The organism is Streptomyces sp. NPDC002619 (assembly GCF_042889305.1).
In the GTDB taxonomy this organism is placed as follows: Bacteria; Actinomycetota; Actinomycetes; order Streptomycetales; family Streptomycetaceae; genus Streptomyces.
This window is the reverse complement of the sequence record NZ_JBIAQV010000005.1, coordinates 277437-334209: the sequence shown is the minus strand read 5'-3', so window position 1 is coordinate 334209 and position 56773 is coordinate 277437. Positions and strand designations below refer to the sequence as shown.

Annotated in this window: 51 protein-coding genes, 1 pseudogene and 1 riboswitch (2 of these 53 only partly in view); of the genes and pseudogenes, 32 read left to right on the top strand and 20 right to left on the bottom strand. The window is 70.4% G+C overall.

Going from position 1 to position 56773, the window contains the following annotated elements; genetic code table 11:
- The 3 genes from lpdA to ACFYXB_RS12585 form a co-directional block, all read right to left on the bottom strand.
- Window positions 1–643 carry the start of a dihydrolipoyl dehydrogenase gene (lpdA, locus tag ACFYXB_RS12595; protein WP_351353986.1) on the bottom strand. Its footprint begins 746 nt before the window's first position, so 643 of the gene's 1389 nt are visible here — the first part of the coding sequence; it begins with the start codon at window positions 641–643; its stop codon lies off the left edge, out of view.
- A gap of 328 nt (window positions 644–971) precedes the next feature.
- The gene (locus tag ACFYXB_RS12590) at window positions 972–2510 is read right to left on the bottom strand and encodes a leucyl aminopeptidase (RefSeq protein WP_388503874.1); all 1539 of its coding nucleotides are present in this window, start codon (window positions 2508–2510) and stop codon (window positions 972–974) included.
- 731 nt (window positions 2511–3241) lie between these two features.
- Window positions 3242–4048, bottom strand: coding sequence for an adenosylcobinamide-GDP ribazoletransferase (locus tag ACFYXB_RS12585; RefSeq protein ID WP_389580870.1), 807 nt, complete (start codon window positions 4046–4048; stop codon window positions 3242–3244).
- A gap of 60 nt (window positions 4049–4108) precedes the next feature.
- Here ACFYXB_RS12585 and ACFYXB_RS12580 point away from each other — a divergent pair, with 60 nt between their 5' ends.
- Window positions 4109–4867 (top strand): hypothetical protein, encoded by a 759-nt coding sequence (locus tag ACFYXB_RS12580; protein ID WP_389580868.1) that lies wholly within the window; start codon window positions 4109–4111, stop codon window positions 4865–4867.
- On the opposite strand, the gene ACFYXB_RS12575 is transcribed toward ACFYXB_RS12580, so the two are convergent.
- From ACFYXB_RS12575 to cobT, 3 genes are all read right to left on the bottom strand, one after another.
- A complete protein-coding gene (locus ACFYXB_RS12575) occupies window positions 4777–5586 on the bottom strand; it encodes a hypothetical protein (protein ID WP_389580866.1) in 810 nt (269 codons plus the stop codon). The two genes, ACFYXB_RS12580 and ACFYXB_RS12575, sit on opposite strands and share 91 nt — an antisense overlap.
- Window positions 5587–5596: 10 nt before the next feature.
- Window positions 5597–7552, bottom strand: a complete 1956-nt coding sequence (locus ACFYXB_RS12570) for a phosphatidylglycerol lysyltransferase domain-containing protein (protein WP_389580863.1) — start codon at window positions 7550–7552, stop codon at window positions 5597–5599.
- 79 nt (window positions 7553–7631) lie between these two features.
- Window positions 7632–8744 carry a nicotinate-nucleotide--dimethylbenzimidazole phosphoribosyltransferase gene (gene cobT, locus ACFYXB_RS12565; RefSeq protein WP_389580861.1) on the bottom strand — a complete coding sequence of 371 codons (1113 nt, stop codon included), beginning with the start codon at window positions 8742–8744 and terminating at the stop codon, window positions 7632–7634.
- A 156-nt stretch (window positions 8745–8900) separates the two neighbouring features.
- Here cobT and ACFYXB_RS12560 point away from each other — a divergent pair, with 156 nt between their 5' ends.
- A complete protein-coding gene (locus ACFYXB_RS12560; protein ID WP_389580860.1) occupies window positions 8901–9893 on the top strand; it encodes a class I SAM-dependent methyltransferase in 993 nt (330 codons plus the stop codon).
- Between the two features lie 39 nt (window positions 9894–9932).
- On the opposite strand, the gene ACFYXB_RS12555 is transcribed toward ACFYXB_RS12560, so the two are convergent.
- On the bottom strand, window positions 9933–11135 hold the full coding sequence (locus tag ACFYXB_RS12555; protein ID WP_389580858.1) for a bifunctional adenosylcobinamide kinase/adenosylcobinamide-phosphate guanylyltransferase: 1203 nt from the start codon (window positions 11133–11135) through the stop codon (window positions 9933–9935).
- Window positions 11136–11257: 122 nt separating this feature from the next.
- Between ACFYXB_RS12555 and ACFYXB_RS12550 the strand changes: the two genes are divergently transcribed.
- Window positions 11258–11470 carry a hypothetical protein gene (locus ACFYXB_RS12550; RefSeq protein ID WP_351354016.1) on the top strand — a complete coding sequence of 71 codons (213 nt, stop codon included), beginning with the start codon at window positions 11258–11260 and terminating at the stop codon, window positions 11468–11470.
- A 55-nt stretch (window positions 11471–11525) separates the two neighbouring features.
- Here the strand turns inward: ACFYXB_RS12550 and ACFYXB_RS12545 are convergent, their stop codons facing one another.
- The 3 genes from ACFYXB_RS12545 to ACFYXB_RS12535 all read right to left on the bottom strand — a co-directional run bounded on the left by ACFYXB_RS12545 (window position 11526) and on the right by ACFYXB_RS12535 (window position 14168).
- A complete protein-coding gene (locus ACFYXB_RS12545; RefSeq protein WP_389580854.1) occupies window positions 11526–12605 on the bottom strand; it encodes a S1C family serine protease in 1080 nt (359 codons plus the stop codon).
- A gap of 181 nt (window positions 12606–12786) precedes the next feature.
- The gene (locus tag ACFYXB_RS12540; RefSeq protein WP_389580850.1) at window positions 12787–13488 is read right to left on the bottom strand and encodes a class I SAM-dependent methyltransferase; all 702 of its coding nucleotides are present in this window, start codon (window positions 13486–13488) and stop codon (window positions 12787–12789) included.
- An 83-nt stretch (window positions 13489–13571) separates the two neighbouring features.
- Window positions 13572–14168 carry a DUF3043 domain-containing protein gene (locus ACFYXB_RS12535; RefSeq protein ID WP_389580848.1) on the bottom strand — a complete coding sequence of 199 codons (597 nt, stop codon included), beginning with the start codon at window positions 14166–14168 and terminating at the stop codon, window positions 13572–13574.
- A gap of 306 nt (window positions 14169–14474) precedes the next feature.
- Here ACFYXB_RS12535 and ACFYXB_RS12530 point away from each other — a divergent pair, with 306 nt between their 5' ends.
- Together ACFYXB_RS12530 and ACFYXB_RS12525 are read left to right on the top strand one after the other, a co-directional pair.
- Window positions 14475–15266 (top strand): PspA/IM30 family protein, encoded by a 792-nt coding sequence (locus tag ACFYXB_RS12530; protein ID WP_351354027.1) that lies wholly within the window; start codon window positions 14475–14477, stop codon window positions 15264–15266.
- Between the two features lie 29 nt (window positions 15267–15295).
- On the top strand, window positions 15296–15574 hold the full coding sequence (locus ACFYXB_RS12525) for a hypothetical protein (protein ID WP_351354108.1): 279 nt from the start codon (window positions 15296–15298) through the stop codon (window positions 15572–15574).
- Between the two features lie 31 nt (window positions 15575–15605).
- Here ACFYXB_RS12525 and ACFYXB_RS12520 read toward each other — a convergent pair.
- Window positions 15606–15869 (bottom strand): annotated as a pseudogene (locus ACFYXB_RS12520) (hypothetical protein); the annotation flags it as partial.
- 58 nt (window positions 15870–15927) lie between these two features.
- Between ACFYXB_RS12520 and ACFYXB_RS12515 the strand changes: the two are divergent.
- The 3 genes from ACFYXB_RS12515 to ACFYXB_RS12505 all read left to right on the top strand — a co-directional run bounded on the left by ACFYXB_RS12515 (window position 15928) and on the right by ACFYXB_RS12505 (window position 21133).
- Window positions 15928–17148, top strand: coding sequence for a sensor histidine kinase (locus ACFYXB_RS12515; protein ID WP_389580844.1), 1221 nt, complete (start codon window positions 15928–15930; stop codon window positions 17146–17148).
- Between the two features lie 52 nt (window positions 17149–17200).
- Window positions 17201–17881, top strand: coding sequence for a response regulator (locus ACFYXB_RS12510; RefSeq protein WP_389580842.1), 681 nt, complete (start codon window positions 17201–17203; stop codon window positions 17879–17881).
- A gap of 150 nt (window positions 17882–18031) precedes the next feature.
- Window positions 18032–21133 (top strand): efflux RND transporter permease subunit, encoded by a 3102-nt coding sequence (locus ACFYXB_RS12505; RefSeq protein ID WP_389580840.1) that lies wholly within the window; start codon window positions 18032–18034, stop codon window positions 21131–21133.
- An 87-nt stretch (window positions 21134–21220) separates the two neighbouring features.
- Here the strand turns inward: ACFYXB_RS12505 and nadA are convergent, their stop codons facing one another.
- Window positions 21221–22405, bottom strand: coding sequence for a quinolinate synthase NadA (gene nadA, locus ACFYXB_RS12500; protein WP_389580839.1), 1185 nt, complete (start codon window positions 22403–22405; stop codon window positions 21221–21223).
- A gap of 342 nt (window positions 22406–22747) precedes the next feature.
- On the opposite strand from nadA, the gene ACFYXB_RS12495 reads away from it, so the two are divergent.
- Window positions 22748–23104, top strand: a complete 357-nt coding sequence (locus tag ACFYXB_RS12495; RefSeq protein WP_094218235.1) for an iron-sulfur cluster assembly accessory protein — start codon at window positions 22748–22750, stop codon at window positions 23102–23104.
- 84 nt (window positions 23105–23188) lie between these two features.
- On the opposite strand, the gene ACFYXB_RS12490 is transcribed toward ACFYXB_RS12495, so the two are convergent.
- Window positions 23189–24682, bottom strand: coding sequence for a hypothetical protein (locus ACFYXB_RS12490; RefSeq protein WP_389580835.1), 1494 nt, complete (start codon window positions 24680–24682; stop codon window positions 23189–23191).
- A gap of 106 nt (window positions 24683–24788) precedes the next feature.
- Window positions 24789–24998: a hypothetical protein gene (locus ACFYXB_RS12485; RefSeq protein ID WP_351354048.1), complete on the bottom strand. Its 210-nt coding sequence runs from the start codon at window positions 24996–24998 to the stop codon at window positions 24789–24791.
- 151 nt (window positions 24999–25149) lie between these two features.
- Here ACFYXB_RS12485 and ACFYXB_RS12480 point away from each other — a divergent pair, with 151 nt between their 5' ends.
- Window positions 25150–26124 carry a carbohydrate kinase family protein gene (locus tag ACFYXB_RS12480; RefSeq protein WP_389580832.1) on the top strand — a complete coding sequence of 325 codons (975 nt, stop codon included), beginning with the start codon at window positions 25150–25152 and terminating at the stop codon, window positions 26122–26124.
- 292 nt (window positions 26125–26416) lie between these two features.
- Here ACFYXB_RS12480 and ACFYXB_RS12475 read toward each other — a convergent pair whose 3' ends face one another.
- Window positions 26417–27793 (bottom strand): cysteine desulfurase/sulfurtransferase TusA family protein, encoded by a 1377-nt coding sequence (locus ACFYXB_RS12475; protein ID WP_389580829.1) that lies wholly within the window; start codon window positions 27791–27793, stop codon window positions 26417–26419.
- A 316-nt stretch (window positions 27794–28109) separates the two neighbouring features.
- Here ACFYXB_RS12475 and coxB point away from each other — a divergent pair, with 316 nt between their 5' ends.
- The 4 genes from coxB (at window position 28110) to ACFYXB_RS12455 (ending at window position 32606) form a co-directional block, all read left to right on the top strand.
- Window positions 28110–29069, top strand: coding sequence for a cytochrome c oxidase subunit II (gene coxB / locus ACFYXB_RS12470; RefSeq protein WP_351354056.1), 960 nt, complete (start codon window positions 28110–28112; stop codon window positions 29067–29069).
- Entirely contained in the window at window positions 29066–30796 is a 1731-nt protein-coding gene (gene ctaD / locus ACFYXB_RS12465) for a cytochrome c oxidase subunit I (RefSeq protein WP_389580827.1), read from the top strand. Before coxB ends, ctaD begins: the two co-directional genes overlap by 4 nt.
- Complete coding sequence (locus ACFYXB_RS12460; RefSeq protein WP_389580825.1) at window positions 30793–31191, top strand: cytochrome c oxidase subunit 4; 399 nt, start codon at window positions 30793–30795, stop codon at window positions 31189–31191. The genes ctaD and ACFYXB_RS12460 overlap by 4 nt, the downstream gene beginning before the upstream one ends.
- A 149-nt stretch (window positions 31192–31340) precedes the next feature.
- Window positions 31341–32606: an Ig-like domain-containing protein gene (locus tag ACFYXB_RS12455; protein ID WP_389580823.1), complete on the top strand. Its 1266-nt coding sequence runs from the start codon at window positions 31341–31343 to the stop codon at window positions 32604–32606.
- A gap of 102 nt (window positions 32607–32708) precedes the next feature.
- Here ACFYXB_RS12455 and ACFYXB_RS12450 read toward each other — a convergent pair whose 3' ends face one another.
- Window positions 32709–33110: a hypothetical protein gene (locus tag ACFYXB_RS12450; RefSeq protein ID WP_389580820.1), complete on the bottom strand. Its 402-nt coding sequence runs from the start codon at window positions 33108–33110 to the stop codon at window positions 32709–32711.
- Between the two features lie 146 nt (window positions 33111–33256).
- Between ACFYXB_RS12450 and ACFYXB_RS12445 the strand changes: the two genes are divergently transcribed.
- The 6 genes from ACFYXB_RS12445 (at window position 33257) to ACFYXB_RS12420 (ending at window position 40451) form a co-directional block, all read left to right on the top strand.
- Window positions 33257–33877 carry a heme-copper oxidase subunit III gene (locus tag ACFYXB_RS12445; RefSeq protein ID WP_388503830.1) on the top strand — a complete coding sequence of 207 codons (621 nt, stop codon included), beginning with the start codon at window positions 33257–33259 and terminating at the stop codon, window positions 33875–33877.
- Between the two features lie 74 nt (window positions 33878–33951).
- Entirely contained in the window at window positions 33952–34764 is an 813-nt protein-coding gene (locus tag ACFYXB_RS12440; RefSeq protein WP_389580817.1) for a c-type cytochrome, read from the top strand.
- Window positions 34761–35819, top strand: a complete 1059-nt coding sequence (locus ACFYXB_RS12435; protein ID WP_388503826.1) for a Rieske 2Fe-2S domain-containing protein — start codon at window positions 34761–34763, stop codon at window positions 35817–35819. The genes ACFYXB_RS12440 and ACFYXB_RS12435 overlap by 4 nt, the downstream gene beginning before the upstream one ends.
- On the top strand, window positions 35816–37453 hold the full coding sequence (locus ACFYXB_RS12430; protein WP_389580814.1) for a cytochrome bc complex cytochrome b subunit: 1638 nt from the start codon (window positions 35816–35818) through the stop codon (window positions 37451–37453). Before ACFYXB_RS12435 ends, ACFYXB_RS12430 begins: the two co-directional genes overlap by 4 nt.
- A 164-nt stretch (window positions 37454–37617) precedes the next feature.
- The gene (trpD, locus tag ACFYXB_RS12425; protein WP_389580811.1) at window positions 37618–38682 is read left to right on the top strand and encodes an anthranilate phosphoribosyltransferase; all 1065 of its coding nucleotides are present in this window, start codon (window positions 37618–37620) and stop codon (window positions 38680–38682) included.
- A 75-nt stretch (window positions 38683–38757) separates the two neighbouring features.
- A riboswitch (SAM riboswitch) is annotated at window positions 38758–38874 on the top strand.
- 215 nt (window positions 38875–39089) lie between these two features.
- A complete protein-coding gene (locus ACFYXB_RS12420; protein ID WP_389580808.1) occupies window positions 39090–40451 on the top strand; it encodes an aminotransferase class V-fold PLP-dependent enzyme in 1362 nt (453 codons plus the stop codon).
- 35 nt (window positions 40452–40486) lie between these two features.
- On the opposite strand, the gene ACFYXB_RS12415 is transcribed toward ACFYXB_RS12420, so the two are convergent.
- A complete protein-coding gene (locus ACFYXB_RS12415) occupies window positions 40487–40768 on the bottom strand; it encodes an Lrp/AsnC family transcriptional regulator (protein ID WP_100572304.1) in 282 nt (93 codons plus the stop codon).
- Window positions 40765–41508 (bottom strand): rhomboid family intramembrane serine protease, encoded by a 744-nt coding sequence (locus tag ACFYXB_RS12410; RefSeq protein WP_389580805.1) that lies wholly within the window; start codon window positions 41506–41508, stop codon window positions 40765–40767. The genes ACFYXB_RS12415 and ACFYXB_RS12410 overlap by 4 nt, the downstream gene beginning before the upstream one ends.
- 155 nt (window positions 41509–41663) lie before the next feature.
- On the opposite strand from ACFYXB_RS12410, the gene ACFYXB_RS12405 reads away from it, so the two are divergent.
- The 5 genes from ACFYXB_RS12405 (at window position 41664) to ACFYXB_RS12385 (ending at window position 47011) form a co-directional block, all read left to right on the top strand.
- Entirely contained in the window at window positions 41664–41903 is a 240-nt protein-coding gene (locus ACFYXB_RS12405; RefSeq protein ID WP_351354090.1) for a hypothetical protein, read from the top strand.
- A 40-nt stretch (window positions 41904–41943) separates the two neighbouring features.
- Window positions 41944–43287 carry an NYN domain-containing protein gene (locus ACFYXB_RS12400; protein ID WP_389580801.1) on the top strand — a complete coding sequence of 448 codons (1344 nt, stop codon included), beginning with the start codon at window positions 41944–41946 and terminating at the stop codon, window positions 43285–43287.
- Between the two features lie 209 nt (window positions 43288–43496).
- Window positions 43497–44531, top strand: coding sequence for an NlpC/P60 family protein (locus ACFYXB_RS12395; RefSeq protein WP_389580798.1), 1035 nt, complete (start codon window positions 43497–43499; stop codon window positions 44529–44531).
- 243 nt (window positions 44532–44774) lie between these two features.
- Window positions 44775–45791, top strand: a complete 1017-nt coding sequence (locus ACFYXB_RS12390) for an NlpC/P60 family protein (RefSeq protein WP_389580796.1) — start codon at window positions 44775–44777, stop codon at window positions 45789–45791.
- Window positions 45792–45820: 29 nt separating this feature from the next.
- Entirely contained in the window at window positions 45821–47011 is a 1191-nt protein-coding gene (locus tag ACFYXB_RS12385; RefSeq protein ID WP_389580793.1) for a hypothetical protein, read from the top strand.
- A gap of 29 nt (window positions 47012–47040) precedes the next feature.
- Here the strand turns inward: ACFYXB_RS12385 and ACFYXB_RS12380 are convergent, their stop codons facing one another.
- The gene (locus ACFYXB_RS12380; RefSeq protein WP_389580791.1) at window positions 47041–48276 is read right to left on the bottom strand and encodes a glycosyltransferase 87 family protein; all 1236 of its coding nucleotides are present in this window, start codon (window positions 48274–48276) and stop codon (window positions 47041–47043) included.
- Window positions 48277–48425: 149 nt separating this feature from the next.
- Here ACFYXB_RS12380 and ACFYXB_RS12375 point away from each other — a divergent pair, with 149 nt between their 5' ends.
- Together ACFYXB_RS12375 and ACFYXB_RS12370 are read left to right on the top strand one after the other, a co-directional pair.
- Window positions 48426–49568, top strand: a complete 1143-nt coding sequence (locus ACFYXB_RS12375) for a glycosyltransferase family 4 protein (protein ID WP_389580788.1) — start codon at window positions 48426–48428, stop codon at window positions 49566–49568.
- A 95-nt stretch (window positions 49569–49663) separates the two neighbouring features.
- Window positions 49664–51250, top strand: coding sequence for a GMC oxidoreductase (locus tag ACFYXB_RS12370; RefSeq protein WP_389580785.1), 1587 nt, complete (start codon window positions 49664–49666; stop codon window positions 51248–51250).
- Between the two features lie 16 nt (window positions 51251–51266).
- On the opposite strand, the gene ACFYXB_RS12365 is transcribed toward ACFYXB_RS12370, so the two are convergent.
- A complete protein-coding gene (locus ACFYXB_RS12365) occupies window positions 51267–53063 on the bottom strand; it encodes an AMP-dependent synthetase/ligase (RefSeq protein ID WP_389580783.1) in 1797 nt (598 codons plus the stop codon).
- A gap of 314 nt (window positions 53064–53377) precedes the next feature.
- Here ACFYXB_RS12365 and ACFYXB_RS12360 point away from each other — a divergent pair, with 314 nt between their 5' ends.
- From ACFYXB_RS12360 to ACFYXB_RS12340, 5 genes are all read left to right on the top strand, one after another.
- Window positions 53378–54175: a metallophosphoesterase gene (locus ACFYXB_RS12360; RefSeq protein ID WP_351344946.1), complete on the top strand. Its 798-nt coding sequence runs from the start codon at window positions 53378–53380 to the stop codon at window positions 54173–54175.
- Window positions 54176–54298: 123 nt separating this feature from the next.
- Window positions 54299–54742 (top strand): SRPBCC family protein, encoded by a 444-nt coding sequence (locus tag ACFYXB_RS12355; protein WP_389580780.1) that lies wholly within the window; start codon window positions 54299–54301, stop codon window positions 54740–54742.
- Between the two features lie 166 nt (window positions 54743–54908).
- Window positions 54909–56078: an ArsA-related P-loop ATPase gene (locus tag ACFYXB_RS12350; protein WP_351344952.1), complete on the top strand. Its 1170-nt coding sequence runs from the start codon at window positions 54909–54911 to the stop codon at window positions 56076–56078.
- Window positions 56079–56209: 131 nt separating this feature from the next.
- The gene (locus ACFYXB_RS12345) at window positions 56210–56707 is read left to right on the top strand and encodes a DUF5304 domain-containing protein (protein WP_389580777.1); all 498 of its coding nucleotides are present in this window, start codon (window positions 56210–56212) and stop codon (window positions 56705–56707) included.
- Between the two features lie 54 nt (window positions 56708–56761).
- A protein-coding gene (locus ACFYXB_RS12340) for an ROK family glucokinase (protein WP_389580775.1) crosses the window boundary here: on the top strand, window positions 56762–56773 show its start. It continues 942 nt past the right edge of the window; only the first 12 of its 954 coding nucleotides appear in the window; its start codon is at window positions 56762–56764; its stop codon lies off the right edge, out of view.

Below are 56773 nucleotides of genomic sequence, written 5' to 3'. Positions count from 1 at the left end.
AGTTCTCGTCCTCGACCGGGACGAGGTGGTTCAGGCCCTCGATGACCGTGACGTCCGCACCGAAGGACTTCCACGCCGAGGCGAACTCGACGCCGATGACACCGCCGCCCAGGATGATCGCGGACTTCGGCACGCGGTCCAGGACGAGGGCGTGGTCGGAGGAGATGATCCGGTTGCCGTCGATCTGCAGGCCTGGCAGCGACTTCGGCACGGAGCCGGTCGCCAGCAGGACGTGGCGGCCCTGAACACGCTGGCCGTTCACGTCGACGGAGGTGGGGGAGGACAGCCGGCCCTCACCCTCGATGTACGTCACCTTGCGGGAGGCGATCAGGCCCTGCAGACCCTTGTACAGGCCGGCGACGACGCCGTCCTTGTACTTGTGGACGGCAGGTACGTCGATGCCCTCGAAGGTGGTCTTGACACCGAACTGCTCGCTCTCGCGGGCCTGGTCGGCGATTTCGCCCGCGTGCAGCAGGGCCTTGGTGGGGATGCAACCTCGGTGCAGGCAGGTGCCGCCGACCTTGTCCTTCTCGATCAGGGCGACGTCCAGGCCCAGCTGCGCCCCGCGCAGGGCCGCGGCGTAACCACCGCTACCACCGCCGAGGATCACTAGGTCGAAAACGGTGCTGGCGTCGTTCGCCACGTCACGTCCTCCATGCATGTGCGCCACGCCGGTCTACGGTGACCGGTCGGCGGCTGGTGTCCGGCCGCTCTTCTCGGCCCTGTGGTGGGGGCCCTGTCCTGCCGTGCCCCATCTTCGCACTTGTCGACGGCAATGGAGACGCCGGGCCGGGGTGTGGAACGTCTGATCCGTCACGTCTCGAGCGCCCGGCGAGACCGACCCCGGGGGCATGAGGCCCCAAAGAGGCGCGGGGCTGTTTCGACATGCGGCTCCGCCGCGTGGGCGCGACCAGCTCCCACGCGGCGGAACTCGCCGACGAAACAGCCCGGACCGAGCTGAAAGGCGAACGTCAGGCCAGGTCGCCCGAGGCAGCGACCTCCGCCAGCCGCACCAACGTACGAACGGCAGACCCCGTCCCGCCCTTGGGCGTGTACCCGAAGGGCCCCTGCTCGTTGAACGCGGGCCCCGCGATGTCGATGTGCGCCCAGGTGATGCCGTCACCCACGAACTCGCGCAGGAAGAGTCCGGCGACGAGCCCGCCGCCCATTCGCTCACCCATGTTCGCGATGTCCGCCGTGGAGGAGTCCATCCCCTTGCGCAGGTGCTCCGGCAGCGGCATCGGCCAGGACGGCTCGCCGACCTCCTCGGCCATCTCGACGACCGCCGAGCGGAACGCGTCGTCGTTGGCCATGACACCGAACGTCCGGCTGCCCAGTGCCAGCACCATCGCCCCGGTCAGCGTCGCCACGTCGACCAGCGCGTCCGGCTTCTCCGCCGACGCCGCCCACAGCGCGTCGGCCAGGACCAGCCGGCCCTCGGCGTCCGTGTTGAGCACCTCGACGGTCTTGCCGCTGTACATGCGCAGCACGTCGCCCGGCCGCACCGCGGAGCCCGACGGCATGTTCTCGGCCAGCGCCAGCCAGCCGGTGACGTTGACCTCGAGGCCCAGACGCGCGGCGGCGACGACGGCGGCGAACACGGCGGCGGCACCGCTCATGTCGCACTTCATCGTCTCGTTGTGCCCGGCGGGCTTGAGGGAGATGCCGCCCGAGTCGTAGGTGATGCCCTTGCCGACGAACGCCAGGCTCTTGCTCGCCTTGGGGTGCGTGTACGACAGCTTCACCAGCCGCGGCGGCGACACGGAGCCGACGCCGACGCCGAGGATGCCGCCGTAGCCGCCCTTGGTCAGCGCCTTCTCGTCGAGGACCTGGATCTTGAGGCCGTGCTCCTTGGCCGCGTCCTGGGCGATGGCCGCGAACGCCGCCGGGTTGAGGTCGTTCGCCGGGGTGTTGACCAGGTCGCGGGCGCGGTTGAGCTCCTCGGAGACGGCGACGGCACGATCGAGGGCCGCCTTCTGCTCCTTGTCCCGCGGCTTCCCGCCGAGCAGGGCGGCCTCGGCGAGGGGGGCCTTGCCGTTCTTCGCCTTCGGGGCGTTGTCTGCCGGCGCGGCGGTCTCCTTGTACGTGTCGAAGGAGTACGCGCCGAGCAGCACGCCCTCGGCGACGGCCCCGACGGCGTCGGCGTCGGCGAGCGGCAGCGCGAACGCGGCCTTCTTGGAGCCGGCGAGCGCGCGGGCGGCCACACCGGCGGCCTTGCGCAGCGTCTCGGCCTCGTGGGCCGCGTCCTTCGAGGGCTCGTCGCCCAGGCCGACCGCCAGGACGAGCGGAGCCTTGAAGCCCGCCGGGGCGGGCAGCTTCGTCAGCTCGCCCTCGGCACCGGAGGCGCCGAGGGTCTCCAGGACATCGGCGAGCTTGCCGTCGTAAGCCTTGTCCACGGCCTCGGCGCCCTGCGCGACGACGGGGCGCTTGGCGCCCTTGGTGACACCGACGACAATCGCGTCGGCCCGCAGGCCGGGCGCCGCAGTGGTGCTGAGAGTGAGAGCAGTCACGGTCGTGAAATCTCGCTTCCAATGTGAAGTTGCTGTGGCCGAGTGGGTGGGTCGACCGGGCCCGGGAGCCGACCTTAGAACTGTTCTCAGGGCGCGTCTCGACCGGGGCCTTCACCCTGTCGGCGAACACCCAGGACGAGCCTACGCGTGTGTCTGCGTTCGCTCATTCCTGCGGTCGTTCACCTGTGTGCGGCGTGGTGGCCACTTTCGGCCCCTCGTCACCGGTGCGCCGGTGCACACTCGTCGGGTTCCGGGGGATCTTCTGGGGAGGGAAACCGTCTTGAGGCAGTAGGCGCACCGCTGGAGAGCCACGGCGGCGGCCGTGACGGTCGCCGGGCTGGTCACGTGGGGGCTCGGCGCGACCGGCGCGTCCGCCGCCGTGCAGCCGTGCATCGACCTGAGGGTGCTCGTCGTCGACGATGGCGGCGCTCCCGTGGCGGCCATCAGGTCCCGGCTGAGGAGCGAGGGCGTTCCGTACACGACCGTCGACCTCGGGGACACCGGCCGCCCGGCCGTCACCGCCGCCTTCCTGGCAGACAGGGTGAACGGTGTGCCCCGGGCCGGGTACCAGGGCGTCGTCCTGCCGAACGAGGCACCGTTCGGCGCGGACTCCGCCGAGCGGACAGCCCTGGAGGCGTACGTGCGAGCCTGCACTGCGCAGTGCCCGGGGCGGGGGAGCATCCGTGGGGCACGCTGCCGTACGGCGTCGGACCCGTCCGGTGAGGTGCCGGCTACCAGTTGGTTGCCCCGGTCGCGCCACCCAGCGACAGCACCACGAGCGCCGTGGTCGCCGCCGTCTCCGCGAGCCCGCCGAACACATCGCCGGTGACCCCGCCGAAGCGGCGCGTGCAGCGGCGCAGGAGGAGTTCGGCGACGGCGACGGCGACCACCACCGCGAGCGCCGTACGGACACTGTCGTACGGCCCGAAGAGCGCGCCCCCGGCCGCGGCCACCGTGACGACCCCGACCGCGACGGCCACCGCACCACCCCGGGGCACCACCCCGGCGACCGCCGCCCCCAGCCCCTCCGGCCGGGCCGCCGGCACGCCCGCTCGGGCGGCGAGGGTCAGCGCTAGTCGGGCGGCGGCGGCCGAGACGACAGCGGCCAGCGCACCCCGGGCCCAGGAGTCGCCATAGGCCTGCGCCAGGGCCGCCACCTGGGCCAGCAGCACGAACAGCAGCGTGACGACCCCGAACGGGCCGATGTCCGACTGCTTCGTGATCCGCAGCGCGTCCTCGGCGGGCTTGCCGCTGCCCAGCCCGTCGGCGGTGTCGGCGAGGCCGTCGAGGTGCAGACCGCGGGTGAGCACGGCCGGTACGGCGGCGGTGGCGACGGCGGCGAGGAAGGCACCGGCGCCGAGGAACAGCAGCAGTCCGCCGAGCGCCGCCGCGCACCCGCCGACCACGAGCCCGGCCAGCGGGGCGCACAGCATGCCGCCGCGCGCGGCCTCCCGGTCCCAGCGGGTGACCCTGACCGGGAGCACGGTCAGGGTGCCGAAGGCGAAGCGCAGGCCGTCCGGCCAAGGGGTCTTGAACACCGGCGCAGGCTACCCGGCGGTCGGGAAGGGCCGTACGGCCCCTGGGGATAAAGTGCGCATATGGGACAGTGGCTCTATCGGAACATCGTAGAACCGGGCAAACTGCCGCTGCTTCTCGCCCTGACCGCCTTCGTGCTGACCTTCCTGGTCACCCGGGTCATCACACGTCTGATCCGGGCGGGCAGGGGGCCGTTCGGCAATGTGAAGGCGGGCGGGCTGCACATCCACCATGTGGTCCCGGGTGTCGTCCTCACCGTCGTCGGCGGCTTCGGTGCCGTGGCCGGTGGGCGGCAGGGCTTCGGCTCGGCCGTCGCGGCGGTCGTGTTCGGCATCGGCACGGGCCTGGTCCTGGACGAGTTCGCGCTGATCCTGCACCTCGACGACGTCTACTGGAGCGAGGAGGGCCGCACGAGCGTCGAGGTCGTCGTCCTCACCGCTGCTCTCGTGGGTCTGGTGCTCGCCGGGTTCGCCCCGTTCGGCGTCAACGACCTCTCGCAGGAGGAACTCCAGGACCGGACCACGGTCATCGCGAGCGTTGCGACGAACTTCCTCTTCTCGCTCGTCGCGCTGGACAAGGGCAAGGTCCGTACCGCGATCTTCGGCGTGATCGTCCCGGTCGTCGCGATCGTCGGCGCCGCACGCCTGGCCCGGCCCGGCTCCCGGTGGGCCCGGCGCTTCTACGGGCGCCGCCCGCGTGCTCGCGCCCGCGCCACCCTGCGCGCCTACCGCTACGACCGGCGCTGGGCTGGCCGCAGCCGTGCCTTCCAAGACTGGATCGGCGGCAAACCCGACCCGGGCCGCCTGCCCGACCGCCGCTGACGACCACGGCGGCTCCGCTGCCGTGGACGCGGAGCCACCTTCCTGCACAGCGCCGCGCGCCTATACCGCACCGGGACCCCGCGCAGCTCCACCGCCACGCACAGCGCCGCCACGCCCACCAGTGCCGCCAGATGCTCCTTGCCGGCGAGGTTCTCCTTGACCAGCACCTCGATCACCATCGCCGTGGCCACCGCACCTGCCGTGACATACGCGCCGTACTGCAGGGCCAGGTACACGGCGAGGCCCACCACGGCCGCCGACGGGCCGGTGTCCACGACCCCCGCGTCCGAGGCGGGCAGTCCCAACGGGTGGTCCGGGCCCAGCGCGATGCCCACGCGCGCGTACAGCGTCCCGGCTAGCGTCGCGACGTAGGCGACGGTCAGCGTCCGCCACCGGCCCAGGCAGATCTCGGCGATCCCGAACACGAAGAGGATCTGTGCGAGCGCGCCCCACACCGGCAGGTCGAGCGCGGGCACGAACAGCGACAGGGGAGTGCGCAACAGACCGAGCCACAACGGCTCCCCGGCCCGCACCGCGCCCACGTCCTGCACGAACCGGTACCCCCACGACTGGTTCTGCACCAACTGCAGCACCGTCGTCAGACACACCGCCGCGGCGGTCATCGGAACCGCCGCCAAGCGCCGCTCCAGCAGGGATTCGCGCACGGTGACGTACAGCAGCCCCCACTCGGCGCGGGCCCAGCGGGCCGGCGTCCTCATGCGGCGGCCCTCATCGATGCGTCTCCAAGTGCTTGCGGTGCAGCCACTTCGGCAGCCCCGGCGCCGCGGGCCCCGGCGTCGGATTCCCGCGGGCCCCGCGACGCCTCGCACGCACGCTCGCTGCGTTGCCGAACCGCCCCCGTCGCTCCGCCACGAAGGCGTTCCGGCGCCTTGCGATCGCACGCACCAGGCGCCGCGGGGCCCGCCCTTCGGGCGGACGACGGGAATCCGACGCCAGGGCCCCCAAGAACCCCTCCGCGCGCGCCGACGCGAGGCCGATGCGCGGCAGGTCCGCGCTCTTCTCGAAGAGCAGGAACCGCGGCTCCCAGATGGGCCGGTACTTGGCGTTGGCCCGGTACAGCGACTCGATCTGCCACCAGCGCGAGAAGAAGCTGAGGAGATGGCGCCACAGCCGCAGTACCGGGCCCGCGCCGAGACGCGCGCCACGTTCGAAGACCGAGCGGAACATCGCGAAGTTCAGCGAGACCTGCGTGATCCCGATCTCCCCGGCCCGCCGCAGCAGTTCGATGACCATGAACTCCATCAGCCCGTTGTCGGAGTCCCGGTCCCGTCGCATCAGATCGAGGGACAGCCCGTGCGGCCCCCAGGGCACGAAGGACAACAGCGCCTTGAGCTCGCCCCGGCCGTCATGACACTCGAGCATCACGCACCGCCCGTCCCCCGGGTCCCCGAGCCGCCCGAGCGCCATGCTGAACCCGCGCTCGGTGGCCCCGTCCCGCCAGTCGTCCGCGCGCTCGATCAGATACGCCAGCTCGGCCGCCGGAACGTCCTCGTGCCGCCGTACGCGCACCATGTACCCGGCCCGCTTCACCCGGTTGTACGCCTGTCGGACGGTGCGCATGGCCCGCCCCTCCAGCGTGAACTCGGCCACCTCCACGAGTGCCTCGTCACCGAGCTCCAGGGCGTCGAGCCCGTGCCGCGCGTACACGGTCCCGGCCTCCTCGCTCGCGCCCATCACCGCCGGGATCCACCCGTGCGCCCGCGCCTCGGCGAGCCACGGCACGATCGCCCCCGGCCAGGCCTCGGGGTCGCCGAGCGGATCGCCGGAGGCCAGCGACACCCCGCCCACGACCCGGTACGCCACCGCCGCCTTCCCGGTCGGCGACCACACCACGCTCTTCTCGCGGCGCAGCGCGAAGTACCCGAGCGAGTCCCGCTCGCCGTGCCGCTCCAGGAGTTCCCGCAGCCGCTTCTCGTCGTCCTCGTTGAGCGGGTCGACGGCGCGCCGGGAGCGGAACGCGGCGTAGAACACGGCGAGGACGAGGGCGGTGCTGAGCACGTTGATGCCGACGTTGACCCAGTTGGGCGTGGAGATCCCGGGGAACCGGGACTCGTCGACGGCGACCGAGACCAGCCGTCGCGTGCCGTAGTGCCAGCGCTCCGCGAAGGTCGAACTCCCGGCGTCCGGCGCCCGGTTGGTGACCGTGACGAGGAGCGCGGCGAGCAGGGAGGCGCCGAGTCCGCCGCCGACCGCGACGCCGGCGGCGAGCCTGGGGTTGGACCGGTCGCCCTTGGCGTAGAACTCACGGCGCCCGACGAGCAGCGCGGTGACGAAGGCGGCCGTGAGGCCCAGGGAGATCCAGTTCTGGGCGTACCGCCGGATCTCGGGGTACGCCATGGCCCACGCGAACAGCGCGAGGAACGCTCCGCTGAGCACCAGGTTCAGGATCCAGGCGGCGCGCTTGCGGCGGCGCATGGTGATGGCGAGGAACGCGGTGAAGACGCCGGAGGCGAAGCCGGCGGTCAGCAGGTACGGCGTGAAGAAGTTCTCCTGGTTGTGCCGCCGCACATCCTGACCGAGGGAGACCCACACGGCACTGAGGAAGTTGACGAAGGCGACACCCCGCAGGTACCAGACGGCGAATCCGGCGGCTCGCGAGACCGCCCCACCCCCCGACGGCCCGTCCCCGACTCCTCGCTCAGCACCAATGCGGGCATCTCCCATGAAGAGAGATCATATGCCCGCAAATCCCCCAAATCGGGTCAGGCGGCGAGCCCGGCGGTGCCGAACTCACCGTCACCGACTACTCCTTCTCCTCCGGCTCCTCCGAAATTCCCGGCTCCTTCGAGGGTTCCGGTTCCTTCGAGGGTTCCGGTTCCTCCGGAAGTTCCGCCGACAGAGACGCCGCCGCCTGCACGAACGACAGCGCAAGCAGCGCGCCCACGCCCTCGCCCACCTTCACGCCCTGGTCGAGGAGTGGCTCCATCGCCATCCGGTCCAGCGCCTTCGCCTGCCCCGGCTCCCCGCTGTCGTGGCCCGCCAGCCACCAGTCCGGCGCCCGGAACGCGATCCGCTGGCCGACCAGCGCGCACGCGGCGGCCACGACGCCGTCCAGGATCACCGGCAGCTTCCGTACGGCCGCCTGCAGCAGGAACCCCGTCATCGCGGCGAGGTCGGCCCCGCCCACCGTCGCCAGCAGCTGCAACTGGTCCCCGAGCACCGGCCGCGCCCGCCGCAACGCGTCCCGGACCGCCGCGCACTTGCGCATCCACGTCAGATCGTCGATCGCGAGCCCGCCCCGCCCGGTCACCACCGACGCGTCGGTCCCGCACAGCGCGGCGACGAGCACGGCCGCCGCCGTCGTACCGCCCACGCTCACATCGCCGAGCACCACCAGATCCGTACCGGAGTCGGCCTCCTCGTCGGCCACGGCGACACCCGCCCGGAACGCCGCCTCGGCCTCCTCGAGGGTCAGCGCGTCCTCGACGTCGATACGACCGCTGCCGCGCCGCACCCGGTGTCGTACGACATCCTCGGGGAACGCCGCCGGATCGCAGTCCAGCGCCATGTCCACCACCCGCACCGGCACCCCGAGCCGCCGTGCGAGCACCGCCACCGGGCTGCCGCCCTCCAGGACCGCCCGCACCAGCCGGTCGGCACTGCCCGACGGCCGCGCCGAGACGCCCTCCGAGGCGATCCCGTGGTCACCGGCGAAGAGCACGACCCGCGGCCGTTCGACCGGTCGTACCGGAACCGCGCCCTGCGCCGCGGCCAGCCACTCACCCAGGTCGTCGAGGCGCCCCAGGGACCCGGGCGGAACGGCCAGACGTTCCCGGCGTGCCTCGGCGTCCCGGCGCACGCCTCCGTCCGGGCGCTCGATCAGATCGGTGAAGTCGTCGAGATTAAGCGAGCTCATTCGCCGAACAGTACCGGCAGCGGACGAACACCAGGACGCCACATCGACACCCCACCCGCACGGCGTCTTGGCAGCCAAGATCGCCATCCCATACGTTCCGGTTTGCCGAGAATTGCCGAGGATTGTTGAAGAAGGTCGTACGACCGGGAGCCGCCCATGCAGCCGGAGCCGTCCACGCCACCCGCCCCCAGGGCCACCGCCCCCGTGCACGAACCCCGTCGCGAGGACTGCCCCTGGTGCGGCTCCACACGTCTGCGCACCCGGCTGCGCGCCCCCGACCTGCGGCGTCGCACCCCCGGGACCTTCGTCGTGGACGAGTGTCAGGACTGCGCGCACGCCTTCCAGAACCCCCGCCTCACCGCCGAGGGCCTGGCCCGGCACCACCGCGACCTGGACGACGGGCACCCGCAGCCCTTCGCCGAGCGCGTCCGTTCGGCCCAGCGCCACCGCGCGGCGGCCCACGCGCTGTTCACGACCCCCGGTTTCGACGAGCCCGAGAGCTGGCTGGACGTCGGCACCGGCCACGCCCGCTTCCCGGAAGCGGCGCGCCAACTCTTCACCTACACGTCGTTCGACGGTCTCGACCCCACACCCCGGGTTCAACAGGCCCGTGCGGCGGGCCGGATCGAGGAGGCGTACACCGGCCGGCTGACCGATCCCCGCATCGCCGCACACCTGCGCGCCCGCTACGACGTGGTCAGCATGTTCCACCACCTGGAGCACACCCCCGACCCGCGCGCCGAACTCCGCGCCGCCCTGACCGTCCTGCGCCCGGGCGGCCATCTCCTCATCGAGGTCGCGGACCCGAACAGCGCGTTCGGCACCCTGCTCGGCAAGTGGTGGCACCCGCACGGCCAGCCCCGCCATCTGCATCTGATGCCCCTGGACAACCTCCGCGTGGAACTGGAGTCCCAGGGTTGCACGGTCCTCACGACCGACCGCCGTGCCGCCCACACCCCCGACGACCTCGCGGCGGCCCTGTCCCTGGCCCTGCCCCACGTCCTCCCGAAACGGCTGCTCGGGGCCGCCACCCCGCTGCGGGCGGCGGTGACGGCCCTGGACCACGCCCTGGCCCCCCTGCTGCGCCGCACCCGCTTCTCCAACGCGTACCGCATCATCGCCCGCACGGGCGGCCACAGCCGCACATAGCCAGGTGCCGCACCCAACCCCGCCCAGCTCCGGCCGACGTCAGCCGCGCAGCACCAGCGCCTGACCGGCGACCACCAGCAGCACGTGCTCGCACTCGGTCGAGAACGCCGCGTTCAGTCGGCCCAGTTCGTCCCGGTAGCGACGTCCGGACGCCGTCGACGGCACGATGCCCGAGCCGACCTCGTTCGAGACGGCGACGACGGTCCGCCGCGCGGCGCGCACCGCCGCCGTCAGCTCCCGCACCCGCTCCCGCAGCGCCCGCTCCCCACCGGACGACCACTCCGCGTCGTCCCACGCCCCCACGGAGTCCATCGCGTCCGTCAGCCACAGCGACAGACAGTCGATCAGCAGGGGCGGCCCGTCCTGCGCCAGCAGCGGCACCAGGTCGCACGTCTCCGTCGTACGCCACGACCCCGGCCGCCGCTCCCGGTGCGCGGCCACCCGGGCCGCCCACTCGGTGTCCCCGTTGCGCGCGCCCCCCGTCGCCACGTACAGCACATCCGGGAACGACTCCAGCCGCCGCTCGGCCTCCACCGACTTGCCCGACCGCGCGCCGCCCAGCACCAGTGTCCTGCGCGGTACGTCCGGCACCTCCTCGTACGCCCCGACCGCCAGCGTCGTTCCGTCCGGTACCGCGCGCGCCCCGGCCGCCGCCAGCCGCCGCCTGAGCTCCGGGCCCGGCGGCACGTCATGGTCGAGATGTACGGCGATGACGTCCGTGGTCGGCCCGACCGCGCCCACCGCCCGCAGCTTGGCCAGCGCGTCCGGCCGCCCCACGACGTCGGCGAGCACCATGTCGTACGCCTCGGCGTTCCCCTCCTCGAGGCCGGCGGGCGCGCCCCCGGGCGGCAGATACAGCAGCTTCTGCCCGTCCGGCCCGGTCACCGCGTACCCGGTACCGCCCGCGTCCATCGCCAGCGCCCGCACCCGATGTCCCGTCAGCAGGGCCAACTCCCGTCCGTCCGGAACCCGTACGGGCTGCGGCAGCCCGGCCGGCACCTCCACCGCCGGGCCGTCGTGCGGATGCGACAGCAGTACCTGCCGTACGCCGCCCAGCGAACGGCCCGCCCGCGCCGCCGCGAACGCCGCACCCGGCGTCAGGTCGATCAGCAGCGCCCCGTTCACGAGCAGCGCGGTCGCCGCGCGGGCGTCCGGGCCGAGCGCGGTCGCGCACACCGCGCAGGGACAGTCGGGGCGGGGCAGTCCCGCGGGGGCACCGGTGCCGAGCAAAGTCACTTCCACGAAAATGATTTTCCCGTGTTCCCGCACGTGCCGCGCGCCTGAAGCACCCTCACTCCTCTCACGGCGCAACCGGCGGAGCGTCTACGCTTTCGATCTGCAGGTCTCACACCAGGGAGGCGTACATGCCGGCATGGACGTGGCGGTTCGAGAAGGCCGACGGGACGGAGGTCCAACCCGCGGTGCAGCCCGAGGAGTTCACCACGCAGGGGGATGCCGAGTCCTGGATCGGTGAGTACTGGAAGGAACTGCTCGCGGGTGGCGCGGACCAGGTACGGCTCTTCGAGGACGCCACGGAGATCTACGGCCCGATGAGCCTGCACGCCGACGAGGCGTAACCCTCGCACGCGCACGGAGGGGGCGGCCGCCGGACCCGCGGTGGACCGCCCCCGCTCACTGCTTGCCCAGCGTGACGTCCACCGCGTGCCCGGTGCCGCCCCGCTGGAACGTCACCGTCGTCCGCTGCCCCGGCCTGTCCGTCGCCAGCGTCTCGGACAGCGAGGTGATCGTGGTGATCCGGACGCCGCCGATCGCTGTGATGACGTCACCGGGACGTATACCGGCCTTTTCGGCCGCGCCGCCGCTCTTCACCTCGACCACGGCGACCCCGGCGGGCTGGAAGGACTCGTCGACGACGGTCCGCCCGGTGATGCCGAGCGCCGCCCGCCCCGAGTCGGTGACCCGGCCCTCCTTGACGATCTGGTCGGCGACCGTCGTCACCATCGACGCCGGGATCGCGAATCCGATGCCGGGCGCCGCGCCGCCCCCGAGGTCGGGGTCGGCGGCGGCCAGGGTCGGGATGCCGATGATCTGCCCGTCCAGGTTGACCAGGGCGCCTCCGCTGTTGCCCGGGTTGATGGCAGCCGAGGTCTGCACCATGTTGGCGATGGTGGCGCCCGTACTGCCGTTCGGACCGCCCTCACTGACGGTCCGTCCGGTCGCCGACACGATGCCCTGCGTCACGCTGGACGACAGCCCGAGCGGTGAACCCATGGCCAGCACGATCTGCCCGACCTGCACCTTCTTGGAGTCCGCGAACCGGGCCGGCGTCAGCCCCGCAGGAACGCGGTCCAGCTTGACGACCGCGAGGTCCTGCTCCGGGTACGAGTACACGAGCCGGGCGGTGAGCGGGACCTCGCTGTTGGCGGTGGTCACCTGGAAGGTCTTCTCGGTCCCCACCACGTGCGCGTTGGTGACGATGTGCCCGTGGTCGTCGTACAGCACCCCGGAGCCGAGGTCCTGTCCGGCCTGGATCTGCACGACCGACGGCAGGACGTTCTTGATCACCTTCAGATAGGCGCTCTCGAGATCGTTACCGGCCCGCTGAACCTGGGCGTCCGCCGCCGCCCGCGCGGTCGGGTCCCCCTCTCCCGGGGAACCGGAGTCCGTACACCCGGAGGCGAGCCCGACGGAACACACGAGGGCGAAGAACAGGCCGGTGAACCGAAGAGCACGGCGACGGAAGGCGTCCATGCCCCGAGTCTCTCCACGTTCCGAGCCCCCGGCCCCTCAGCTTCACCCGAACGAGCTTCCCGGCCCGCGGTCCGATCCATCCGCCGCCCACTGTGTCCGCCGCAACGGCGCTCGGCCAGAACGCGGCAACCGGGTGGTGCCGAACCGGCCGCGCCCGCCCCCGTGCGCCCCCGCGGAGCGGTCAGCCCCGCACCCCGCACAGATGCACCAACGCCGCCACCCCGCGGTACGGATCCGTCCGCCCCGCGCGCTCCTCCGCGGCCAGCAGCGTCTCCAGTTCGGCCGGGATCTCCGTCCCGTCCGCCGCCGTGTCCGTGAACACCCGCACCCCGTACCAGGAGTGCAGCGGCGCCCCGATCCCGGCCAGGGTCGCCGTCAGTGCGGCCAGGCGGTCGGCGCGTACGTCGAGACCCAGGCGATTGCGATACGTCGTCGTGTCGAACGCCGCCAGCGCCGTGGCCCAGTCACCGGACAGCCCCGGCCGCATCGCCAGCGCGTCCCCGTTGCGCACCAGCAGCGACAGCAGTCCGCCCGGCGCGAGCATCCGGGCCAGCCCGGCCAGCAGCGCGTCCGGCTCCTCGACGTACATCAGCACCCCGTGGCACAGCACCACGTCGAAGCTGCCCGGCAGGAAGTGGACACCCGTGTCCCGCCCGTCCCCCTGCACGATCCGCACGCGCTCGCGGATCCCCTCCGGCTCGTCGCACAGCACCTTCCGCACCGCCGCGACCATCGTGGCGTCCCGCTCGAGGCCCGTCACCTGATGCCCGGCGCGGGCCAGCCGCAGCGCCTGCGTGCCCTGGCCCATCCCCACGTCGAGCACCCGCAGCCGCTGCCCCACCGGGAACCGCCCGGCTATCTGCTCGTCGAGCTGCCGGGCCACCAGTTCCTGTCGTACGACATCACGCAGCCCGCCCAGCCTGCTCAGCCAGGCGTCCGCCGCGCCCCCGGAGAAAGAAGCTGCGCTCAGGGCCGCTCTCCGCGCTTGACCTGCGGCTTGGGCAGCCGGAGCCGGCGCATCTGGAGGGAACGCATCAGGGCGTAGGCGACCGCGCCCTTGGTGCTCTGGTCGGGGAAGCGCTCGGCGAGCCGCTTCTTGAGCCGGAAGCCGGAGACGACCGAGTCCAGCACGATCAGGACGATCACGATCAGCCACAGCAGCAGCGCGATGCTCTGCAGCGCCGGCACCCGCACCACGCTCAGGATCAGGATGACCACGGCGAACGGAAGGAAGAACTCCGCGACGTTGAAGCGCGAGTCGACCCAGGCCCGGGCGAACTTGCGCACCGGACCCTTGTCCCGGGCAGGCAGATACCGCTCGTCACCACCCGCCAGCGCCTGACGCTGCCGCTCCATCTGCGAGCGGCGCTCGTCGCGCTGCCGCTTGGCGGCGTCCTTGCGCGTCACCGGCGTGTTGGCCACGCTGCGGCGCTGGGTCTGGGCCTCACTGCGCTTGGGCGTGGGGCGGCCCTTCGGGGCCTGCGGGTCACGGGTCTGCTTGGAGTCGGTCATGCCCGCCTTGTCGGCGGGGGCCTTCTCATCCTTGGCACGGCTACGGAACACAAAACCCAAGGGTACGGGGTACCCGGGGTTGGACCCCAGCCCGGTGGGGAACGATCCGGCAACACCAGTCGTCTGTAAGGGGACAGAGGGGACGTTGCAGGCGGTTGCGGATGGTTGCGCTCGGTTCATTCGGCGGTACCCCGGGGGCCACCTACTCCCTACGCCGGAGCGGGATCGTACGCAGTCGTCCTCGGGGATGAGCGCATCGGTCCCCGAACAGTGCGGTAATGGATGCAGGGCCCGTACTGTGGGTTCTGTCGCAGGATCTGTGAGCTGGAGTCCGTCAGAAGGGGGCGCGCGAAGCCCATGAGCGGTGTCATGAAGCGTATGGGGATGATCTTCCGCGCGAAGGCGAACAAGGCCCTTGACCGGGCCGAGGACCCGCGCGAGACCCTCGATTACTCGTACCAGAAGCAGCTGGAGCTGCTCCAGAAGGTCCGCCGTGGCGTCGCCGACGTGGCGACCAGCCGCAAGCGGCTCGAGCTCCAGCTCAATCAGCTGCAGTCGCAGTCCACCAAGCTGGAGGACCAGGGCCGCAAGGCGCTCGCGCTCGGCCGTGAGGACCTCGCCCGCGAGGCGCTCTCCCGCCGCGTCGCCCTCCAGCAGCAGGTGACGGACCTCGAGACGCAGCACACGACCCTCCAGGGCGAGGAAGAGAAGCTCACCCTTGCGGCCCAGCGCCTCCAGGCCAAGGTCGACGCCTTCCGTACGAAGAAGGAGACGATCAAGGCCACGTACACCGCCGCCCAGGCCCAGACCCGCATCGGCGAGGCCTTCTCGGGCATCTCCGAGGAGATGGGCGACGTCGGCCTGGCCATCCAGCGCGCCGAGGACAAGACCGCCCAGCTCCAGGCCCGGGCCGGCGCCATCGACGAGCTCCTCGCCTCCGGCGCCCTCGACGACCCGTCCGGTATGGCCAAGGACGACATCCAGGCCGAGCTGGACCGTCTCTCCGGTGGTACGGATGTGGAGTTGGAACTGCAGCGCATGAAGGCGGAGCTGGCCGGCGGATCGCCCCAGCAGGCGATCGAGGGCGGCACCGGCGAGGGGCAGTCCCAGCAGCAGCCGCAGGACACACCGCGGTTCGACAAGCAGTAGCCGAACGCCTGGAGGGCGAGATGGCCGACATGGTCGTACGGATCATGGGGGAGGGGCAGCTGAGGCTGGCCGACAGCCACCTCGGCGAACTCGACAAGCTGGACGACGAACTCATGGCCGAGGTCGTGAAAGGCGACGGCCCCGGCTTCCGCACCACCCTCCAGGGCCTGCTCACCAAGGTCCGAGAGCTGGGCGAGCCCCTGCCCGACGACGCCCTCGAACCGTCGGACCTCATCCTGCCGTCGCCGGACGCGACGCTGGACGAGGTCCGCGAGCTGCTGACCGACGAGGGACTGATCCCGGGCTGACCGGCACGCCGGCCGGCCCGGGACCGGCCGGTCAGCCCAGGGTGAACCAGGTGCTGCGGGACTTCTGCCACTCCGGGTGGGTGAGATCCTTGGCCTCGGTGGAGTCGCCGTACAGGTCCGCCGTACCGTCGTCAGTGATCAGCTGCACCCGCGCACCGGAGATCACCGTCGCGGGCACCGACACGATCGCCTCCCAGGCGCCCGCGTCCGGCGTCGGCAGGTCCAGCACCTTCAGCGGCTGGTGTCCGGCGACGCCGTCCCACGAGTAGAGCGCGTACGGGTCGCTGTTGTCGTCCACCTGACGGCGGGTGAGCCGGTTACGACCGTTCTCGGCGCCCCGTACTGTGCATGGAGTGAGCACTCTGGAACGCGCCCGGTGCAGTCTGAAGGCGCACCCCCTCGCGCTGGACGCGGCCATCGCGGCGGGCGCGCTGGTGTGCATGGTCGTCGGCTCCTTCGTGGACCCCAACGGGGAGCACGGCGTGACCTGGGGCGTCCGCACCCCGAACCACCTCAGCCTGCTCCTCATCACCATCGGTGCCGCCGCCCTGGTCTTCCGTCGCAGCGCCCCCCGGACGGTCCTCGCCGTCACCGGCACCGTCGCCCTCGTCGAGGTCGTCACCGGCGACCCGCGCGCCCCGGTCGCGATAACCGCCGTCATCGCCCTCTACACCGTCGCCTCCACCACCGACCGCCCCACCACCGTGCGTGTCGGCCTGCTCACCATGACCGTGCTCACCGGCGCCGCCATGCTCGCCGGGCCCCTGCCCTGGTACGCCCAGGAGAACCTCGCCATCGTCGCCTGGACCGGCATCGGTGCCACCGCCGGGGACGCGGTCCGCAGCCGCCGCGCGGTCGTGCAGGCCATAAGGGAACGCGCCGAGCGGGCCGAGCGCACCCGCGAGGAGGAGGCCCGCCGCCGCGTCGCCGAGGAGCGTCTGCGCATCGCCCGCGACCTGCACGACGTCGTCGCCCACCACATCGCCCTGGTCAACGTCCAGGCCGGGGTCGCCGCCCACGTCATGGACAAGCGCCCCGACCAGGCCAAGGAGGCCCTCGCCCACGTACGCGAGGCCAGCCGCTCCGCCCTCAACGAACTCCGCGCCACCGTCGGCCTGCTCCGCCAGACCGGCGACCCCGAGGCCCCGACCGAACCCGCCCCCGGCCTCAGCCGCCTCGAAGACCTCGCCGGCACCTTCCGCAGCGCCGGCTACCGCGTCGAGGTCGCCCGCGCCGACCAGGACACCACCCTGCCCGCCGCCGTCGACCTCGCCGCCTACCGGATCATCCAGGAGGCCCTGACCAACGTGCAGAAACACGCGGGACTCGACGCCAAAGCCGAGGTCAGCGTCGTACGCGTCGGACCGAACGTCGAGGTCACCGTCCTCGACGACGGCCCCGGCGAGGACAGCACCCCCGAGGCCGGCGGCGGCCACGGGCTGCTCGGCATGCGCGAACGGGTCACCGCCCTGGGCGGCACCCTCACCACCGGTCCCCGCTACGGCGGCGGTTTCCGCGTCCATGCGATCCTGCCGGTCAAGACCCGCACAGCGGTGGGTCGGGAGCCAGTGTGACGAGTGGAGAGCCCCGCATGACGATCCGCACCGCCGCCACGGGAGACCCCGCATGACGATCCGTGTCCTGCTCGCCGACGACCAGGCACTGCTGCGCAGCGCGTTCCGCGTGCTCGTCGACTCGGAGCCCGACATGGAGGTGGTGGGCGAGGCGTGCGACGGCGCCGAGGCCGTGCGGCTGGCCAAGGAGCACCGGGCCGACGTCGTCCTCATGGACATCCGCATGCCCGGCACCGACGGCCTCGTGGCCACCCGGCTGATCAGCGACGACCCCTCCCTCGTCCATGTCCGCGTGGTGATCCTGACCACCTTCGAGGTCGACGACTACGTGGTGCAGGCACTGCGGGCCGGCGCCTCCGGCTTCCTCGGCAAGGGCTCCGAACCCGAGGAACTCCTCAGTGCCATCCGGGTCGCCGCCGGCGGCGAGGCCCTGCTCTCCCCGACGGCCACCAAGGGCCTCATCGCCCGCTTCCTCGCCCAGGGCGACTCGGCGGACGGTCACGACCCGGCCCGCTCCGAGCGGCTCGACGCCCTCACCGGCCGGGAGCGCGAGGTGCTTGTCCAGGTCGCCGGCGGCCACTCCAACGACGAGATCGCCGAGCGCCTCGAAGTCAGCCCGCTGACGGTGAAGACGCACGTCAACCGGGCCATGGCCAAGCTCGGCGCCCGGGACCGGGCTCAGCTGGTGGTGATCGCGTACGAGTCCGGGCTGGTACGCCCGAGGATGGACTGACCTTCACCCGGCCGTACTGCGGCCGGAGTAGGTGACGTATAAGGAACTGGACCTGGAGCCTACGGATCGGCCCCCGGACATAGCCGAAGGTGTTGGGGTGGGCGCTCCACTGTGCCCTTCTGCCGCTCACAGAAGAGAGACCCTTTACCCATGTCCTGGCTGTCCAGGTTCAGCCTCGCGCAACGGGCCCTGATCGGACTGATGTCCCTCATCGCGCTGGCCTTCGGCGCGATCGCGATCCCGCAGATCAAGCAGCAGCTGCTGCCCACCATCGAATTGCCGATGGTGTCGGTGCTCGCCCCCTACCAGGGCGCGTCCCCCGACGTCGTCGAGAAGCAGGTCGTCGAGCCCATAGAGAACAACCTCGAGGCGGTCGACGGCGTCACCGGCGTCACCTCCACGGCGAGTGAGGGCAACGCCGTCATCATGGCGTCCTTCGACTACGGCAACGACACCAAGCGGATCGTCACCGACGTGCAGCAGGCCGTCAACCGGGCCCGCAACCAGCTTCCCGACGAGGTTGACCCGCAGGTCATCTCCGGTTCCACCGACGACATGCCGACCGTCGTCCTCGCCGTCACCTCGGACAAGGACCAGCAGGCCCTGGCCGACCAGCTCGACACGACGGTCGTACCGGACCTGAAGGACATCGACGGTGTCGGCCGCGTCCAGGTCGTGGGCGTACGGGACCTCCAGGTCGCAGTCACTCCCGACGACGCGAAGCTGGCGAAGGCGGGCGTCACCTCCGCCGCCCTCGGCCAGGCCCTGCAGGCGGGCGGCGCCACCGTCCCCGCGGGCTCCTTCGACGAGGACGGTGCCAACCGCACCGTCCAGGTCGGCGGCGGCTTCACCTCGATCAAGCAGATCCAGGACCTGATGGTCACCGGTGAGCCCGGCCAGAAGCCGGTGCGCCTCGGTTCCGTCGCCACGGTGAAGCAGCAGCCGGCCCCGGCCGACTCGATCACCCGCACCGACGGCAGCCCGAGCCTCGCCGTGAACGTCACCATGGACCACGACGGCAGCGCGGTCTCCATCTCGAACGCGGTCAAGGACAAGCTGCCGACGCTGCGCGAGGACCTCGGCGCCGGAGCCACGATCACCGTGGTCAGCGACCAGGGCCCGGCGGTGTCGAAGTCCATCAAGGGCCTGACCACCGAGGGCGCCCTGGGCCTGCTCTTCGCGGTCCTCGTCATCCTGGTGTTCCTGGCGTCGGTGCGCTCGACGCTGGTGACGGCGGTCTCGATCCCCCTCTCCGTCGTCCTGGCCCTGATCGTCCTGTGGACGCGCGACCTGTCCCTGAACATGCTGACGCTGGGCGCGCTGACCATCGCCATCGGCCGGGTCGTCGACGACTCGATCGTGGTCCTGGAGAACATCAAGCGCCACCTCGGCTACGGCGAGGAGCGCCAGGAGGCCATCCTGGGCGCCGTCCGTGAGGTGGCCGGGGCGGTGACGTCCTCGACGCTCACCACGGTCGCCGTCTTCCTGCCGATCGGCCTGGTCGGCGGCATGGTGGGCGCCCTGTTCGGCTCCTTCAGCATCACGGTGACGGCGGCCCTGCTGGCCTCCCTCCTGGTGTCGCTGACGGTCGTACCGGTCCTGTCGTACTGGTTCCTGCGCGCCCCGAAGGGCACCCCCGAGGACGCGGAGGAGGCCCGTCGCAAGGCGGAGGAGAAGGAGGCGAGGAGTCGCCTCCAGCGTGCATACGTCCCGGTCCTGCGCTTCGCGACGCGCCGCCGCTTCACGAGTGTGCTGATCGCGATCGTGGTGCTGGTCCTGACGTTCGGCATGAGCGGACTGCTCAAGACGAACTTCTTCGACCAGGGCGACCAGGAAGTCCTCACCGTCAAGCAGGAGTTGGAGCCCGGCACCAGCCTCGCGGCCACCGACGAGCAGGCCCGCAGGGTGGAGAAGCTGCTCGCCTCGACGAAGGGCGTCAAGGACTACCAGGTCACCGTCGGCTCGTCCGGCTTCAGGGCAGCGTTCGGCGGCGGCACGGACACCAACCAGGCGTCGTACCAGGTGATGCTGGACGACTCGGCGTCGTACGACGACGTGCAACAGAACGTGCAGGACGGTCTGGCGAAGCTGAAGGGCATCGGTACGACCACGATCTCGGCCGGTGACGGCTTCGGCAGCCAGGACCTCAGCGTCGTCGTGAAGGCGGCCGACTCCGAGGCGCTGCGCACCGCGTCCGAGCAGGTGCGCACGGCCGTGGCGGGCCTGGACGACGTCACGGACGTGACCAGCGACCTGGCGCAGTCCGTCCCCCGGATCTCGGTGAAGGCGAACGCGAAGGCGGCCGCGGCCGGCTTCAACGACCAGACCCTCGGCGCTGCCGTGGCCCAGTCGGTACGGGGCACGACGGCCGGCAAGGCGATCCTGGACGACACCGAGCGCGACATCGTGATCAGGTCGGCGAAGCCGGCGACCACCCTGGAGCAGCTGAAGAAGCTCCGCGTGGGCCCGGCGAAGCTGGGTGACATCGCCACGGTGAAGCTGGTGGACGGCCCGGTGTCGATGACCCGGATCGACGGTCAGCGCGCGGCGACGATCACGGCGAAGCCGACCGGCGACAACACTGGCGCGGTGAACACCAAGCTCCAGTCGAAGATCAAGGCGCTGAAGCTCCCGGCGGGCGCGACGGCGGAGATCGGCGGCGTCACCTCGAACCAGGACGACGCGTTCAAGAACCTGGGCCTGGCGATGCTGGCGGCGATCGCGATCGTCTTCATGCTCCTGGTGGCAACGTTCCGTTCGTTGGCGCAGCCCCTCATCCTCCTGGTCTCGATCCCGTTCGCGGCGACGGGCGCGCTGGGCCTCCTGATCATCACGGGCACCCCGATGGGCGTCCCGGCGATGATCGGCATGCTGATGCTGATCGGCATCGTGGTGACGAACGCGATCGTGCTGATCGACCTGATCAACCAGTACCGGCGCCAGGGCTACGGCGTGGTGGACGCGGTGATCGAGGGCGGCCGCCACCGCCTGCGCCCCATCCTGATGACGGCACTGGCAACGATCTTCGCCCTGCTCCCGATGGCCCTGGGCGTCACGGGCGAGGGCGGCTTCATCGCCCAGCCACTGGCGGTGGTGGTGATCGGCGGCCTGATCACCTCGACCCTCCTGACCCTCCTCCTGGTCCCGACGCTCTACGCGATGCTGGAACTCCGCAAGGAGCGCCGAGCGAACAAGCGAGCGGCGAAGCGCCCGGTGCAGGAGCCGGAGGTGCTGGAGCCGGCGGGCGTGTGACGGTACGACGACGAAGGCCGGGCCCCGTATTACTCGTACGGGCTCCGGCCTTCGCCGTTGCGCTACAACTTCAGCGCGCGTCTTCGGTTACGGCAGCGCCAGCATCCGTTCCAGGGCCAGCTTTGCGAAGGCCTCTGTCTCCTTGTCGACCTTGATGCGGTTGACCAGGGTGCCCTCGGCCAGGGACTCCAGAGTCCAGACCAGGTGGGGCAGGTCGATGCGGTTCATCGTCGAGCAGAAGCAGACCGTCTTGTCGAGGAAGACGATCTCCTTGCCCTCGGGGGCGAAACGGTTCGCCAGGCGGCGGACCAGGTTCAGCTCCGTGCCGATCGCCCACTTGGAACCGGCCGGCGCGGCCTCCAGGGCCTTGATGATGTACTCCGTCGAGCCGACGTAGTCCGCGGCGGCGACGACCTCGTGCCGGCACTCCGGGTGGACCAGCACGTTCACGCCCGGGATGCGCTCGCGCACGTCGTTCACCGAGTCGAGGCTGAAGCGGCCGTGGACCGAGCAGTGCCCGCGCCACAGGATCATCTTCGCGGCGCGCAACTCCTCCGTCGTGAGGCCGCCGTTCGGCTTGTGCGGGTTGTAGACGACGCAGTCCTCCAGGGACATGCCCATGTCGCGGACGGCGGTGTTGCGGCCCAGGTGCTGGTCCGGCAGGAACAGGACCTTCTCGCCCTGCTGGAAGGCCCATTCAAGGGCCCGCTTCGCGTTCGACGACGTGCAGATCGTGCCGCCGTGCTTGCCGGTGAACGCCTTGATGTCCGCCGAGGAGTTCATGTACGAGACGGGCACGACCTGGTCGGCTACGCCCGCCTCGGTCAGTACGTCCCAGCACTCGGCGACCTGCTCGGCCGTCGCCATGTCGGCCATGGAGCACCCGGCCGCCAGGTCGGGGAGGACCACCTTCTGGTCGTCGCCCGTCAGGATGTCTGCCGACTCCGCCATGAAGTGCACACCGCAGAACACGATGTACTCGGCCTCCGGTCGCGCCGCCGCGTCCCGGGCCAGCTTGAAGGAGTCGCCCGTGACGTCGGCGAACTGGATGACCTCGTCGCGCTGGTAGTGGTGGCCGAGCACGAAGACCTTGTCCCCGAGCTTCTCCTTGGCCGCGCGGGCACGCGCCACGAGGTCGGGGTCCGACGGCGAGGGCAGGTCGCCGGGACATTCGACGCCGCGCTCGCTCTTCGGGTCGGCCTCCCGGCCGAGCAGCAGCAGGGCGAGGGGCGTCGGCTGTACGTCGAGCTCCGGGATCTGGGCGGTGGTCACGGCACGCACCCTTTCTGTTCTGCGGCTCGCCGGCCCGAGCTTCGGACCGGCGCTACTTTTCGTCGAAATGACGCTATCTATCATAACCGCTTCACGTCATGCTGACGAGTTCCATAGCGTCGATGTGACGTGAATCCCGGAGGTGACCCGAAGGTGATATCCACGGGCATCCAAGGGCATCCGCAGGCGTCCACAGGGCGCTGTCCGGCTTCAGGACCATGTGCGAGCATGAAGGCGGAAGAAAAAACGCGACCACGCGATTGCCCGGCCCGGAATGAATCCGCGGACCCGCCGGTTGCACTCGTCGGCAAGCAGTCTCCGTACAACCCGGGAGAGATGTAGATGTCCGTATCGGACGAGACCAGCACCGTGACCGACGGCATCGTCCTGACCGACGCCGCCGCGTCCAAGGTCAAGGCCCTGCTCGACCAGGAAGGCCGCGACGACCTCGCCCTCCGCGTCGCCGTCCAGCCCGGCGGCTGCTCCGGGCTGCGCTACCAGCTTTTCTTCGACGAGCGTGCCCTCGACGGTGACGTGGAGAAGGACTTCGGCGGCGTCAAGGTCGTCACCGACCGCATGAGCGCTCCGTACCTGGGTGGCGCCACGATCGACTTCGTGGACACGATCGAGAAGCAGGGCTTCACGATCGACAACCCGAACGCGACGGGCTCCTGCGCCTGCGGCGACTCCTTCAGCTGAGCTGCGGCCCACTGCGGCAACAGAGCAGCACGACGGCGGCGCCCCGGGAGAACCGGAGCGCCGCCGTCGTCGTACGCGAAGGCCCTAACGGGGTGCCGAACCGGACTCCACCGGCAGCCGCGCCCCCGGCTTCACCAGCGGGACACCCTTGCCGTCCGAGCCGACCACCCGGCGGTCGCCGAGCGGCGCGTTCAGGTGCACGGTCTGTACGTACTCCTTGGCGATGAGGATGCAGACCTTGTCCGGCCAGGGCGTCTCGGTCACCGTGACCGTCACCCGGTCAGCGCTCTCCCGCGCCGACGCCTTGTAGTCGGCGCACACCCCGCCCATGAAGCTCACGGTCAGGTCCCTGCCCTCGGCCGTGTAGCCGTCGACGTGCACGTCCCGGGTGGTGGGAGCCGAGCTCGGAGTCGGGTCGGCGGACGGTGTCGACGGCGGGGCCAGGTACTTCGGGTCGAGCGCCGGATACGTCACCGTGAACGCGCCCTGCGCACCCGGCCCCCGCACCGCGAACAGCCAGGACGGCACCAGTGTCTGGCGACCGTCGACGGAGTGCGAGGCCAGCCCGAAGACGGCCTTCTCGACGCTCACCGTGTCGGCCGTGGGTGCGGAGGATCCGCAGGGCTGCTCCAGCCGGTCCTTCAGCGGTACGGGACTGGCGCAGCCGCCGATACCCATGCGGTGGTCGGTGTGCGGCGCCGCGTTCATCAGGGCCAGCGTCTTCTTCGCACTCAGCACGGGATACGTGTTCCCCTTCACCGGTGCCTTCAGCAGCCCGCTGCCGCCGACCACTTCACCCTGCCGGCTCACGGTCAGCCCGGTCGTCCAGCCGTACGTGGGCAGCCCACCCACCACCGGGTCCGCGTTGACCACCCGCCGGGCGCCCATCACCTGGCTCGTGTCGATCCGCGCGTCGTCCTGCCCCAGCGCCGCCAGCACCGGCGCCGCAGCCTTCTTCGCGGCCGCCGCGCTCACCGGGTCCATGGCCGGGTCGGCGGGGTCCTGCGCGCAGACGTCGACCTTCTTGCAGTTGTCGGTGCCGGGCGCGTACCGCTCGAAGGTCCAGCTTCCCGGCGCCTGCAGGTTCACATGCAGACTCGGTCCGAAGCCGTCTTTCTCCGGGCCGACCCGCCAGGTCTGCCCCTCGGCCACCGGCGTCCCGGTCACCCCCAGCGCGTCGGCCAGTCGGGTGACCTCGTCTCGGGTGACCTGGCCGGAGGGCCGGTAGACGGACGCCGAGCCGGGGCCGCCGGGCAGCGGACCGCTCGCCCGGTAGGTCACGCCGTACGGATTGGGCTCACCGGGCGCGATGCCGTTCGTACTCCCCGTCGAAGTACCACCTGCCGCGTAGCCGTCCAGGGAGAGCGGCGGGGGAGTGCTGCCACCGCCCGCCGACGCGTCCGTACGACCGCCCGTGCCGCCGTCCGCCGTGGTGGCGAGGTAGGCAGCACCACCACCGACCAGCAGCACGGCGGCGGCCACCGAGGCGACGACCACGGGGGAGCGGCGGCGCGCGGGACGTTCGTCCACCGTCGCGTCGTCGGGCTGGTCCGGGTGCTCGGGCCGCTCGTTGTTCACCGCATCGCTCCTCGCCGGCTCATGTCCCGCCTCCCCTTCACGGGGGACAGCCATGGGACGCGACGGGGGAGCGTGCGGTTCCCCGTGCGACGCGGAAGAAGGTGGCTCAGTCGCCGTAGTCCGACATCGCGTCCAGCAGCCGGGCCGACTTCGCCGGGACGCTCACCCCGTGAATGAGTGACGGGGGCACCGGACGGGCATCGGAGTGCTTGGGAACGGCCCAGTGGGGAGCCATCAGCGCGCAGTCCCCGCGCAACGACGCCAGGTCGCCTTCGAGGTCGGCCGGAGCGGGGGCGTGGACCTTGAGGTTCGTCATAGTGGAACGGTAAGCGCGTCGAGCCGTGGGGCGAAAGATCTACTATCGGGTAGTTTTGTCGGCTTGACTGCCAGGCCGGTAATCTTTAGAGCCCCGCCGGGAACCGGTAGCGTGAACTGTCAAACTCCCTCCCTCCAGGAGAGTCCTCGCCGTGCGCATCGCAGTCACCGGCTCCATCGCCACCGACCACCTCATGACCTTCCCCGGGCGCTTCGCCGACCAGCTCGTCGCGGACCAGTTGCACACGGTCTCGCTGTCGTTCCTGGTCGACAACCTGGACGTACGCCGAGGAGGTGTGGGCGCCAACATCGCCTTCGGCATGGGCCAGCTCGGCACCGCGCCCGTCCTGGTCGGCGCGGCGGGCTTCGACTTCGACGACTACCGCGCCTGGCTCGGCCGCAACGGCGTGGACACGAAGTCGGTCCGCATCTCCGAGACCCTGCACACCGCCCGTTTCGTGTGCACCACGGACTCCGACCACAACCAGATCGGCTCCTTCTACACCGGCGCGATGAGCGAGGCCCGCCTCATCGAGCTGAAGACCGTCGCCGACCGCGTGGGTGGCCTCGACCTGGTCCTGATCGGTGCGGACGACCCCGAGGCGATGCTCCGGCACACCGAGGAGTGCCGCTCCCGCCAGATCCCCTTCGCCGCAGACTTCTCCCAGCAGATCGCCCGGATGGACGGCGAGGAGATCCGGATACTGCTGGACGGGGCGACGTACCTCTTCTCCAACGAGTACGAGAAGGGGCTCATCGAGGCCAAGACCGGCTGGAGCGACGAGGAGATCCTCGGCAAGGTCGGCCACCGCGTCACCACGCTGGGCTCGCGCGGCGTCCGCATCGAGCGGGCCGGCGAGGACCCGATCGAGGTCGGCTGCCCCGAGGAGGAGCGCAAGGCCGACCCCACGGGTGTCGGCGACGCGTTCCGCGCGGGGTTCCTGTCGGGACTTGCGTGGGGGGTGTCGCACGAGCGGGCGGCGCAGGTCGGGTGCATGCTGGCGACTCTCGTCATCGAGACGGTGGGTACGCAGGAGTACCAGCTGCGGCGGGGGCACTTCATGGATCGGTTCACCAAGGCGTACGGGCATGACGCGGCCGCCGAGGTGCAGGATCATTTGGCCTGATTTCGGCTGAGGCGGCGAGGGGGCTGGTCGCGCACACGCGGCGGAGCCGCAGATCGACACAGCCCCGCGCCCCTGACGGGGTGCTAGGGCCTGTTGCGAAAGTCCCGCCTGTCCGGCGACGCCATGCATGCTCCCCCACTGCCTGAAGGGCGTGGGAGGTGCCCCCACTCGCCGCACCGGGCACAGACCCGAGTACGTCCAGTACGAGGACCCGCACCCGGCACGCCGAGAGCACGCACCTGACGCCGCCGGCCCGCCCTTCGGACGGACGACGGGACTTTCGCAACAGGCCCTAGGCCAACCGGCGTACCAAGTAGGCCATGCCCTTCTCCGCCGGTTCTTCCCCCACGTACTCCTGCCCCCGCATCTCGCACCAAGCCGGAATGTCCAGCCGGGCCGCCTCGTCGTCCGACAGGACTCGCACCGTGCCGCCCACCGGTACGTCGCCGATGACCTTGGCCAGCTCGATCACCGGAATCGGGCAGCGTTTGCCGAGGGCGTCCACGAGGAGTTCCGCGGCCCGAACCTCGGTCACCGGCGTGGGTGCCCCCAGCTTCTCCCGCACCCCGGCGACGGCACCCGGCAGCACGGACAGGAACCGCTCCACGTCCGCCTCCGCCGTCCCCGGCGGCAGGGACACCCGTACGTTCCCCTCGCTCAGCACCCCCATCGCCTTGAGGACATGGCTCGGCGTCAGCGTGCTGCTCGTACAGGACGATCCGGACGAGACGGAGAAGCCCTCCCGGTCCAACTCGTGGAGCAAGGTCTCCCCGTCGACATAGAGACAGGAGAAGGTGACGATCCCCGGCAGCCGCCGCTCCGGATCGCCGACCACCTCCACGTCCGGCACCAACTCCGATACCCGCGCGCGGATCCGCTCCGTCAGCTCCCGCAGACGTACCGCCTCCCGGTCCGCCTCGGCCCGCACCGCCCGCAGCGAGGCCGCTGCCGCCACGATCGCCGGCAGGTTCTCGAACCCGGCCGCCCGCCCCGACTCCCGCTCGTCCACGGGTCCTTGGACCGCGAACCGCACGCCCTTCCGTACGACGAGCAGCCCGACCCCCGACGGCCCGCCCCACTTGTGAGCACTGGCCGTCAACAACGACCAGTCACCCTCGACCGGCCCCCACCCCAGCGACTGGGCCGCGTCCACCAGCAGGGGCACCCCGGCGGTCCGGCACACCTCGGCCACCTCAGCCACCGGCTGCATGGTCCCGACCTCATGATTGGCCGACTGCAAGCAGGCCAGCGCGGTGTCGTCCCGCAGCGCGCTCCCGTACGACTCGACGCTCACTGCACCCGACCGCGCCACCGGAACCCGGGTCACCGACCCTCCGTCGGCCTCGAACGCATCGGCCGAATGGAGCACCGAGGAGTGCTCGACGGCTGACACGATCAGGTGACGTCCACTCCGACGTCGACCGGCCAACGCCCCGGCGACACCGGCATGCACGGCCCGGGTGCCGGAGGAGGTGAAGACAAGCTCGTCGGGCCGACACCCCACGGCCCCGGCGGCAGCCTCCCGAGCGGCATCGAGCAACATCCGCGCCCGCCGCCCTTCCCGGTACAAACGGGAGGGGTCGGCCCACCCCTCGTCCAGCGAGGCCAACAACGCCTGACGGGCAACGGGATGAAGAGGAGCGGAGGAGGCAGCGTCGAAGTAGGCCATACGGCAACGTTAAAACGCCGGCCGGTACGAAAGGGGCGCGGGTCTGTGCCGATATGCGGCTCTGCCGCGTGGGCGCGACCAGCGCCCACCGAGCTCGCACCCGCCAATCCGCGCAAATCCCCGAGCTATTAGGCGGCCCAACCCCCTTCGGGGTGACCGGGTGACGCGTATGCCCCCCTCCCCGCGAACCCCCGGATGGCGTCGGCTAGGGTTTGGTCCGCATAAACATCCAAACCCCTGCCCGACGCAGGGCGGCGACCGACCAGCGAGAAGGCCGCAGCCGACCGCGCGGGCGAGACTCTCGGGAAGGCGCTACGTGAGTCCCAACGGCTCCGACCGCTCGCCGCGGCGCCCGATGCGGCGGAAGCTGCTGCAGGCAATGACCGCGGGCCTGGTCCTGGCGACCGCAACCGGTTGCACATACAAGGACTTCCCCCGCCTTGGTATGCCCACCCCGACCACGGAAGAGGCTCCGCGGATCCTCTCCCTGTGGCAGGGCTCCTGGGCTGCCGCGCTCGCCGTCGGCGTGCTGGTGTGGGGCCTGATCCTGTGGAGCGCCATGTTCCACCGGCGCAGCCGCACCAAGGTCGAGGTTCCTCCGCAGACCCGGTACAACATGCCGATCGAGGCGCTGTACACGGTGGTCCCGATCATCATCATCTCGGTCTTGTTCTACTTCACGGCCCGGGACGAGTCGAAGCTCCTGGACCTCTCCAAGAAGCCCGACCTCACGGTCAACGTGGTCGGCTTCCAGTGGAGCTGGGGCTTCAACTACATCGAAAACGTTCCCGGTTCCACGGGCAACGCGAAGACCGACGCGAACCTGGACGCGATTCCGGACCGGTTCAAGAAGGACTTCCCGGTGGACGCCGGCGGTGTCTACGACGTCGGTACGCCGGGTACGCGGAACCCGCAGACCGGCAATCCCGGTCCCACCCTCTGGCTTCCCGAGGGCAAGACGGTCCGCTTCGTCCTCACCTCTCGTGACGTCATCCACTCCTTCTGGGTGGTGCCGTTCCTCATGAAGCAGGACGTCATCCCGGGCCACACCAACGCCTTCCAGGTGACTCCGAACCACCAGGGCACCTTCCTGGGCAAGTGCGCCGAGCTCTGCGGCGTCGACCACTCCCGGATGCTGTTCAACGTGAAGGTCGTCTCCCCGGAGCGCTACGAGCAGCACCTCAAGGACCTCGTCAAGAAGGGGCAGACCGGTTACATTCCCGCCGGCATCGCGCAGACGAGCCACGAGAAGAACCGGGAGACGAACAACCTGTGAGCATCCTCAATGAACCCCAGGGTGCCGCGGCAGCCGAGGACTCTTACGAGAACGAGCTGCCGGTCAGGCGCAAGCAGCCCGGCAACGTCGTGGTCAAGTGGCTCACCACCACCGACCACAAGACGATCGGAACGCTGTATCTCGTCACGTCGTTCGCGTTCTTCCTGATCGGCGGCGTGATGGCGCTGCTCATGCGCGCCGAGCTCGCTCGCCCCGGTCTGCAGATCATGTCGAACGAGCAGTTCAACCAGGCGTTCACGATGCACGGCACGATCATGCTGCTGATGTTCGCGACGCCGCTGTTCGCCGGTTTCACGAACTGGATCATGCCGCTCCAGATCGGCGCGCCCGACGTGGCGTTCCCGCGGCTGAACATGTTCGCCTACTGGCTCTACCTGTTCGGCTCGACCATCGCCGTCGGCGGCTTCCTCACCCCGCAGGGTGCGGCCGACTTCGGCTGGTTCGCCTACTCCCCTCTGTCGGACGCGGTCCGCAGCCCGGGCATCGGCGCCGACATGTGGATCATGGGTCTGGCCTTCTCCGGCTTCGGCACCATCCTCGGCGCGGTCAACTTCATCACCACGATCATCTGCATGCGTGCCCCGGGCATGACCATGTTCCGCATGCCGATCTTCGTGTGGAACGTGCTGCTGACCGCCGTCCTGGTCCTGCTCGCCTTCCCGGTCCTGGCGGCCGCGCTGTTCGCCCTGGAGGCCGACCGCAAGTTCGGCGCCCATGTCTTCGACGCAGCCAACGGCGGGGCCTTGCTATGGCAACACCTGTTCTGGTTCTTCGGCCATCCAGAGGTGTACATCATCGCGCTGCCGTTCTTCGGCATCGTCAGTGAGATCATCCCGGTCTTCTCCCGCAAGCCGATGTTCGGCTACATGGGCCTGATCGCCGCGACGATCTCCATCGCGGGTCTGTCCGTGACGGTGTGGGCCCACCACATGTACGTCACGGGCGGTGTGCTGCTGCCGTTCTTCTCCTTCATGACCTTCCTGATCGCGGTCCCGACCGGTGTGAAGTTCTTCAACTGGATCGGCACCATGTGGAAGGGCAGTCTGTCCTTCGAGACACCGATGCTGTGGGCGACGGGCTTCCTGATCACCTTCGCCTTCGGTGGTCTGACCGGTGTCATCCTGGCCTCGCCGCCGATGGACTTCCACGTCTCCGACTCGTACTTCGTGGTGGCGCACTTCCACTACGTCGTCTTCGGTACGGTGGTCTTCGCGATGTTCGCCGGATTCCACTTCTGGTGGCCGAAGATGACCGGCAAGATGCTGGACGAGCGCCTCGGCAAGATCACCTTCTGGACGCTGTTCATCGGCTTCCACACCACGTTCCTGGTGCAGCACTGGCTGGGTGCCGAGGGCATGCCGCGTCGTTACGCGGACTACCTCGCGGCCGACGGCTTCACCACGTTGAACACGGTCTCGACGATCGGTTCGTTCCTGCTCGGTCTGTCGATACTGCCGTTCCTCTACAACGTCTGGAAGACGGCGAAGTACGGCAAGAAGATCGAGGTCGACGACCCGTGGGGCTACGGCCGTTCGCTCGAGTGGGCGACGTCCTGCCCGCCGCCGCGGCACAACTTCCTCACCCTGCCGCGGATCCGCAGCGAATCCCCGGCGTTCGACCTGCACCACCCTGAGATCGCCGCCCTCGAGCAGCTGGAGCACGCCGGTCACGGCGCCATCGCGGGCAGCAAGGAGGCCGGCAAGTGAAGATCCAGGGTCGGATGTTCCTGTGGCTGAGCGTCTTCATGCTCGTCATGGCGATCGTCTATGGCGTGTGGTCGAAGGAGCCGGCCGGCACCACGGCGCTCTTCCTGGCCTTCGGTCTGAGCATCATGATCGGCTTCTACCTGGGCTTCACCGCCCGGCGGGTCGACGCGGGTGCCCAGGACAACAAGGAGGCCGACGTCGCCGACGAAGCGGGCGAGCTGGGCTTCTTCGCCCCGCACAGCTGGCAGCCGCTCGCCCTCGGCATCGGCGGCGCGCTGGCCTTCCTCGGCATCGCGGTCGGCTGGTGGCTGCTGTACTTCTCGGCCCCGATCATCATGATCGGCCTGTTCGGCTGGGTCTTCGAGTACTACCACGGTGAGAACCGCACCCAGTAGCACGCGCCGAACGCAGCCGGGAGCCCGGACACTCCGCCAGGAGGTCCGGGCTTCTGCTTTTTCCGTACGGTGCCTCTGGCCGTACGGCCATTCCCCCGAACGAGCCACCCACCGTGCCCCGGTTGACGAACCTCCTTAGCGTGAAGCGCATGAGCAAGCTTCCGCGCACCCGTACTGTCGTCGGCTGCATTCTGCTGGTGACCGCCCTCGGCGCGGGCGTCACCGCCTGCAGCAGCTCGGACGGCAACCCCCTGTCGGCCAAGCCGTACGACGCGGCGGGCCAGATCTCCTTCAGCGGCCCCACCGAGAGCGGGAAGAAGGCCGACCCGGACAAGCCCCTGGAGGTCACCGCCAACGGCGACGGACGCATCATCGACGTCACCGCCGTGGACGCCACGGGACGCTATGTGGCGGGCGAACTCGCCGCCGACGGCAGCCGATGGCACAGCACCTCCCCGCTGGCCGCCAACGCCCACTACACGGTGCGGATCAGCACGGAGGACGACGACGGTGCCCAGGGCCGCAAGGCCTTCACCTTCGACACCAGCAAGTCCACCAGCAAGAAGACCTTGGACGTCACTTTCGGGCCGAAGGCGGGCGAGTACGGGGTCGGGCAGCCCATCACGGCCGACCTCAACCATCCCGTCAAGGACAAGGTCCAGCGCGAGATCGTCGAACGGGCCCTCAGAGTCGACTCCGTGCCCGCCGTGGAGGGCGCGTGGTACTGGGTGGACGACAAGCAGCTCCACTTCCGCCCCAAGGACTACTGGCCCGCCCACGCCACCATCCAGGTGCACAGCAACCTGGAGGGCGTGAAGGTCGGCGACCGGCTGCGGGGTGGCAAGACCAAGGCCCTGAAAATCACCACGGGCGACCGGGTCGAGGCCATCACGGACGCCGCCACGCACCAGATGACGATCTACAAGAACGGCGCCCAGATCAAACAGCTCCCGATCACCACGGGCAAGCCCGGCTTCGAGACCCGCAACGGCGTCAAGGTCGTCCTGGAGAAGCAGTACTTCGTACGTATGCGCAGTGAGACCGTCGGCATCGCCCAGGGCACGTCCGACTCGTACGACCTGCCCGTCTACTGGGCTACCCGCGTCACCTGGTCCGGCGAGTACGTTCACGCCGCCCCCTGGTCCGTGGGCTCCCAGGGCTACGCCAACGTCAGCCACGGCTGCACCGGCATGAACACCAGCAATGCCGAGTGGTTCTACGACTACGTCCGCCCCGGCGACATCGTCAGGGTCGTCAACTCCAACGGCGCCACGATGGAACCTTTCGGCAACGGCTTCGGCGACTGGAACGTGGACTGGACGAAGTGGCGCACAGGCAGCGCCCTGACGGGTACAGGCACGCCGGACGTAGCAACACAGCAGGCATCGGCAAGGCTCCAGCCAACGGCGGTGTGACTTACCTAGGGGCGCGGGGCTGTGTTGATAGCGGCTCCGCCGCGTGGGCGCGACAGGCCACACACCACCGGCAGTCGCGCACACACCTCGCGCCCCGAGCTGTCAGGCGCTCTGCAACTTCTTCTGCCGCAAAAGAGAGGCCAGCGCGGCCGCGAACTCCACAGGCTCCAGCGGCAGCGTCACCGCCGACTCGGCCCGACTCCACGTCGCCAGCCACGCATCCTGCGGCCGCCCCATGAGCAGCAACACCGGCGGGGCGTTGAACACTTCGTCCTTGATCTGCCGGCACAACCCCATGCCGCCCATGGGCACGGCCTCGCCGTCCAGGACGACGACATCGATGCCGCCCTTGTCCAACTCGCGCAGAACCGCCGCAGGCGTCGCGCACTCCACGAACTCGACCAACGGAACGTCAGGAGCCGGCCTCCGGCCCGTGGCCATCCGTACCTGCTCGCGGGTGTTGGAGTCGTCGCTGTAGACCAGCACCGTGGCGGTCGGCTGCATTGTTCCTCCGGGACGTCGGCGTCGTACGGACAGGGCCGTTTGGGGCGGATGTTACTCCCCTGAACACCACGTCAACACCGGTATGGCGGGTAGAGACACTCCGAACGGCACCCCCCGGGGTGAGGGCGAGATAAGCGACCGACATAATGTCGGTCGTGGCGACAGCAACGACAGTAGAAACCGGGCACGCGCACCCGTCGGTCAACCGGCCGAACCTCACCAGCGTCGGAACCATCATCTGGCTGAGTTCCGAGCTGATGTTCTTCGCGGCCCTCTTCGCGATGTACTTCACCCTTCGATCGGTGACCGGACCGGATCACTGGAAGGAGATGGCGCACGCGCTCAACGTGCCCTTCTCCGCGACGAACACCACGATCCTGGTGCTCTCCTCGCTCACCTGCCAGCTCGGCGTGTTCGCCGCCGAGCGGGGTGACGTGAAGAAGCTCCGCGGCTGGTTCATCGTCACCTTCATCATGGGCGCGATGTTCATCGGCGGTCAGATCTACGAGTACACCGAGCTGGTCAAGAAGGACGGCATCTCGCTGTCCTCCGACCCGTACGGCTCGGTGTTCTACCTGACCACCGGCTTCCACGGCCTGCACGTGACGGGCGGTCTCATCGCCTTCCTGCTGGTCCTCGGCCGCACGTACGCGGCGAAGAGGTTCACGCACGAGCAGGCGACCGCGGCCATCGTCGTGTCCTACTACTGGCACTTCGTCGATGTCGTCTGGATCGGCCTTTTCGCCACGATCTACTTGATCAAGTAATCGGCGCGCCGCACGACGGCCACCGATCCATCCCAGAAGCATCGACGCAGAAGATCCTGACACCGGGGTAATCCGTGAAAAAGCTCTCCGCACGACGACGCCATCCGCTGGCGGCGGTCGTCGTCCTACTCCTCGCGCTGGCGGCCACCGGGGGGCTGTACGCCTTGTTCGCGCCCGCGAGCAAGGCGCAGGCCGACGTAGCCGAACAGTCCCTGACCATCGAGGAGGGCAAGAAGCTCTACTCGGTCGGCTGCGCCAGCTGTCACGGCACCGGTGGCCAGGGCTCCTCCGACGGCCCGAGCCTGGTGGGCGTGGGTGCGGCGGCGGTCGACTTCCAGGTCGGCACCGGCCGTATGCCGGCCGCCACCTCCGATGGTCCGCAGGTCCCGCAGAAGAAGAACATCTACACGCAGGGCCAGATCGACCAGCTCGCGGCCTACATCGCCTCGCTGGGTGCCGGTCCCGAGAAGCCGACTGCGGCGCAGTACGGCCCGGAGGGCGCGGACATCGCCAAGGGTGGCGAGCTGTTCCGCACCAACTGCGCGCAGTGCCACAACTTCACCGGCAAGGGCGGTGCCCTCACCAAGGGCAAGTACGCGCCGAATCTCGAGGGCGTCTCCCCGAAGCACATGTACGAGGCCATGCTGACCGGCCCGCAGAACATGCCGTCCTTCCCCGATACGACGATGTCGGAGAAGAACAAGAAGGACATCATCGCGTACCTGAACGCGGTCAACAGCGACCAGACGAACAACCCCGGCGGTCTCGAGCTGGGCGGCCTCGGGCCGGTCACTGAGGGTCTGTTCGCGTGGATCTTCGGACTGGGCGCACTGGTCGCGGTCGCCGTCTGGGTCGCCGCTCGGACCGCAAAGGCCAAGAAGTCATGAGTAGCCAAGACATTCCAGAAGAGAACCTGCCCGCTGAGCAGGAGGCCGCGCACGGCGCGGTGAGTATCGCGGACGAGAAGGACCCGTTCGCCGACCCGGGGCTGCCGCCCCACGAGCACCGGATCCAGGACATCGACGAGCGGGCCGCCAAGCGGTCCGAGCGTGTCGTCGCCTTCCTGTTCACGGTGTCGATGCTGGCCACTGTCGCCTTCATCGCCGCCTACGTGGCGATCCCGTCGGACAAGTCGATCTTCGTCTTCCCGATCGGTCACCTCAGCGCGCTGAACTTCGCGCTGGGCCTGACGCTCGCCGTGGCGCTGTTCTGCATCGGCGCGGGCGCGGTCCACTGGGCCCGCACCCTGATGTCCGACGTGGAGATCGCCGACGAGCGCCACCCGATCGAGGCCGAGCCGGAGGTTCGCGCGAAGGTCCACGCGGACTTCAAGCAGGGCGCCAAGGAGTCGGCGCTCGGCCGCCGCAAGCTGATCCGCAACACGATGTTCGGCGCGCTCACCCTGGTGCCGCTGTCCGGCCTCGTCCTGCTGCGTGACCTCGGCCCGCTGCCCGGCACCTCGCTGCGCCACACCCTGTGGGCGAAGGGCAAGCTGCTCGTCAACATGAACACCAACGAGCCGCTGCGTCCCTCGGACGTCCAGGTCGGCTCGTTGACCTTCGCCAAGCCCACGGGCCTGGAGGAGACCGACGAGGAGTTCCAGACCGAGATCGCCAAGGCGGCCCTGATGATCGTCCGGCTCCAGCCGGACAACATCAAGGACAAGCGCGAGCTCGAGTGGTCGCACGAGGGCATCGTGGCGTACTCGAAGATCTGCACCCACGTCGGTTGCCCGATCTCCCTGTACGAGCAGCAGACGCACCACGTGCTGTGCCCGTGCCACCAGTCCACCTTCGACCTCTCCGACGGTGCCCGAGTGATCTTCGGCCCCGCCGGTCACGCCCTGCCGCAGCTCCGCATCGGCGTGAACGACGAGGGTTACCTCCAGGCGCTCGGCGACTTCGAGGAGCCCGTCGGTCCTGCATTCTGGGAGCGCGGATGAGCACTACGACCAACGAACAGTCCCGCACCCGCGGGAAGGAGCCGGCCGGCGAGCGCGTGGCCGACTGGGCCGACGGTCGGCTGGGGATCTACTCCCTGGCCAAGGCCAACATGCGCAAGATCTTCCCCGACCACTGGTCGTTCATGTTGGGTGAGGTCTGCCTCTACAGCTTCATCATCATCATCCTCACGGGTGTGTATCTGACGCTGTTCTTCCACCCGTCGATGAACGAGGTGGAGTACCACGGCAGCTACGTCCCGCTGCAGGGACAGCTGATGTCCGAGGCGTTCAACTCGACCCTGCACATCTCGTTCGACGTGCGCGGTGGTCTGCTCATGCGGCAGATCCACCACTGGGCCGCGCTGATCTTCCTCGCCGGCATGTTCGTGCACATGATGCGCGTGTTCTTCACCGGCGCGTTCCGCAAGCCGCGTGAGGTCAACTGGCTGTTCGGGTTCCTGCTGTTCGTCCTGGGCATGTTCACCGGTTTCACCGGTTACTCGCTCCCGGACGACCTGCTCTCCGGCACCGGTGTTCGCTTCATGGAGGGCGCGATCCTGTCCGTGCCGATCGTGGGCACGTACCTGTCGTTCTTCCTCTTCGGCGGGCAGTTCCCCGGTCACGACTTCGTGGCCCGGTTCTACTCGATCCACATCCTGCTGCTGCCGGGCATCATGCTCGGCCTGGTGGTCGGCCACCTGATCCTGGTCTTCTACCACAAGCACACGCAGTTCGCGGGTCCCGGAAAGTCCGAGAAGAACGTCGTCGGCATGCCGCTGCTGCCGGTCTACATGGCCAAGGCCGGAGGCTTCTTCTTCCTGGTCTTCGGTGTCATTGCGGCCATCGCGGCGATCGCCCAGATCAACCCGATCTGGGCCATGGGCCCCTACCGTCCGGACCAGGTGTCCACCGGCGCCCAGCCCGACTGGTACATGGGCTTCTCCGAGGGTCTGATCCGCTTCATGCCGGGCTGGGAGATCGACTTCTGGGGCCACACGCTCGTCCTGGGCGTGTTCATCCCGCTGGTGATCTTCCCGCTGGTCCTGGTCGCGATCGCGGTCTACCCGTTCATCGAGTCCTGGGTCACCGGCGACAAGAGCGAGCACCACATCCTGGACCGCCCGCGCAACGCCCCGACCCGCACCGGCATCGGTGTCGCCTGGATGACGGTGTACATGACGCTGCTCGTCGGCGGCGGCAACGACCTGTGGGCCACGCACTTCCACCTGTCGATCAACGCGGTGACCTGGTTCGTCCGGATCTTCTTCTTCGTCGGACCGGTCATCGCGTTCCTCCTCACCAAGCGGATCTGCCTCGGCCTGCAGCGCCGCGACAGGGAGAAGGTGCTGCACGGTCGCGAGACCGGCATCATCAAGCGACTGCCGCACGGTGAGTTCATCGAGGTGCACGAGCCGCTCAGCCAGGAGCAGCTGCACACCCTCACGGCCCACCACCAGTACGAGCCGGCCGCGATCGGCGCGACGGTCGACGAGAACGGTGTCGAGCGCAAGGTGAAGGGCCCGGAGAAGCTGCGCGCGAAGCTCAGCGACGCCCTCTACGGCGAGGACTCCCAGATCACGAAGCCCACCGTCGAGGAGTACAAGGAGATCACGAGCGGCCACGGCCACCACTGATCGCTGCGCACGCCACACCACGGTCGAAGGGCCCCGTCCGGTGTTCGGACGGGGCCCTTCGCCGTGTCCGGGGGTCGATAGGGTGGAGGCGGCTTGTACGTGTCCGTGAGCACGTTTCACGAGCACGTTTCCACGATCACGTTTCTACGAACCAGGAGCGGCTGATGAGCGCTGTGACCCCCGCTGGAGGCGACACCGCGGCGGGCCGTTCCTGGCCCGCCGTCCTGAACGCACTGCTCGCCGGGCAGGACCTGAGCGCCGGTGACACGGCGTGGGCGATGGACCGCATCATGAGCGGGGAGGCCGCCGACGCCCAGATGGCGGGCTTCCTGGTGGCCCTGCGGGCCAAGGGGGAGACGGTCGAGGAGATCACCGGTCTCGTCGAGGCGATGTACGCCCACGCGCGACCGCTGCACATCCCGGGACCGGCCGTCGACATCGTCGGTACGGGCGGCGACATGGCCAAGACGGTCAACATCTCCACGATGTCCTCCATCGTGATCGCGGGGACCGGCGCGAAAGTCGTCAAGCACGGCAACCGGGCGTCGTCCTCGGCGAGCGGCTCGTCCGACGTGCTGGAGCAACTCGGCATCAACCTGGACCTGTCGCCCGAGCGGGTGGCCGAGGTGGTGGAGGAGGCCGGGATCACCTTCTGTTTCGCGGCCAAGTTCCACCCCTCGATGCGGTTCGTCGGCGGGGTCCGGCGGGACCTCGGGATTCCGACCTCGTTCAACCTGCTGGGCCCGCTGACCAACCCCGCCAGGGTCGCCTCCTCGGCCATCGGCTGCTTCGACACCCGGATGGCCGGGCTCATGGCGGGCGTGCTCGCCGAGCGCGGCTCGTCCGCGCTGGTGTTCCGCGGGGACGACGGCCTCGACGAGCTGACGACCACCGCCACCTCCCGGGTGTGGGTCGTACGGGACGGCAAGGTCACCGAGGAGGCCTTCGACCCGCGGGACGTCGACCTCGAGCTGGTGCCGGTGGAGGCCCTGCGGGGCGCCGACCCGGCCTACAACGCCGGCGTCGCCCGGCGCCTCCTGGACGGCGAGACGGGCCCCGTCCGGGACGCTGTACTGCTGAACTCGGCGGCGGCACTCGTGGCCCTGGAGCCGGGGGACGGACCGCTGGCGGGCCAGATCCGGGCCGGGATGGAGAAGGCCGCGGAGTCGATCGACTCCGGCGCGGCGAAGAGGACGCTCGAGCGCTGGGCCGCCGCGAGCAACGCGTAGCGCTTCACCGGTCGATGTCCCGCGATCCGGATACGGGTTGCGGGACATCGATCACTTCGCATAGGTTCTTGATCAGGTCATGAGTGACAGTCATGAGGCCCCGGCCGACTGTCCGGCAACCCTCCGTCCGTGGCGGGGTGCCCCGGGTGAAGACCAGGCCGTAGGCAGAGAGGTCTACGGCAAGCGCGGACCCCTCGCACTCGTTTGAGTGAACACAGCCAGGGGTCCTGGTCGTTCGAGGGAGTCTCCCGTGAGCAAGCGAATGCGATAGGGCCGCCGAGCCCCGCTCCGTGTACCCCTTTTTTTTCACCTCACCCGCGCTGAGCGATGCCCGCTCGCGCGGTGGCTGTGTCCTTTCTTCGGGGTGCCCCCCAAACCCCCTCACCTGCCTTCACGGGAGTTCCGTCATGTCCGTCGTCACCGCTGCCGCCGACCAGAGCGTCTGCGTCCCGCTGCCCGTTCTGGGCCGTGATGTCACCGTCCCGCTCGTCACCGGCGGCGACGTCACCTATGCCGCCCTCGACTACGCGGCCAGCGCCCCCGCGCTCCAGCGCGTCTGGGACGACGTGGCCGCGTACGCCCCCTATTACGGCAGCGTCCACCGCGGCGCCGGCTACCTCTCCCAGCTCTCGACCGACCTGTTCGAGAACGCCCGCAAGACGGTCGCCGAGTTCCTCGACTGCCGCGCTTCCGACCAGGTGATCTTCACCCGCTCGACGACCGACTCCCTGAACCTCCTGGCTGTCGTGCTCCCGACCGACTGCCAGGTCTTCGTCTTCGAGACCGAGCACCACGCGAGCCTTCTGCCCTGGAAGAACGCGCAGGTCACCTACCTCGACGCGCCTCGCACCCCGCGTCAGGCCGTCGAGACCCTGGAGCGCGCCCTCGCCGACCGCGACCCCCACGGCCCGGCCCTGGTCTGCGTCACCGGCGCCTCGAACGTCACGGGCGAGCTGTGGCCCGTACGCGAGCTGGCCGCCGCCGCCCACGCGCACGGCGCCCGCATCGTGCTCGACGCCGCCCAGCTGGCTCCGCACCACCCGGTGTCGGTGCGCGACCTGGACGTCGACTGGGTCGCCTTCTCCGGCCACAAGCTGTACGCCCCCTTCGGCTCCGGCGTCCTCGCGGGTCGCGCCGACTGGCTCCAGGAGGCGGAGCCGTACCTGGCCGGTGGCGGCGCCAGCCGCAAGGTCACCCGGCGCGTGGACGGGGGAGTGGCCGTGGAGTGGCACGACAGCGCCGCCCGGCACGAGGCAGGCTCCCCTAACGTCATTGGCGCCTACTCGATCGCGTCGGCCTGCAAGGCGCTCACCGAGGCCGGCTTCGACACCCTGGTGGCCCGTGAGCGGCACCTGATCGAGAAGGTCCGGGCGGGCCTCGCCGAGGTCCCCGAGGTGCGCGTCCTGTCCCTCTTCGGCGACGACGCCCCGCGCGTGGGCGTGCTGTCCTTCGTGGTCGAGGGCTGGAACAGTTCGCACTTCGCCGCCGCGCTCTCCGCCGAGCACGGCATCGGCGTCCGCGACGGCCTCTTCTGCGCCCACCCCCTGGTCCGCACCCTGCTGGGCAGCGCCCCCGAGACCCAGGGCGAGTGCGGCGCCCCCGAGGCGAACCCGGGGGAGAAGTCCCTCAACGCGATCCGAGTGAGCTTCGGTGCGGGCACCCCGGATGAGCACGTGGAGCGCTTCGTCGACGCGGTGAAGGAGCTGGTCCGCGAGGGCGCGAAGTGGCAGTACCACACGGAGAACGGCCGCTGCGTCCCGGCGGTGTGAGGTTCTGACGGTGCCGTGAGGCGGTGTTCAGCCGGTCAGGAGTCGAGTCCGATGGCGAACGCCGCCTCGAGGTCATGCTGCGAGTACGTCCGGAACGCGACATGCGTGTCCGTACCCTCCACCCCCGGAATCTTGCTGATCCGCCCGGGAATGACCTCCGCGAGATCCTCGTGCTGCCGCACACGCACCATCGCGATCAAGTCGTATGTACCGGTGACGGAGAAGACCTCGCTCACCGAATCCAGCGAAGCGATCTGCTCCGCGATCTCGGGGATCCGGTCCACGCTGGTCTTGATGAGGACGATCGCGGTGATCACGGCTGGTTCTCTCCCTCGGGAGCCGGAGCTGGGGCGGCCTTCACTTTAGTCCCACGTCCGAACCGCACCCACGCGAAGACGAAGCCCAGCGAGAAGCCCACCAGGTGGGCCAGATAGGCGACCCCCGGCCCGGACGACGCCTGTCCTGCCGCCAGCCACTGCAGCGCCGCCCAGAACGGCAGCACGACCCACGCGGGGAAGCGCAGCGGGAGGAAGAACAGGAACGGGAGCAGACTGGTGACACGGGCGCCGGGGAACAGGAACAGGAACGCGCCGAGCACCGCCGAGATCGCTCCGGACGCACCCACCAGGGACTGCTGGGAGGCGGCGTTGGCGGCCGCGTAGCCGAGCAGTGCCAGATAGCCGCAGCCGACGTAGAACAGGGTGAACTGCACCCGGCCCATCCGCTCCTCGGTCATCGCTCCGAAGACATAGAGGAAGAGCATGTTGCCGAGCAGATGCACCCAGCTGCCGTGCACGAACAGGGCCGTGGCCGGGGTGAGGGCCTCCCGGGCGGGCCCGTCGAACAGGTTCGCCGGGACCACGCCCCAGTGGCGGAAGTACGCCCGCTGCGCGGCGAGCAGCTCGTCACCGGTGCCGTACGCCGGATTGAGCCCCGCCGCCGGGCCGATCACGAAGATCAGACAGCACACGGCGATCAGGGTGTACGTCATCGGTGCCGATGAGCCTCGCGGGGTCCTGAAGGTCCGGTCGGCCGCCCTGTTCCAGTTGCTGATCATGAACACAGAGCATGACGTAACGGGACGCACTGGCACAGACTGCCTCGCCGCCATGGATGGATGGACGGCGGGTACCCGCCAGGCCGTAGGGTTACGAGCCACACGCGTCGGGGAGTCGACGTGTCAAGGACACTAGAAGGAAGCGAACAGCCACGATGCCGGTTCCCCTGCCGACCGCCACGACGCGGTGGCGCTGCACCCTCTGCGGCAACCTTACGCGCTTCGACGTGACCCGTGCGTCGAAGGTCGTGGAGTACGTCCACCTCGACCTGGCTGGTGAACCGAAGGTCGAGGAGCGCGAGGTGCTCAGTGAGAGCATCGAGTCGGTGCGCTGCCGTTGGTGCAACGCGGTGGATCAGGTGGAACTCGTGGACAGGCCGGGCGCCGACTCCTGAGCGAAGGAGGCGGCCTCGCACAGGTGATGGGGTGTGACGGATGGTGGAGACCGCAGGCGGGGGGCCGGGCGACGGCACCGCCGAGGTGCTTGACCGTCCGCTGCCCGACGGGGTGCGTCGGCGTGTCGTGCAGATCGTGTCGGACGGCTTCGGCGGGCTGACGGTTGGTGAACTGCCCGCCCAGTTGCGGCAGTATGCCCGCTTCGCACCTAATCGCCGGGCAAAGTTCGCGGGCAACGCCATGGCCGCGGCCCTGGAGACCGACACGCTGTTCCGGCAGCGCATCGGCGAGAAGCTGAGAGAGGCCCAGCCGGAACTCGCCGGCGCCCTCGACTCCGGCTCGCCGCCCCCGGCCGCGGATCCGCTCGACGTGGCGGCCGCGGCCTATGTATTGCGCCCCGCGGGCTGGGTGAAGCTCGTCACCGCTGCCGGCGAGGAGGCCCAGCGCGCGCACGCCGAGCGCGCCGACGAGGAGAGCCGGGCCGAGCTGGAGCGGCTGCGCGAGGAGCTGGACCGGGCCCGCGAGCAGACCCGTACCGAGACCGAACGGCTGCGCGGTGAGCTGGAGTCGGCGAAGAAGGAAGCCGAATCGCTTCACCGCAAGCTCCGGGCGGCCCTCAGTGACGTCAAGCGGGGCGAGGCCGCGCTGCGCAAGACGCAGGCCGAGATGGAGTCCGCACGGGCCGAGGGGCAGGCGCAGGTGTCCGCCGCCGAGAGTGAGGCCCGGCGCCTCAAGGCCCGCCTGGGAGAGGCGGAAGCCGCCCTGGAGGCCACCCGGAGAGCGGCTCGCGAGGGCCGCAGCGTCGAGGACATGCGCCTCAGGCTGCTGCTCGACACCGTGCTCGACGCGACTCAAGGGCTGCGCAGGGAACTGGCGTTGCCGCCCGTCTCGGTGCGCCCCGCCGAGACCGTGGATGCGGTCGAACCGGGACGAATGACCCCGAAGGACATCGCCGCGCGGGCCCTGTCCGAGCACGACCCCGCGATCCTCGACCAGCTTCTCGCCCTGCCGCAGGCGCACTTGGTCGTCGACGGCTACAACGTCACCAAGACCGGCTATCCCCAGATGCCGCTCGAGAAGCAGCGCCTGAGGCTGCTCGGTCAGCTCTCGCAGCTCGCCGCGCAGACCGGCGCGGAGGTGACGTGCGTCTTCGACGGCGCCGAGCTGGCCGCGCCGGTGCTGCTCGCCCCGCCGCGCGGTGTGCGGGTGCTGTTCTCCAGGCCGGGTGTCACCGCGGACGAGCTGATCCGCCAACTGGTGCGCGCCGAACCGCCGGGCCGCCCGGTGATCGTCGTGTCGACCGACCGCGAGGTGGCCGACGGGATCGCGAAGGCTGGTGCCCGACCCGTCGCCTCTGCGGTGCTTCTCAAGCGACTGTCGTGAAGGTCAACGTACGGGCCTAATGCCCGAATTGATCCGTCTTGTACGCCACCCAGTGTCAAGTGGGCATCACGGCATGTGAGTTGTGTGCAAAGAATGCATGGTGTGACGAGATTTTTCGCGTGAGGATTTGAACTGATCACAGCAAGGTCACTAGGGTCGGGCTTCGAACCTCCGCACGGGTGATCACTCAAAAGAAGGAGCCCGTCTCCGTGGCGTCCCACCGTCGACCCAAGCAGCCCAGTCGCACGCGCGTGACCGTGCTGACCACCGCAGCCGCCGCTGCCGTCGCTCTGAGTGCGCAGGCCGCCAACGCGGCGCCCAGCGAGAAGCCGAGCAAGAGCGAGGTCAAGGCGAAGGTCGACAAGCTGTACCAAGAGGCGGAGCAGGCCACCGAGAAGTACAACGGGGCCAAGGAGAAGCAGGAGAAGCTCCAGAAGGAGATCTCCACCATCCAGGACAACGTGGCCCGCGGCCAGGAGGAGCTCAACAAGCTGCGCGACGGCCTGGGTTCGCTGGCCACCGCCCAGTACCGCTCCGGCGGCATAGACCCGTCCGTCCAGCTCTTCCTCTCGTCCGACCCGGACAGCTTCCTCGACAAGGCGTCCACGCTCGACCAGTTGAGCGGCCAGCAGGTCGAGGCTCTGAAGAAGATTCAGGACAAACAGCGCGAACTCGCCCAGGAGCGGACCGAGGCCACCGAGAAGCTCAAGGACCTCGCCTCCACCCGCACCGAGCTCAAGAACAAGAAGAACGAGGTCCAGGGCAAGCTCGCCGACGCGCAGAAGCTGCTCAACACCCTGACCGCCGCGGAGAAGGCGGCGCTCGCCGCCGAGCAGGCCCGCGCCAGCCGCTCCTCCGCCGCGCGCGTCGACCTCGGCAACACCGGCTCCGCCTCCGGCCGCGCCGCCGCGGCTTTCTCGGCCGCCCAGAGCCGAATAGGCTCGCCCTACGTCTACGGCGCCTCCGGCCCGTCCTCCTTCGACTGCTCGGGCCTGACCTCCTGGGCCTACGCGCAGGCCGGCGTCGGCATCCCACGCACCTCGCAGGCGCAGGCCAACGCCGGTACCCGCATCTACAACCAGAGCGACCTCAAGGTCGGCGACCTGGTCCTGTTCTACGGCGACCTGCACCACGTCGGCCTCTACGCGGGCAACGGCCAGGTGCTGCACGCGCCGCGCACCGGCACCGTCGTGCGGTACGAGTCGATCGGCAACATGCCCTTCCAGTTCGGCGTCCGGATCTGATCCACGCCAAAAGCGCGGCTCCGGTGGCGCCCGAACGGGCGAATCACGAAGACCGCGACTGACTCCACGCCCCGCCGTTGACCTGCGTCAGTGGCGGGGCGTCACGTTGTGTGGCCGCCGAGGTCTTTGGCCGCCACGTGTCCGCGCGGTTACTGTCTGGCGCGCTTCCTTCACCGCCGGGGCTCGATGTCCCGACGATCCGGGAAGCGGCAACTGCCCGCCAGCGGAAGGAGTGCGGCCCCCGTGGGGTTTCATCGCCGTCTTGCACCGTCGTCCGGGTTCGACCGGGGCGCCGGCGCGGCCCTGAGCGTGTTGTCCGCCACGGCCGCCGTCCTGGGCGCCGTACCGGCGGGTGCCGCGCCGCACACCGACACCCGCGCGGAGGTGGACCGCCTCTACGAGGAGGCCGAGCAGGAGACCGAGGCCTACAACAAGGCCGACGAGCACGCCGGAACGCTGCGCCGCCAGATCCGGGACGCGCAGGACCAGATCGCCCGGCAGCAACAGCGCGTCAACACCATGCGGGAGAAGGTCGGTTCGCTGGCCGGGGCGCAGTACCGCTCCGGCGGCATCGACCCCGCCGTCGCCCTGCTCCTGTCCTCCGACCCCGCCGACTACCTGGACAAGGCATCCCTCCTGGACCGGATCGGCGCCCGCCAGGCGGGCGAGCTCAGGGAGCTTCAGTCGGCCGTGCGCTCACTGCACCAGGAGCGCGCCGAGGCGGCCCGGAAGCTCGCCGACCTGCAGAAGAGCCGCACGGACGTCGCCTCGCACAAGCGGACCGTGGAGCGCAAGCTCGCCCGGGCCCAGGAGCTGCTCGACACCCTGCCGTACGCGGAACGCGCCGCCTACGAGCGGGCCTCACGCGACGGCCGCTTCGACTTTTCCGGCTTCGGGGACGCCACGCCCCTCGGCGCTCGTGCCGCCGCCGCGGTCGCCGCCGCCCGTTCCGCCCTCGGCCGCCCCTACGTCTGGGGCGCGAGCGGACCGTCCAGCTTCGACTGCTCGGGCCTGATGCAGTGGTCGTACGCCCGGGCCGGAGTCCATCTGCCGCGCACCTCGCAGGAGCAGCGGTACGCCGGCCACCGCGTCCCGCTCTCCCAGGCCCGGCCCGGCGACCTGGTCGTCTACCGCTCCGATGCCAGCCACGTGGCGATGTATGTGGGCAACGGCCAGGTGATCCACGCCCCCTACCCGGGTGCGGCCGTGCGCTATGACCCGGTCGGGATGCTGCCCATCTCCTCGGTCACCCGGGTCTGACCGCGCGCCGCGGGCCGTACGATCGGGAAATGGCTGGTCGTGGACGGGCGTGGCGCTCGGGAGTGGTGGCGCTCGCGCTGCTGCTCGTCTCCCTCACCGGGTGCGGCGGACCGCCCAAGGCCGACACCGCGCGGGCCGAGGTGCAGCAGGTGCTGGATCGGCGGGCGACCGCGCTGCTGCACCACGATGCGACGGCGTACGGCGAGTCGGGCACCCGCACCGCATACGACAACCTCCACGAGGTGCCGCTCGCATCCTGGTCGTACCGCCTGACCGCCCTGCACCGCACCGGCGCCACGGCGACCGCCGACGCCGAGCTCAGCTACCGCGTCAGGGGCTACGACAAGGCCCCCGTCACCGCCGCGCGCCGGCTCACCCTGAAGCTCACGGCCGACGGGCGCTGGTACGTCGACTCGGACCGGCCCGCGAAGAAGGCGGGCGAGCAGTTGTGGGATCAGGGCGCGGTGACCGCCGTCGCGGGCGAGCACAGCCTCGTCATGGGGGTCGGACAGTCCGGCGGGACGCTGCGCACGTACGCGCGGCTCGCCGACCGCGCCGTCCCGGCGGTGTCACGGGCGTGGGGCACGGACTGGACCCGCCGGGTCGTCGTGCTCGTACCGGGGTCCCTGGAGCAGATGGCGGGACTCCTCGGCTCACCGGCCTCCTCCTACCGAGGAATCGCCGCCGTCACCACCGGCGAGGCGGGAGGCTCCGGCACGGCCCCCGCGGACCGGGTCGTCGTCAACCCGGACGCGTACGCCCTCCTCGGCGAGGTCGGCAAGCAGCTCGTGCTCACCCACGAGACGACCCATGTGGCCACCCGCACCCACACGAACGCCGCCACCCCGCTGTGGCTGTCCGAGGGGTACGCCGACTGGATCGGCTACCTCGGCACGGACCGCACGCCGGCACAGGCCGCTCCGGAGCTCGCCCGCGCCGTCCGGGACGGCGACGTGCCGGACGACCTGCCCGCCGACGCGGACTTCGGCTTCAGCGGCGACGCCGTCCGGCTGGCCCGGGCGTACGAGGGCGGCTGGCTGGCCTGCCGGATGATCGCCGACCGGTGGGACGAGGCCCGGCTCGGCGAGTTCTACCGCGCCGTAGGCACCCATCCGAAGCGGGCGGGCGCGGTCGAGGACGCGCTGCGGAAGGTGCTCGGGACGACGCAGGAGGCGTTCACCGAGCAGTGGCGGGACTATCTCCGCGATCAACTCGGCTGAGCCGGCAGCCCGATGGGCCTTGCCCGGCGTCAGGAGGAGACCGGAGTCTCCTTCGCGCGGGTCGCCTGACTCGGCAGCGGGGTCGTCGACGGTGGCGTGACCGTGGAGCGCCACAGGGCGTGGGCCGCGGTGAGGGTGGCGGTGATCAGCAGGCCGTTGCGCAGGAGGAGCAGGCCCGTGCCGTACGTGTCGCTGAGCACGACGTGCGAGAAGCCCATCGGGAACTCCAGCACCGTGACGAAGGCCGCCGCCAGCAACAGGAGCGTGGGTACGGTCATCCGGCTCGCGCGGAAGCACAGGCAGACGGCGGCCAGACCGACCAGCCACACCAGGTACTGGGGGCTGATCACCCGGCTGGTGACCGTGAACATCAGCGTCGCCGTGAACGCCGCGTCCGCGAGCGTGTGCGCCGGGAAGCGCACCGCCCGCAGCCGCCACAGCAGCAGCCAGCCGAAGGCGACGCCGGTGAGCGCCAGGGCGGCGTCGCTGACCACGTCGACGTACGGGCCGAGGAACTCCACCGAGCCGTAGTTGAGCAGCACCTCGCCCTGCCAGCCGAAGTGCCGGGCCACATGGAAGACCAGGGCGCCCAGCGACTCCACCTCGGTGCCCCGTTCGCGCTGAAAGGTGACGAAGGCGAAGGCGCCGGGCATGGCGAGTGCGAAGAGCGCCGCGAGTCCGGCCGCTGTGGCCGCCGCGGCCGTCCATGCCCGGCGCCGTACCGCGCCCACCAGCAGCAGGACCGGCCACACCTTGACCATCGCGGCGAAGCCCGCCAGCGCGCCCATGAGCCGGGGGTGCCGGGCGCCCGCGAGCAGTGCGGCCACGGCCACCGCGGTCACCATCACGTCGTAGCGGGCGTAGGCCGTCGGGCCCAGGAGCGGGAGGCCCGCCACCCACACCCGGGCGCCGCGCAGGGACCGGCCTGGGCGTGCGCCCGTGCGGCACAGGAGGGCCAGGACGGTCAGGTCGGCGAGACAGGCCAGGACGTAGAAGGCGGCGGGGTAGGCGAGGAACGGCAGGACGGCGGGGGAGAGGATCGCGAGGGCGGCGGCGGGCGGGTACTGCCAGGTGACGTCGTCCAGCGGGAAGGTGCCCTGGCGCAGCACCTCGTACCAGCCCTGGTAGATGACCGACACGTCGCTCGTGACGTCGGCGCCCGGGAAGACGAACACCCGGAACACGAAGAGCAGCAGCACCAGCCGGGTGGCACCCCAGGTGCCGAGCAGCCACGCCAGCGCCCGTCCCGCGCCCGTCCTGTTCACCTGATCCTCTGTCCGTCGACTGTCCGGTTCCGTGTCGTCCTGTTCCGCAGGACCGCCACATGATCTCCCGCCGCACTGTGCGAGGGCCATGAAGCACGGCCGTGGGCGCGCGTGCCCCGCCGCCGACGGGCCCGGTAGGGTCGGCGACGATGCACAAGACCCTCATCGTGACCAACGACTTCCCGCCCCGGCCCGGCGGCATCCAGGCGTTCCTGCACAATATGGCGCTGCGACTGGATCCCGAGCGGCTGGTCGTCTACGCCTCCACCTGGAAGCGCGGCCCGGAGGGCGCCGAGGCCACGGCTGCGTTCGACGCCGAGCAGCCCTTCACCGTCGTACGGGACCGTACGACGATGCTGCTGCCCACGCCCGCGGCGACCCGGCGGGCCGTCGGGCTGCTGCGGGAGCACGGGTGCACGTCGGTGTGGTTCGGTGCGGCGGCGCCGCTCGGACTGATGGCGCCCGCGCTCAGGAAGGCGGCCGCCGAGCGGCTGGTGGCCACCGCGCACGGGCACGAGGCCGGCTGGGCCCAGCTGCCCGCCGCGCGGCAGCTGCTGCGCCGGATCGGCGAGGCGACGGACACGATGACCTACCTCGGGGAGTACACGCGCTCGCGGATCGCGGACGCGCTGACCCCGGATGCGGCCGGGCGCATGGTGCAGCTGCCGCCCGGTGTCGACGAGAAGACCTTCCACCCGGACTCGGGCGGCGACGAGGTGCGGGCGCGGCTCGGGCTGAGCGACCGGCCGGTGGTGGTGTGCGTCTCGCGGCTGGTGCCCAGGAAGGGCCAGGACACGCTGATCCGGGCCATGCCCCGCATCCTCGCCGCACAGCCGGACGCGGTGCTGCTGATCGTCGGCGGCGGGCCGTACGAGAAGGACCTGCGCCGCCTCGCGCACGAGACCGGGGTCGCCGCCTCCGTGCGCTTCACCGGCGCCGTGCCCTGGTCGGAGCTGCCCGCGCACTACGGCGCCGGGGACGTCTTCGCCATGCCGTGCCGCACCCGGCGCGGCGGGCTCGACGTGGAGGGGCTCGGCATCGTCTACCTGGAGGCCTCCGCGACCGGGCTGCCGGTCGTCGCGGGTGACTCCGGCGGCGCGCCGGACGCGGTGCTCGACGGGGAGACGGGCTGGGTCGTACGGGGCGGCTTTCCGGACGAGGCCGCCGAACGCATCACCGCACTCCTCGCCGACCCCGAACTGCGCCGCCGCATGGGGGAGCGGGGCCGGCAGTGGGTCGAGGAGAAATGGCGCTGGGATCTGCTGGCGGAGAAGCTGAAGACGCTGCTGTAGCCGCTGCCCTAGGCGGAGCGAAATAATCCGCCCATGCTGCGGCCATGACAGCAAAACTGATGCAGCGTCAACTGACCAGACGTCAGATCCTAGGTATGGCCGCCCTTCAGACGGCGGCCTCCCTCGGCTTCACCCGTGTCGGTCTCCAGTCGGCCCGCGCGGCCGAGCCCGACGCGATCGAGGCCGCCCCCGCGATCGTCGTCGGCTCGGGCTACGGCGGCGCCGTCGCCGCCCTCCGCCTCGGCGAGGCCGGCATCCGCACCCTCGTCCTCGAAATGGGCCGGCTCTGGAACACCCCCGGCTCCGACGGCAAGGTCTTCTGCTCCACCAGCGCCCCCGACCAGCGGTCCATGTGGTTCCGCACCCGCACCGAGGCCCCGCTCGCCACCTTCCTGTGGCTGGACGTCGTCAACAAGGCCATCCCCTCCTACCCCGGCGTCCTCGACCGCGTGCACTTCGGCGCCATGTCCGTGTACGTCGGCCGCGGCGTCGGCGGCGGCTCGCTGGTCAACGGCGGCATGGCGGTCACCCCGCTCCGGTCCTACTTCACCGAGCAGTTCCCCACCGTGGACGCCGACGAGATGTACGGCACGTACTTCCCGCGCGCCCGCGCCATGCTCGGCGTCAACACCGTCGACCCGGCGTGGTTCGAGTCGACCGAGTGGTACAGGTTCGCGCGCACCTCCCGGAAGGCCGCCGGCAACGCCGGCCTGAAGACCACCTTCGTGCCCAACGTCTACGACTTCGGCTACATGCAGCGCGAGGCGGCCGGTACGGCCGTGAAGTCGGCGCTCGCCGGCGAGGTCATCTACGGCAACAACCAGGGCAAGCGCAGCCTCGACAGGACGTACCTCGCCGCCGCGCTCGGCACCGGCAACGTCACCCTCCACAGTCTGGAGAAGGTGACCGCCATCAGCCGTGCGGGCGACGGGAGTTGGCTGCTGACCACCGAGCGCAGGGACATCACCGGCGCGGTCGTCGAGACCAAGCAGTACGGCTGCACGTATCTGTTCCTCGGCGGCGGCAGCCTCGGCACCAGCGAACTCCTCGTCCGGGCCCGGGAGACGGGCGCCCTGCCGGATCTGGCCCCCGCCGTCGGCGGCGGCTGGGGCACCAACGGCAACACCATGCTGGGCCGCGCCAACCACATCTGGGACACGGTCGGCGCCAACCAGTCGACCATGCCGGTGCTGGGCATCGACGACTGGGCCAACGCCGACAACCCGGTCTTCGCCGAGATCGCCCCGCTTCCCATGGGCTTCGAGCACTGGGTCAGCCTCTATCTGGCGATCACCAAGAACCCGGAGCGGGCGGCGTTCAGCTACGACTCCGCCACGGGCGGCGTGAGACTCGGCTGGACCGCGGCCCAGAGCGCGGTCTCCGTCGCCATGGCCAGCAAGCTGTTCGACCGGATCAACGCGGCCAACGCGACGATCTACCGGTACGACCTGTTCGGCTCGGGCAGCAAGGTGTTCGCCGACGACTTCACGTACCACCCGCTCGGCGGCTGCGTGTTGGGGAAGGCCACCGACAACTACGGCCGGGTGAAGGGATATTCGAAGATGTACGTCACCGACGGCTCGCTCGTGCCCGGCTCGATCGGGGTGAACCCCTTCGTGACCATCACCGCGCTCGCCGAACGCACCATGGCGCGGGTCCTCGCCGAGGACACCGCGCCATGAACCGTCGTACCGGTGGCTACTTCTGGTAGAGCCCCTCGATCTCGTCCGCGTAGTCCTTCGCCACCACGCTCCGCTTGAGCTTCAGGGACGGCGTGAGGTGGCCCGACTCCTCCGTGAACTGGGAGGACAGAATGCGGAACTTCCGCACCGATTCCGCCTTCGACACCGCGGCGTTGCCGTCGTCGACAGCGGCCTGGATCGCCGCGATCAGATCCGGGTCATCGCGCAGCGACGCCGCGGTGGAGCCCGCCGGCTTGCCGTGCTCCTCGGCCCAGCGGCCCAGGAACTCGTCGTCGATGGTGACCAGCGCGCCCACGAACGGCCGCCCGTCGCCCACCACCATGCACTCCGCGACCAGCGCGTGTGCCCGGATACGGTCCTCGATCACGGCCGGAGCGACGTTCTTGCCGCCCGCGGTGACGATGATCTCCTTCTTGCGGCCGGTGATCCTGAGGTAGCCGTCCTCGTCGAGGGTGCCGATGTCACCGGTGTGGAACCAGCCGTCGGCCAGCGCCTCGGCGGTCGCGGCCTGATTGTTCCAGTAGCCCGCGAACAGGTGCTCGCCGTGCAGCAGCACCTCTCCGTCGTCGGCGATGCGGATGACGGAGCCCGGCAGCGGCTGACCGACCGTGCCGATCTTCTGCCGGTCCCAGGGGTTGAACGCGGTGGCCGCGCAGGACTCGGTCAGACCGTAGCCCTCAAGGACCGTGAAGCCGATGCCGCGGAAGAAGTGGCCGAGCCGCTCGCCCAGCGGGGCGCCGCCGGAGATGGCGTACTCGCCCCGGCCGCCGAGCACCGCACGCAGCTTGCTGTAGACCAGCTTGTCGAACGTCTTGTGCTTGATCTTCAGACCGAGCGACGGGCCCGACGGGGTGTCCAGCGCCTTGCTGTAGGCGATCGCGGTGTCCGCGGCCTTGTCGAAGATCTTGCCCTTGCCGTCGGCCTGCGCCTTGGCACGCGCCGAGTTGTAGACCTTCTCGAAGACCCGCGGCACGCCCAGGATCAGCGTCGGCCGGAACGACGCCAGCTCGTCCGTGAGGTTCGTGACGTCCGGAACCAGGCCCAGCTTGATCGGCGCGATCATCGGCGCGATCTGCACCAGCCGGCCGAAGACGTGCGCGAGCGGCAGGAAGAGCAGCACCGAGCACTCGCCCGTGCGGAACAGCGGGCGCAGCCGCTCCACGATGTTGCCGCACTCGGCGAAGAAGCTGCGGTGCGTGAGCACACAGCCCTTGGGGCGGCCGGTGGTGCCGGAGGTGTAGACGATGGTCGCCGGGTCGTCGGCCCTGGCGAGCGAACTGCGCTCCTCCACGGTCGCGTCGGCGATGTCGGCGCCCAGCCGGCCCAGCTCCGCCAGGGCCTCCCGCTCGATCTGCCAGACGTTGGCCAGAGCCGGCAGCCGGTCGCGCACCGAGTCGACGGCGGCGGCGTGGTTGTCCATCTCCACGACGCAGGCGGTGGCGCCCGAGTCGGACAGGATCCACTGCACCTGCTCCGGCGAGCTGGTCTCGTACACCGGCACGGTGACCGCGCCCGCGCTCCAGATCGCAAAGTCCAGCAGCGTCCACTCGTACCGCGTGCGGGACATCAGGGCGACCCGGTCGCCCGGCCGTACGCCGGAGGCGATGAGCCCCTTGGCGGCGGCGTGCACCTCGGCCAGGAAGGCCTGGGCCGTCACGTCCTGCCAGACACCGCCGACCTTGCGGGCGATGACGGCGACGTCGGGATGCTGCGCGGCGTTTCTGCGGACGATGTCGGTCAGATTTCCGTCCGCAGGGACCTCGTACAAAGCCGGAAGGCTGAACTCGCGCAAGACTGCTGCTCCTCATAGGGCGCCGGCGCCACGACGTTGTGTGATGCGACGGTGCGGTCCAAGGCTCGGGCAGGTGCTCCGGGGATCACCACGAGCCTTGGGCTCGGTGGTTGAAATCCAGAGCACGACTGGACTGCCCGGACGTTACCCGCCGGTATGGCGTCTTCGACAGGGGGGTCCGGCGAGATGTTCGCTGCGTCACAAAGATTGGTGTTCCTTCGCGCACAGTAGTCCACGCTTTTCCCAACTGGCCAGTAACCGGGGGTCCCGCCGCCACTGTTCACGTATGCCGCACACGCCTACGCTTGATCGCCATGGCACCCACACCGGCCGGTAACCGAAGGACGCGCGTCCACGTGGTCAGCGATGTGCACGGCAACGCCCGTGACCTGGCCAGAGCCGGCGAGGGTGCGGACGCCCTGATCTGTCTCGGCGACCTCGTGCTCTTCCTCGACTACGCCGACCACTCCCGCGGGATCTTCCCCGACCTGTTCGGCGTGGAGAACGCCGACCGCATCGTCGAGCTGCGCACCGCCCGGCACTACGAGGAGGCGCGCGAGTTCGGGGCCCGGCTGTGGGCGGGCATCGGCGGCGACCGGGCCACCGCGATCGAGAAGGCCGTACGCAAGCAGTACGCGGAGATGTTCGCCGCGTTCCCCACCCCGACGTATGCGACGTACGGCAATGTCGACATGCCGCCCCTGTTTCGCGAATACGCCGGAAACGGCACCACGGTCCTGGACGGCGAACGCGTGGAGATCGGCGGCCGCACCTTCGGCTTCATCGGCGGCGGCCTGCGCACGCCCATGCGGACGCCGTACGAGATCAGCGACGAGGAGTACGCCGCGAAGATCGAGGCGGTCGGCGAGGTCGACGTGCTGTGCACGCACATCCCGCCGGAGGTTCCCGAACTGGTCTACGACACCGTGGCGCGCCGCTTCGAGCGCGGCAGCCGCGCCCTGCTGGCCGCGATCCGCCGCACCCGGCCCCGCTACGCCCTGTTCGGGCACGTCCACCAGCCACTGGTGCGGCGGATGCGGATCGGCGCCACCGAGTGCGTGAACGTCGGTCACTTCGCCGGCAACGGACGGCCCTGGGCCCTCGAATGGTGAGCTGCCGCAGAAGGGGGTGAAGTCGGCCGGTCGCCTGCGCGGTAGCCTTCACGCTGCACACACGTGCGCACGTCCGCGCACCAGCGACCTCATTACCGGCCCGCATCTGGAGGAGCCACGGCGATGGCGGAACACACCAGCTCGAGCATCACGATCGAGGCGGCATCGGCCGACGTCATGGGGGTGATCGCCGACTTCGCCCGCTACCCGGACTGGACCGGCGAGGTGAAGGAGGCGGAGGTCCTCAAGACCGACGGCGCGGGCCGCGCCGAGCAGGTCCGCCTCGTCATGGACGCCGGTGCCATCAAGGACGACCAGACCCTGGCCTACACCTGGACCGGCGAGCACGAGGTCTCCTGGACCCTGGTCAAGTCCCAGATGCTGCGCTCCCTGGACGGCTCCTACCTCCTCAAGCCCGCGGGCTCGAGCGCCACGGAGGTCACCTACCAGCTCACGGTGGACGTCAAGATCCCCATGCTCGGCATGATCAAGCGCAAGGCGGAGAAGGTCATCATCGACAGGGCGCTGGCGGGACTGAAGAAGAGGGTGGAGTCGGGGGAGGCGTAAGCCGTTCCCGGCTGCGGGCAGTCGTGACGCAGGGCGGCACGGGTGGGCGATGAGGGTCCGCCCGCTCGAGCGAAGCCGAGAGTGGGGGAGGCACCCCGCCAGCGCGGGCAAGCGACCCCCCCGCCCAGCCCCGGCGCGGCGAACCGTTCCGTTACCGTTCACCCTCATGCGCACCATCCTGATCACGGGCCCGGGCGGCAGCGGGCGTACGACCGTCGCCGCCGCCACAGCGCTACGCGCTGCCGGTGAGGGACACGAAACCCTCGTCCTGAGCGCGGACCGTACGGACACCCTCGGCGCGGCTCTGGGCGCGGAGACCGGACCGGCCCCCACGCCGGTAGCACCGCACCTCACCGCCTGGCGCCCCGACCCCGCCGCCCGCTTCCGCGACGACCTCACCGCCTTCCAGACCCGCGCCGCGAACGTCCTCGACCTCCTCGGTGCCACCCACCTGGACACCGAGGAGGTCACCCCCCTCCCCGGCGCCGAGGAACTGTCCTTCCTGCGCGCCCTCAGGGACGCCGCCCTCTCCGAGCGCTACGACCTCCTCGTCGTAGACCTCCCGCCCACCCCCCAGGCCCTCGCCCTCCTCTCCCTCCCGGAGGAACTGCGTCGCTACCTGCGCCGCCTCCTCCCGCCCGAGCGCCAGGCCGCCCGAGCGCTGCGCCCCGTCCTCGGCCGCCTCGCCGGCGTCCCCATGCCCAGCGAGTGGCTGTACGAGACGGCAGCCCGCTGGGACGTCGAACTCGCCGCCGTCGAGGCCGTCGTCGCCGACCGCCACACCGCCGTACGACTCGTCGCCGAACCCGGCCCGGCCGGCGCCGACGCCGTACGCGCCGCGACCCTCGGCCTCGCCCTGCGCGGTCTGCGCACCGAGGCCGTCGTCGCCAACCGCGTGCTGCCCGAGACCGCCCCGGACACCTGGCTCGCCGGCCTCGTCGCCCAGCAGCGCAAGACCCTCGCCGACTGGCGGGAGTCGTACGACGTCCACCCGGTCGCCCACCTCGGCCGCGACCCGCGCGGCACCGACGACCTCGCCGCCCTCGCCGTACCCGGAGCCGACACACGCCCCATCACGGTCGAGTGGCCCGTCGCCGACCGCATCGCCGAGGACGGCGTGCTCGTCTGGCACATCCCGCTGCCCGGCGCGATACGCGAAGAACTCGACCTGATCCGGCGCGGCGACGAACTCGTGATCACGGCGGGCCCGTTCCGCCGGCTCGTCCCGCTCCCCTCCGCCCTGCGCCGCTGCACCGTCGCCGGAGCCGCGCTGCGGGAGGATGAACTGCGCATACGGTTCGCACCGGATCCGGACCTGTGGCCGCGCGCGAGGTGATTCCCGCTCGCCCGGCACCGGAGCGACGGCCGCGCCCGGCCCGAGCACGGTGAAGTCCGGCCCGCACACGATGAAGGACGCACGCCCATTCGGGTAACGTCGTAGGGACGAACCGTAGTCAGGAGTCCGTCATGAGCGAAGAGCGCCCCACACCTGACGCCCCGGACGCGGAGGCGGCCGAAAAGGTGCGGACGACCGACGCCGATGCCTGGGCCACGGCGGTGGCCGAGGACCTCGCGGCGGAGAAGGCCCGCCGCCGCGCCGAGTACGGCCCGCCCCCGGGCTCGGCCGCCGAGGAACTGCGCAAATTCGTCGACGCCGTCGCCGACAAGCTGTCCGGCCTCCAGTCCCCGCTCCTCGGGCCGGTCGCCGGACCCGCCGCCCAGCAGGTGGTGCGGCAGGTCGTCCAGCAGGCGAAGTCCGCCGTCGAGCCCGTCATCGAGCGCAACCCGGACTTCTTCGACCACTTGGCCGCGGCCGGCAACGAACTGCTGGCGGCCTACCGCTCCGCCGTCGAGGCCCAGGAGCACCGCTGGACGAGCCGTACGCACGACGTGAAGAACGACCCACGCGACGACCGCGACCGAGGCGAGGGCACCGGCGGCGGGGAACGCATCGACTTGGACTGACAGGGCCTCGGGTACGGTTGGCCGTAGCGGGGCTCGACCGGAACTGAGGGATTCATGGGACTCACC

Bases quoted from the DNA above. Each gene is read 5' to 3' on its own strand.
- ACFYXB_RS12580 (WP_389580868.1), top strand. From the start codon at position 4,109: ATGGGACAGTGGCTCTATCGGAACATCGTAGAACCGGGCAAACTGCCG.
- ACFYXB_RS12575 (WP_389580866.1), bottom strand. From the start codon at position 5,586: ATGAGGACGCCGGCCCGCTGGGCCCGCGCCGAGTGGGGGCTGCTGTAC.
- ACFYXB_RS12570 (WP_389580863.1), bottom strand. From the start codon at position 7,552: ATGGGAGATGCCCGCATTGGTGCTGAGCGAGGAGTCGGGGACGGGCCG.
- cobT (WP_389580861.1), bottom strand. From the start codon at position 8,744: ATGAGCTCGCTTAATCTCGACGACTTCACCGATCTGATCGAGCGCCCG.
- ACFYXB_RS12560 (WP_389580860.1), top strand. From the start codon at position 8,901: ATGCAGCCGGAGCCGTCCACGCCACCCGCCCCCAGGGCCACCGCCCCC.
- ACFYXB_RS12550 (WP_351354016.1), top strand. From the start codon at position 11,258: ATGCCGGCATGGACGTGGCGGTTCGAGAAGGCCGACGGGACGGAGGTC.
- ACFYXB_RS12545 (WP_389580854.1), bottom strand. From the start codon at position 12,605: ATGGACGCCTTCCGTCGCCGTGCTCTTCGGTTCACCGGCCTGTTCTTC.
- ACFYXB_RS12530 (WP_351354027.1), top strand. From the start codon at position 14,475: ATGAGCGGTGTCATGAAGCGTATGGGGATGATCTTCCGCGCGAAGGCG.
- ACFYXB_RS12525 (WP_351354108.1), top strand. From the start codon at position 15,296: ATGGTCGTACGGATCATGGGGGAGGGGCAGCTGAGGCTGGCCGACAGC.
- ACFYXB_RS12510 (WP_389580842.1), top strand. From the start codon at position 17,201: ATGACGATCCGTGTCCTGCTCGCCGACGACCAGGCACTGCTGCGCAGC.
- ACFYXB_RS12505 (WP_389580840.1), top strand. From the start codon at position 18,032: ATGTCCTGGCTGTCCAGGTTCAGCCTCGCGCAACGGGCCCTGATCGGA.
- ACFYXB_RS12495 (WP_094218235.1), top strand. From the start codon at position 22,748: ATGTCCGTATCGGACGAGACCAGCACCGTGACCGACGGCATCGTCCTG.
- ACFYXB_RS12485 (WP_351354048.1), bottom strand. From the start codon at position 24,998: ATGACGAACCTCAAGGTCCACGCCCCCGCTCCGGCCGACCTCGAAGGC.
- ACFYXB_RS12475 (WP_389580829.1), bottom strand. From the start codon at position 27,793: ATGGCCTACTTCGACGCTGCCTCCTCCGCTCCTCTTCATCCCGTTGCC.
- ACFYXB_RS12455 (WP_389580823.1), top strand. From the start codon at position 31,341: ATGAGCAAGCTTCCGCGCACCCGTACTGTCGTCGGCTGCATTCTGCTG.
- ACFYXB_RS12450 (WP_389580820.1), bottom strand. From the start codon at position 33,110: ATGCAGCCGACCGCCACGGTGCTGGTCTACAGCGACGACTCCAACACC.
- ACFYXB_RS12445 (WP_388503830.1), top strand. From the start codon at position 33,257: ATGTCGGTCGTGGCGACAGCAACGACAGTAGAAACCGGGCACGCGCAC.
- ACFYXB_RS12435 (WP_388503826.1), top strand. From the start codon at position 34,761: ATGAGTAGCCAAGACATTCCAGAAGAGAACCTGCCCGCTGAGCAGGAG.
- ACFYXB_RS12430 (WP_389580814.1), top strand. From the start codon at position 35,816: ATGAGCACTACGACCAACGAACAGTCCCGCACCCGCGGGAAGGAGCCG.
- trpD (WP_389580811.1), top strand. From the start codon at position 37,618: ATGAGCGCTGTGACCCCCGCTGGAGGCGACACCGCGGCGGGCCGTTCC.
- ACFYXB_RS12420 (WP_389580808.1), top strand. From the start codon at position 39,090: ATGTCCGTCGTCACCGCTGCCGCCGACCAGAGCGTCTGCGTCCCGCTG.
- ACFYXB_RS12410 (WP_389580805.1), bottom strand. From the start codon at position 41,508: ATGATCAGCAACTGGAACAGGGCGGCCGACCGGACCTTCAGGACCCCG.
- ACFYXB_RS12405 (WP_351354090.1), top strand. From the start codon at position 41,664: ATGCCGGTTCCCCTGCCGACCGCCACGACGCGGTGGCGCTGCACCCTC.
- ACFYXB_RS12400 (WP_389580801.1), top strand. From the start codon at position 41,944: ATGGTGGAGACCGCAGGCGGGGGGCCGGGCGACGGCACCGCCGAGGTG.
- ACFYXB_RS12385 (WP_389580793.1), top strand. From the start codon at position 45,821: ATGGCTGGTCGTGGACGGGCGTGGCGCTCGGGAGTGGTGGCGCTCGCG.
- ACFYXB_RS12375 (WP_389580788.1), top strand. From the start codon at position 48,426: ATGCACAAGACCCTCATCGTGACCAACGACTTCCCGCCCCGGCCCGGC.
- ACFYXB_RS12370 (WP_389580785.1), top strand. From the start codon at position 49,664: ATGGCCGCCCTTCAGACGGCGGCCTCCCTCGGCTTCACCCGTGTCGGT.
- ACFYXB_RS12360 (WP_351344946.1), top strand. From the start codon at position 53,378: ATGGCACCCACACCGGCCGGTAACCGAAGGACGCGCGTCCACGTGGTC.
- ACFYXB_RS12355 (WP_389580780.1), top strand. From the start codon at position 54,299: ATGGCGGAACACACCAGCTCGAGCATCACGATCGAGGCGGCATCGGCC.
- ACFYXB_RS12350 (WP_351344952.1), top strand. From the start codon at position 54,909: ATGCGCACCATCCTGATCACGGGCCCGGGCGGCAGCGGGCGTACGACC.
- ACFYXB_RS12345 (WP_389580777.1), top strand. From the start codon at position 56,210: ATGAGCGAAGAGCGCCCCACACCTGACGCCCCGGACGCGGAGGCGGCC.